The 55,545-nt window shown below is 75.1% G+C and carries 49 protein-coding genes (1 of these 49 only partly in view); 22 read left to right on the top strand and 27 right to left on the bottom strand.

Annotated features, from left to right (window positions below; all coding sequences use genetic code 11):
• Positions 1-140 precede the first annotated feature (140 nt).
• The 3 genes from HK417_RS15590 (at position 141) to HK417_RS15580 (ending at position 2,241) form a co-directional block, all read left to right on the top strand.
• The gene (locus HK417_RS15590) at positions 141-452 is read left to right on the top strand and encodes a DUF1206 domain-containing protein (protein ID WP_222268050.1); all 312 of its coding nucleotides are present in this window, start codon (positions 141-143) and stop codon (positions 450-452) included.
• Between the two features lie 81 nt (positions 453-533).
• Positions 534-1,370 carry a DUF1206 domain-containing protein gene (locus HK417_RS15585; RefSeq protein ID WP_222268048.1) on the top strand — a complete coding sequence of 279 codons (837 nt, stop codon included), beginning with the start codon at positions 534-536 and terminating at the stop codon, positions 1,368-1,370.
• Positions 1,371-1,377: 7 nt separating this feature from the next.
• Positions 1,378-2,241: a DUF1206 domain-containing protein gene (locus HK417_RS15580; RefSeq protein ID WP_222268046.1), complete on the top strand. Its 864-nt coding sequence runs from the start codon at positions 1,378-1,380 to the stop codon at positions 2,239-2,241.
• A gap of 4 nt (positions 2,242-2,245) precedes the next feature.
• On the opposite strand, the gene HK417_RS15575 is transcribed toward HK417_RS15580, so the two are convergent.
• Positions 2,246-2,596 (bottom strand): STAS domain-containing protein, encoded by a 351-nt coding sequence (locus HK417_RS15575; protein WP_222268044.1) that lies wholly within the window; start codon positions 2,594-2,596, stop codon positions 2,246-2,248.
• Positions 2,597-2,792: 196 nt separating this feature from the next.
• Positions 2,793-2,936, bottom strand: a complete 144-nt coding sequence (locus HK417_RS15570) for a hypothetical protein (RefSeq protein ID WP_222268074.1) — start codon at positions 2,934-2,936, stop codon at positions 2,793-2,795.
• A 90-nt stretch (positions 2,937-3,026) separates the two neighbouring features.
• Here HK417_RS15570 and HK417_RS15565 point away from each other — a divergent pair, with 90 nt between their 5' ends.
• Both HK417_RS15565 and HK417_RS15560 read left to right on the top strand, forming a co-directional pair.
• Positions 3,027-3,335 (top strand): hypothetical protein, encoded by a 309-nt coding sequence (locus HK417_RS15565; RefSeq protein ID WP_222268042.1) that lies wholly within the window; start codon positions 3,027-3,029, stop codon positions 3,333-3,335.
• Positions 3,336-3,548: 213 nt separating this feature from the next.
• Positions 3,549-3,929: a hypothetical protein gene (locus tag HK417_RS15560; protein WP_222268040.1), complete on the top strand. Its 381-nt coding sequence runs from the start codon at positions 3,549-3,551 to the stop codon at positions 3,927-3,929.
• Positions 3,930-3,983: 54 nt separating this feature from the next.
• On the opposite strand, the gene HK417_RS15555 is transcribed toward HK417_RS15560, so the two are convergent.
• Together HK417_RS15555 and HK417_RS15550 are read right to left on the bottom strand one after the other, a co-directional pair.
• Entirely contained in the window at positions 3,984-6,944 is a 2,961-nt protein-coding gene (locus tag HK417_RS15555; protein ID WP_222268038.1) for a sacsin N-terminal ATP-binding-like domain-containing protein, read from the bottom strand.
• 89 nt (positions 6,945-7,033) lie between these two features.
• Positions 7,034-7,669, bottom strand: coding sequence for a helix-turn-helix domain-containing protein (locus HK417_RS15550; protein ID WP_222268036.1), 636 nt, complete (start codon positions 7,667-7,669; stop codon positions 7,034-7,036).
• 241 nt (positions 7,670-7,910) lie between these two features.
• Between HK417_RS15550 and HK417_RS15545 the strand changes: the two genes are divergently transcribed.
• Together HK417_RS15545 and HK417_RS15540 are read left to right on the top strand one after the other, a co-directional pair.
• A complete protein-coding gene (locus HK417_RS15545; RefSeq protein WP_222268034.1) occupies positions 7,911-9,449 on the top strand; it encodes an aldehyde dehydrogenase family protein in 1,539 nt (512 codons plus the stop codon).
• The gene (locus tag HK417_RS15540; RefSeq protein ID WP_222268032.1) at positions 9,446-11,047 is read left to right on the top strand and encodes a GMC family oxidoreductase; all 1,602 of its coding nucleotides are present in this window, start codon (positions 9,446-9,448) and stop codon (positions 11,045-11,047) included. The genes HK417_RS15545 and HK417_RS15540 overlap by 4 nt, the downstream gene beginning before the upstream one ends.
• Here the strand turns inward: HK417_RS15540 and HK417_RS15535 are convergent.
• Positions 11,044-12,360: an MFS transporter gene (locus HK417_RS15535; protein WP_222268030.1), complete on the bottom strand. Its 1,317-nt coding sequence runs from the start codon at positions 12,358-12,360 to the stop codon at positions 11,044-11,046. The genes HK417_RS15540 and HK417_RS15535 overlap by 4 nt on opposite strands.
• A 73-nt stretch (positions 12,361-12,433) precedes the next feature.
• On the opposite strand from HK417_RS15535, the gene HK417_RS15530 reads away from it, so the two are divergent.
• From HK417_RS15530 to HK417_RS15520, 3 genes are all read left to right on the top strand, one after another.
• On the top strand, positions 12,434-13,411 hold the full coding sequence (locus tag HK417_RS15530; RefSeq protein WP_222268028.1) for a GlxA family transcriptional regulator: 978 nt from the start codon (positions 12,434-12,436) through the stop codon (positions 13,409-13,411).
• Between the two features lie 220 nt (positions 13,412-13,631).
• Positions 13,632-15,350, top strand: a complete 1,719-nt coding sequence (locus tag HK417_RS15525; protein WP_222268026.1) for a DEAD/DEAH box helicase — start codon at positions 13,632-13,634, stop codon at positions 15,348-15,350.
• A 187-nt stretch (positions 15,351-15,537) separates the two neighbouring features.
• Positions 15,538-16,128, top strand: a complete 591-nt coding sequence (locus HK417_RS15520; RefSeq protein ID WP_222268024.1) for a hypothetical protein — start codon at positions 15,538-15,540, stop codon at positions 16,126-16,128.
• A 12-nt stretch (positions 16,129-16,140) separates the two neighbouring features.
• Here HK417_RS15520 and HK417_RS15515 read toward each other — a convergent pair whose 3' ends face one another.
• A complete protein-coding gene (locus tag HK417_RS15515; protein WP_222268022.1) occupies positions 16,141-16,812 on the bottom strand; it encodes an alpha/beta fold hydrolase in 672 nt (223 codons plus the stop codon).
• A 108-nt stretch (positions 16,813-16,920) separates the two neighbouring features.
• On the opposite strand from HK417_RS15515, the gene HK417_RS15510 reads away from it, so the two are divergent.
• Complete coding sequence (locus tag HK417_RS15510) at positions 16,921-18,321, top strand: NAD(P)/FAD-dependent oxidoreductase (protein ID WP_308123619.1); 1,401 nt, start codon at positions 16,921-16,923, stop codon at positions 18,319-18,321.
• A gap of 68 nt (positions 18,322-18,389) precedes the next feature.
• On the opposite strand, the gene HK417_RS15505 is transcribed toward HK417_RS15510, so the two are convergent.
• The gene (locus HK417_RS15505) at positions 18,390-19,850 is read right to left on the bottom strand and encodes a benzaldehyde dehydrogenase (RefSeq protein ID WP_222268018.1); all 1,461 of its coding nucleotides are present in this window, start codon (positions 19,848-19,850) and stop codon (positions 18,390-18,392) included.
• A gap of 172 nt (positions 19,851-20,022) precedes the next feature.
• Here HK417_RS15505 and HK417_RS15500 point away from each other — a divergent pair, with 172 nt between their 5' ends.
• Entirely contained in the window at positions 20,023-21,303 is a 1,281-nt protein-coding gene (locus HK417_RS15500) for an MFS transporter (protein WP_308123618.1), read from the top strand.
• An 82-nt stretch (positions 21,304-21,385) separates the two neighbouring features.
• Entirely contained in the window at positions 21,386-22,345 is a 960-nt protein-coding gene (locus HK417_RS15495; RefSeq protein ID WP_222268014.1) for a GGDEF domain-containing protein, read from the top strand.
• Positions 22,346-22,348: 3 nt separating this feature from the next.
• On the opposite strand, the gene HK417_RS15490 is transcribed toward HK417_RS15495, so the two are convergent.
• Entirely contained in the window at positions 22,349-23,278 is a 930-nt protein-coding gene (locus tag HK417_RS15490; RefSeq protein WP_222268012.1) for a hypothetical protein, read from the bottom strand.
• A 232-nt stretch (positions 23,279-23,510) separates the two neighbouring features.
• Positions 23,511-24,320: an SDR family oxidoreductase gene (locus tag HK417_RS15485; protein WP_222268010.1), complete on the bottom strand. Its 810-nt coding sequence runs from the start codon at positions 24,318-24,320 to the stop codon at positions 23,511-23,513.
• Positions 24,321-24,473: 153 nt separating this feature from the next.
• Between HK417_RS15485 and HK417_RS15480 the strand changes: the two genes are divergently transcribed.
• Both HK417_RS15480 and HK417_RS15475 read left to right on the top strand, forming a co-directional pair.
• Positions 24,474-25,007, top strand: coding sequence for a DinB family protein (locus HK417_RS15480; RefSeq protein ID WP_222268008.1), 534 nt, complete (start codon positions 24,474-24,476; stop codon positions 25,005-25,007).
• Positions 25,008-25,106: 99 nt separating this feature from the next.
• Positions 25,107-26,057, top strand: coding sequence for a S1C family serine protease (locus HK417_RS15475; protein WP_222268006.1), 951 nt, complete (start codon positions 25,107-25,109; stop codon positions 26,055-26,057).
• A gap of 48 nt (positions 26,058-26,105) precedes the next feature.
• Here the strand turns inward: HK417_RS15475 and HK417_RS15470 are convergent, their stop codons facing one another.
• From HK417_RS15470 to HK417_RS15460, 3 genes are all read right to left on the bottom strand, one after another.
• Complete coding sequence (locus HK417_RS15470) at positions 26,106-28,223, bottom strand: diguanylate cyclase domain-containing protein (protein WP_222268004.1); 2,118 nt, start codon at positions 28,221-28,223, stop codon at positions 26,106-26,108.
• 216 nt (positions 28,224-28,439) lie between these two features.
• Positions 28,440-29,345 carry an alpha/beta hydrolase gene (locus HK417_RS15465; protein ID WP_308123616.1) on the bottom strand — a complete coding sequence of 302 codons (906 nt, stop codon included), beginning with the start codon at positions 29,343-29,345 and terminating at the stop codon, positions 28,440-28,442.
• Positions 29,321-30,175, bottom strand: a complete 855-nt coding sequence (locus tag HK417_RS15460) for an alpha/beta hydrolase (RefSeq protein WP_222268002.1) — start codon at positions 30,173-30,175, stop codon at positions 29,321-29,323. Before HK417_RS15460 ends, HK417_RS15465 begins: the two co-directional genes overlap by 25 nt.
• Before the next feature lie 157 nt (positions 30,176-30,332).
• On the opposite strand from HK417_RS15460, the gene HK417_RS15455 reads away from it, so the two are divergent.
• Positions 30,333-30,932: a TetR/AcrR family transcriptional regulator gene (locus HK417_RS15455; RefSeq protein WP_222268000.1), complete on the top strand. Its 600-nt coding sequence runs from the start codon at positions 30,333-30,335 to the stop codon at positions 30,930-30,932.
• A 5-nt stretch (positions 30,933-30,937) separates the two neighbouring features.
• On the top strand, positions 30,938-33,136 hold the full coding sequence (locus HK417_RS15450) for an MMPL family transporter (protein WP_222267997.1): 2,199 nt from the start codon (positions 30,938-30,940) through the stop codon (positions 33,134-33,136).
• Here the strand turns inward: HK417_RS15450 and HK417_RS15445 are convergent.
• Positions 33,072-34,586, bottom strand: a complete 1,515-nt coding sequence (locus HK417_RS15445) for a flavin-containing monooxygenase (RefSeq protein WP_222267995.1) — start codon at positions 34,584-34,586, stop codon at positions 33,072-33,074. The two genes, HK417_RS15450 and HK417_RS15445, sit on opposite strands and share 65 nt — an antisense overlap.
• Before the next feature lies 1 nt (position 34,587).
• Positions 34,588-36,906 carry an ATP-binding protein gene (locus HK417_RS15440; RefSeq protein ID WP_222267993.1) on the bottom strand — a complete coding sequence of 773 codons (2,319 nt, stop codon included), beginning with the start codon at positions 36,904-36,906 and terminating at the stop codon, positions 34,588-34,590.
• Between the two features lie 146 nt (positions 36,907-37,052).
• Here HK417_RS15440 and HK417_RS15435 point away from each other — a divergent pair, with 146 nt between their 5' ends.
• Positions 37,053-37,559 (top strand): hypothetical protein, encoded by a 507-nt coding sequence (locus HK417_RS15435; RefSeq protein WP_222267991.1) that lies wholly within the window; start codon positions 37,053-37,055, stop codon positions 37,557-37,559.
• 131 nt (positions 37,560-37,690) lie between these two features.
• On the opposite strand, the gene crcB is transcribed toward HK417_RS15435, so the two are convergent.
• Positions 37,691-38,056, bottom strand: a complete 366-nt coding sequence (crcB, locus tag HK417_RS15430) for a fluoride efflux transporter CrcB (RefSeq protein ID WP_222267989.1) — start codon at positions 38,054-38,056, stop codon at positions 37,691-37,693.
• A complete protein-coding gene (locus tag HK417_RS15425; protein WP_222267987.1) occupies positions 38,053-38,502 on the bottom strand; it encodes a fluoride efflux transporter FluC in 450 nt (149 codons plus the stop codon). The genes crcB and HK417_RS15425 overlap by 4 nt, the downstream gene beginning before the upstream one ends.
• Before the next feature lie 173 nt (positions 38,503-38,675).
• Here HK417_RS15425 and HK417_RS15420 point away from each other — a divergent pair, with 173 nt between their 5' ends.
• The gene (locus HK417_RS15420) at positions 38,676-39,179 is read left to right on the top strand and encodes a VOC family protein (RefSeq protein ID WP_222267985.1); all 504 of its coding nucleotides are present in this window, start codon (positions 38,676-38,678) and stop codon (positions 39,177-39,179) included.
• On the opposite strand, the gene HK417_RS15415 is transcribed toward HK417_RS15420, so the two are convergent.
• The 3 genes from HK417_RS15415 to HK417_RS15405 form a co-directional block, all read right to left on the bottom strand.
• A complete protein-coding gene (locus tag HK417_RS15415) occupies positions 39,098-39,460 on the bottom strand; it encodes a hypothetical protein (protein WP_222267983.1) in 363 nt (120 codons plus the stop codon). The genes HK417_RS15420 and HK417_RS15415 overlap by 82 nt on opposite strands.
• 243 nt (positions 39,461-39,703) lie before the next feature.
• Positions 39,704-41,236, bottom strand: coding sequence for a carboxylesterase/lipase family protein (locus HK417_RS15410; protein ID WP_222267981.1), 1,533 nt, complete (start codon positions 41,234-41,236; stop codon positions 39,704-39,706).
• A gap of 102 nt (positions 41,237-41,338) precedes the next feature.
• On the bottom strand, positions 41,339-42,415 hold the full coding sequence (locus HK417_RS15405) for a DUF3616 domain-containing protein (RefSeq protein WP_222267978.1): 1,077 nt from the start codon (positions 42,413-42,415) through the stop codon (positions 41,339-41,341).
• A gap of 167 nt (positions 42,416-42,582) precedes the next feature.
• On the opposite strand from HK417_RS15405, the gene HK417_RS15400 reads away from it, so the two are divergent.
• On the top strand, positions 42,583-44,265 hold the full coding sequence (locus HK417_RS15400; RefSeq protein WP_222267976.1) for an alpha/beta hydrolase: 1,683 nt from the start codon (positions 42,583-42,585) through the stop codon (positions 44,263-44,265).
• A 39-nt stretch (positions 44,266-44,304) separates the two neighbouring features.
• Here HK417_RS15400 and HK417_RS15395 read toward each other — a convergent pair whose 3' ends face one another.
• Positions 44,305-45,078 (bottom strand): GAF and ANTAR domain-containing protein, encoded by a 774-nt coding sequence (locus HK417_RS15395; protein WP_308123614.1) that lies wholly within the window; start codon positions 45,076-45,078, stop codon positions 44,305-44,307.
• Positions 45,079-45,424: 346 nt separating this feature from the next.
• Here HK417_RS15395 and HK417_RS15390 point away from each other — a divergent pair, with 346 nt between their 5' ends.
• Complete coding sequence (locus HK417_RS15390) at positions 45,425-45,775, top strand: hypothetical protein (RefSeq protein ID WP_222267974.1); 351 nt, start codon at positions 45,425-45,427, stop codon at positions 45,773-45,775.
• Positions 45,776-46,443: 668 nt separating this feature from the next.
• Here the strand turns inward: HK417_RS15390 and HK417_RS15385 are convergent.
• From HK417_RS15385 to HK417_RS15375, 3 genes are all read right to left on the bottom strand, one after another.
• Positions 46,444-49,314: a vitamin B12-dependent ribonucleotide reductase gene (locus HK417_RS15385; RefSeq protein ID WP_222267972.1), complete on the bottom strand. Its 2,871-nt coding sequence runs from the start codon at positions 49,312-49,314 to the stop codon at positions 46,444-46,446.
• Positions 49,315-49,407: 93 nt separating this feature from the next.
• Positions 49,408-49,965, bottom strand: a complete 558-nt coding sequence (gene nrdR, locus HK417_RS15380; RefSeq protein WP_222267971.1) for a transcriptional regulator NrdR — start codon at positions 49,963-49,965, stop codon at positions 49,408-49,410.
• Between the two features lie 376 nt (positions 49,966-50,341).
• Positions 50,342-50,839 carry a LysM peptidoglycan-binding domain-containing protein gene (locus HK417_RS15375; protein ID WP_222267969.1) on the bottom strand — a complete coding sequence of 166 codons (498 nt, stop codon included), beginning with the start codon at positions 50,837-50,839 and terminating at the stop codon, positions 50,342-50,344.
• Between the two features lie 245 nt (positions 50,840-51,084).
• On the opposite strand from HK417_RS15375, the gene lexA reads away from it, so the two are divergent.
• Positions 51,085-51,903, top strand: a complete 819-nt coding sequence (lexA, locus tag HK417_RS15370) for a transcriptional repressor LexA (protein WP_222267967.1) — start codon at positions 51,085-51,087, stop codon at positions 51,901-51,903.
• A 27-nt stretch (positions 51,904-51,930) separates the two neighbouring features.
• Here the strand turns inward: lexA and HK417_RS15365 are convergent, their stop codons facing one another.
• The 4 genes from HK417_RS15365 to HK417_RS15350 all read right to left on the bottom strand — a co-directional run.
• A complete protein-coding gene (locus HK417_RS15365) occupies positions 51,931-52,998 on the bottom strand; it encodes a hypothetical protein (protein WP_222267965.1) in 1,068 nt (355 codons plus the stop codon).
• The gene (locus HK417_RS15360) at positions 52,970-53,710 is read right to left on the bottom strand and encodes a phosphatase PAP2 family protein (protein WP_308123613.1); all 741 of its coding nucleotides are present in this window, start codon (positions 53,708-53,710) and stop codon (positions 52,970-52,972) included. The genes HK417_RS15365 and HK417_RS15360 overlap by 29 nt, the downstream gene beginning before the upstream one ends.
• Positions 53,711-53,790: 80 nt before the next feature.
• Positions 53,791-55,227: a GTPase HflX gene (hflX, locus tag HK417_RS15355; protein WP_261326839.1), complete on the bottom strand. Its 1,437-nt coding sequence runs from the start codon at positions 55,225-55,227 to the stop codon at positions 53,791-53,793.
• A gap of 82 nt (positions 55,228-55,309) precedes the next feature.
• Positions 55,310-55,545, bottom strand: the final stretch of a protein-coding gene (locus HK417_RS15350) for an ArsR/SmtB family transcription factor (protein WP_222267961.1). The gene runs 292 nt beyond the window's last position; 236 of the gene's 528 nt are visible here — the last part of the coding sequence; its start codon lies beyond the right edge, outside the window — the gene reads right to left on this strand; it ends in the stop codon at positions 55,310-55,312.

Below are 55,545 nucleotides of genomic sequence, written 5' to 3'. Positions count from 1 at the left end.
CCCCAGCTCCGCAAAGTCATCCGCCGAGCCGAGACCATCAAGAGGGCGAAGGTTGCCTGACCCGGCACTAGCCCTGCCCGGCGGCCGGTGGCTGGTCGTCGCCGTCGCCGCGGTGGTCGTCGGCATGGGGCGCGCACCTGGTGCGGAAGGGCTGGCGGGCCGCCTTCACCGACGAGCTGGACCTCGCGCCGTTCCCGTCCGGGGTCCGCCGGCTCACCCGGGTGCTGTGCCAGCTGGCGTTCGTCACCAAGGGCGTCGCGGTGGTGCTGGTCGGCGGGGTGGTCGGCTGGGCCGCGGTCACCTTCGACCCGACCCGGGCCTCCGGGCTGGACGGCGCGCTCCGCACGATCGCCGGCACCTCGGCCGGCCCCTGGGTGCTCACCGCGATCGCGGCCGGCACCGCCGTGTACTCGGTCTACTGCTTCGCCCGGGCACGCCACCCGGTCGGCTGACCGTTCCCCAGGCGCGCGGCCCTCCGCCGTGCCACGCTGATCCGTCCCGCACCGGGGGCACACGAGCAGGGAGGAACGGCCGTGAACACGTCGGGTGGCGCGGCGGCTGCCGGCCGCGCGGGCAACAGCGACGCACTGGAGCACCTGGCCCGGGTGGGCCTGATCGCGCTGGGCATCGTCCACCTGCTGATCGCCTGGCTGGCCCTGCAGCTGGCCTGGGGCGGCGGGAGCGGGTCGGCCGACCAGTCCGGCGCGATGGCCACCCTCGCCGAGCAGCCCCTGGGCAAGCCGCTGCTCTGGGTGCTGACCGTGGGCCTGCTGGCCCTGGCGGTCTGGCAGCTGGCCGAGCTCACCCGCAAGGTGCCGGGCCTGCGCAGCACCGGTGAGGAGCGGAAGAAGGCGGTCACCGGCACGGTCAAGACGGTGGCCAAGGTGGTCGTGTACGTGTTCCTCGCGATCACCGCGTTCCGGTTCGCCTCCGGCGGCGGCCAGTCCAGCTCCGGGCAGGAGCAGCAGACGGTCGCCGGGGTGTTCGCCTGGCCCGGAGGACGGTTTCTGGTCGGCATCGCGGCCCTCGTCCTGATCGGCGTGGGCGTCTACCACGTGCACAAGGGCGTGACGAAGCGCTTCATGAAGGAGATCGACGCCGCGCAGACCTCCGCGGGTGAGCGCCGGACCATCGAGCGGCTGGGCCAGGTGGGCTACCCCGCGAAGGGCGTGGCGCTGGCCGTGGTCGGCGGGCTGCTGGGCTGGGCGGCCGTCACGTTCGACGCGGCCAAGGCCTCCGGGCTGGACGGCGCGCTGCGCACGCTGCTCGAGGCCCCGTTCGGCAAGGCGCTGCTCACCCTCGTGGCGCTGGGGATCGCGGCGTTCGGCGTCTTCGCGTTCTTCCGGGCCCGGTACCCCGAGCGGACCTGACCGACCGGTGCACGTCGTCCTGCAACGGGTGCACGACGCGGTCGCCTCCGCCCGCGGGGTCACCGACCACCCGGTGCTCGAGCACCTGGCCCGGGTCGGGCTCGTGGCGTACGGCGTCCTCCACGTGCTCATCGGCTGGCTGGCGTTCCGGATCGCCTGGTCGCCGCAGCGGCGCACCCCCGACGCCGACCAGACCGGGGCGCTGCAGACCGTGGGCAGCTCCCCCGGCGGCCGGGTGCTGCTGTGGGTGATCGGCCTGGGCCTGCTCGGGCTGGCGCTGTGGCAGGCCGGTGAGGTGCTGCGCTGGTGGACCGGGCTGCTGCGTCCCGGGCACCGGCTGCGGGTGGCCGTCGTCTGCGCGAAGTGTGGAGCGAAGGCGGTGGTCTACGCCGCCCTCGGGGCGACCGGGGTGCTGTTCGCCGCCGGCCTCGACTACCGGGCGGCCGAGCGGTTCCGCGCGCTCACCGACGAGGTGCTGCGCATCCCCGGCGGCGGGGCGCTCGTCGGGACGGTCGGCGTCGGCGTGGCCGCCGTCGGGCTGTACGTGCTCGTCCGTGGGGTGACCGGCGGGTTCATGAAGGACGTCGACCTGCACGCCGCGCCCGACCGGTGGGAGCCGCTGATCGAACGGCTGGGCGCGGTCGGCTACGTGGCCAAGGGCGTCGCGTTCGCCGTCGCCGGTGTGCTGCTGGTCTTCGCCGCGGCGACCGCCGACGTCTCGACCGCGACCGGCCTGGACGGTGCGCTGAACGCGATCGGCGCGGTCCGCACCGGGCGGTGGCTGCTCACCGCGGTCGCCGTCGGGTTCGCGGCCTTCGGGGTCTACGCGCTCGCCCGGGCCCGGTACCCCGACCGGGACCCGTCGACCTGATCCCTCACTCGTCGACGACGGTGAAGACGTCCCAGAGGCCGGTGATCTGCAGCGGGCGGACGACGGCGCGTGCCGTACCGCACTGCATGCGCAGGGTGCGACCGGCGGCCTCGGCGGCGCGGTGCGCGGTGGCCAGCGCGGAGAGCCCGGCGGAGTCGAGGAAGGACACGTCGCGCAGATCGAGCTCGACGACCTCGATGCCGGGACGGGCGAGGACCTCGAGGAGACAGCCCCGCAGGCCGGGGGCAGTCGCGGAGTCGACCTCACCGCTCACGGTGATCCGGCAACCGGTACGGGAGGGGGCCGCGGTGACGTCGATGCGCGTCGGATCGATGTCGAGGGGAATAGCGGTCATGGTCGCCTCCGGCGGTGGACCCGAGCAGTGCCGACGGCGGCGCCGCCGGCCTGTGCGCCGGGCAGGGTGCCCGGTCGCGGCTGGTGGTTGAACCGCACGATCGACGCTAGGGACGCGGTAGGTGATCCACAAGGGGGCGCGGCGTGGCGCTGGCCCGACACGCCGGGACGAAGGCCGTGCGCAGCGCCCGGACAGCTCAGCCCCAGACCTCCTGCGCGGTCTCGACGACCAGCGCGAGCTTCGCGATCTGCTCGTGTCGAGGGGCGTCGAGGAGCGCCGGCGGGTGGAGCAGGCTGCCGACGTGGTCGGCGCGGAACGGCGGGCCGGACAGCTCGGGCATGCGCTGAGCATGCCCGGATCCCGGACCGCCCACCGCCGGACCGAGCGAGCACCCGGACCGGCGCACAGGGACGGCGCGGATACTGGGGGCATGTCGAAGCGGGTCGTCGTCGCCGGGGCCGTGTGGGTCGTGCTGTCCGTCCTGGCGTTCCTCATCGACCCGATCCTCGGCGCCTTCGTGCTCCTCTTCGGCGGCATCGGCGTGGTCGTCGTCCACCTGGCCAGCACCTGGGAGGAGCACCCGGACTTCGCGGCGCGAGAGCAGCAGCGGGCCGCGAAGCGGAAGGCCAAGTGGGAGAAGAACAAGGACGTCCGCGAGCGCGACGCCGCCCGCTACGCCGAGCACAAGGCGCGGCAGGCGGAGAAGGTGCGCCGGCAGGCCGAGCGACACCCCTCCTGAGCGGAAACCCGTCGACGGCGGGCGCCGTCGTCCGTACCGTCCTCGGCATGGGCGACTTCGTGCGGATGCGCACCCGCTGAGCTGATCCGCGGGCGCTGCAGTGCAGCCCCGCCGTCCGCCGGCCCGTTCCGGCCGGCCGACCGCTCCCCCACCCGTTCCCGGCGTGCCCGCCGGACGTCGCGGGCACCCGCCAGTCCCCTCCCGGAGGCCCCCATGTCACGCCCCAGCCCGCTGCCCACCGGTCCCGCCGCCGAGGCCCGCGAGCAGCTGCCGGAGGACGCCCTCCCCGGCTTCGACCGCCTGGTGCACGCGGTCCTCGCGTCGCCCGGCGCCACCCGGCACCCGGCACTCGGCGCCGCCCTGCGCGGGCAGCTGCCCGGCACCGCCGGGGTCCGCTGGCTCCACGCGGAGGGCCTGCCCCCCACCGCCCGGGCGTCGGACCTCACCGCGGCCCACTGGCTGTCGCTGCACGAGACCTGGCAGGCCAACCACCAGGCGCCCCGGGACGGCGCCCGGCCCGCTGGGCGGGCCGGGCGGGCGGACAGCCGGCACGGCCACGCGCCCGGCGCGCAGGCGATCCCGCGGTACTTCTAGGCCCCGTCCAGAGGCTCGCCCCGAGCCTGCGAGGGGTGAGGAGGACGGGGTCCTTCAGCAGGTGACCGAGTCCTCGGCGGCCAGCCGGGCCTCCTGGTCCGGATGCGCGAAGGTCTCGGTGAGCGCTGCGCGCAGCGGCCAGGCCCCCGCCCGCCAGGCCAGGGCCCGGCCGAACGCCGCGGGGGTGCCGTCGACGGCGTCCGGGCCGCCGCTCGCGCCCGGCCACCAGGGCACCGGCCGGCCGCCGGTGACGGTGAGCTCGGCGTGCACGCCGATCTCGCCCGCCAGCTCGGCGACCCCGAGACGGGCGGCGGCCAGCCGCGCGCCCGGCACCTCCGCCCACGGCAGGACGCGCACCGGCCGGCTGGTCACCCGCGCCCGGCCGGCGAGCTCGCCCGCCAGCGGCAGGTCGAGCAGGTCCGCCACGGCGCCGGGCCGGCCGCCGGCCGGGACCAGCGGCTGGTCGACCAGCGGCTGCAACCAGGGCGCGTCGAGCACGACGGCGTCCGCGCTCACCCGGTCCGGCGCCACCCGCACGCGCTCGGGCGGCTCGACGTCGACGCCGTCCAGCGCGTCCGCCAGCTGGGCGTAGACGGTCCGCAACAGGGCCGGGGAGACGGTGCGGGCCGGGTCGCCGAGCCGGTCGAGAAGGTCGGCGGCGTCGTCGACGTCGGCCAGCACGTCGGCGAGCGCCGCCGGCGGCTGCAGCAGCTCCAGCACGGCAGGGTCCAGCCCCTCGGCAGGTTCGTACAGTCCCTGTAGCTCCGTGCTCCCCGGGTGCCGCAGCCGGTCGGGACGCCGGCCGCCGATCACGGGCGACGTGCGCAGCCACCAGCGCAGGTAGCCGGGCACGGCGGTGCCGCCCAGGTCGAGGTCCGCCCGCGCGGCCGCCGGCAGCACCGCCAGCAGCGGCAGCGCCCGCGGCCAGTCGCGCACCAGTTCCAGGTCCCGGACCGCGGTCAGCGCCGGCCACACCGGCGGCGGTGCACCGGCGGGCAGCCGGTCGAGGACGGCGTCCACCCACTCCTCGACCCGGTCGACGTCGAGCTCGTCCGGCTCGTCCGCGGTCACCAGCGCGAACGTGTCGAGCACCCCGACCGCCCGCAGCGCGCCGGGCTCGACGCGGCGGGCGAAGCGGCGGTCGACGGTGCCGAGCGCGCCCCGCTCGAGCACCCCGGCCAGCGGCGAGCCGGGCCGCACGAGCTCCCCGGCGGACGCCCAGCCGCCGTCGTCGTCCGGGAGCGCCAGCTCGGACAGCCACGGCAGCTCACCGGGCGCCGGCCCGGCCGCGGCGACCAGCGTGAGGACGGCGGAGGCCAGCGGCTCGACGTCCTCCCCGTCGTCGGCGCGGTCCAGTGAGCTCTCCACGGCGGCTCGCACGTCGGGGTCGGCGAGCACCGCCGCGGCGGTCGCGGGGCGGGCGCCTAGCCGTTCCAGCACCCGCCGGGCGCTGCCGGCCGCGGCGGCCGGGTCGGCGATCCGCAGGCCGAGCGGGGTGAGCCGGGCGGCCGGCAACGACTCGTCGGTCAGCAGCACCCCGGCCGGCGTCTGGGCCATCCGCCCGTCGGCCAGCGGCACCGGGAGGGCGGCGAGCTCGTCCCGGTCGGCGTCGGCGAGGGCGGCGTAGAGCGCGGCCCACCAGCCGGCCGGGCGCTGCACGCCGCGCACGGCGTCGACGACGTCGGCCAGCCCGATGCGGCGGACCCCGAGCGCGGTGAGCACCGCGGCGTCGGCGCGGCGGGACCACCCGGCGGGCAGCAGCCCGGGGACGACGCCGGTGAGGGCGGCGACCCGCTCGGGCGCCGGGTCGTCCAGGGCGACCGCCCGGCCGGGGCGCAGGGGCGGCTCGCCGGGATCGGCCGCGGGCAGCCACGCGGTGGCGGTGAGCCGGTCGAGGACGGCCCGGCACAGCGCGGCGTCGAGCTCCGCGGCGGCGAGACCGGCGCGCGGGACGAGGCGGAGCAGGACGGGGTCCGCCGGGAGGCCGGCGAGGAGCGCGGCATAGGCGTCGGCGGCGATCTCGACCAGGGCGTCGGTGACCGGGCCAGGGGCGACGTGCCGCCGGTCGGGACCGAGCGGGAAGGGGGCGACGAGTCGGGCGGGCAGGGACAGCGGCTCGTCGCTCGGGGTGGGCGCGTGCAGCACCTGCCGGCCGGTCAGCGGCTGCGCGCAGCCGTCGTCGTCCACGGGCACGGCCCAGGTGAGCGTGTAGCCGCGGCGGTTGCGCTCCTCCACCGGCCGGTCGGCGACCAGCTCGGCGGGCAGGTCGCCGGAGCGGGTGAGCACGCGCCAGGCCGTCGTGAGGTGGCCGTCGGTGAGCAGGGTGGTGTTCCCGGCGGCGTCACGGGCCAGGGTGCGGGTGGCGCCGTCGTCGACGACGTGGATCTCGGCGAGTGCGGGCAGGGTGAGCAGCAGCTCCGCGTCGAGGGCCCGCAGTCCCTCGCGCACCACCTCGACCGCGCCGGCGCGGAGCGGGAGGACCACCTCGGTGGCGAAGCCGTTGGACGGCTGCCCGGTGGTTGCGAAGGGCAGGCGGAGGACGGGGACGGCGCCGTCCCGCCGGGCCAGCTCCTCGCTGAGCGCCGGGATGGTGGCGACCGCGGCCCGGGTCTCGTCGGCGCTGAACCGCACCGAGCGGTCGGTGGAGACGACGGCGGGCTCGTCGCTGACCGCGAGGACGGCGGCGAACCCGACCCCGAACCGGCCGACGCTGCTCCCGGTGTCCCGCTTGGCCGAGGCGCGCAGGGTGCACAGCGCCTGGACGCCGGCGTCGTCGAGCGGCGCGCCGGTGTTCGCCGCGCGCAGCGTCGTGCCGCGCAGCTCGAGACGGAGCAGCCCCGCGACGCCGGCACGCGCCGCGGCGTCGGCGGCGTTCTGCGCGAGCTCGACGAGCAGCCGGTCCCGGTAGCCGCCGCGGACGAGGTCCTCCTCGGCGTTGGCGTCCTCCCGGAAGCGCGCCGGGGAGTCGGTCCAGGCGGCGAGCACCCGGCGGCGGAGCTCAGCTGGGTCGGCCATCCGCGCAGTATCCCGCTCCGCCCCCGGCGCGTCCCGCGTCGTGCGGAGCGCCAGGCAGCTGCGCCCGACCGGGGGTCGCGGCTGCAGGATCAGCCGAGGTCGCAGCGGCAGGCGCACTCCTCGACGTGCGGGGACACGAGCTCACCCGCGAGCAGCAGCGGCGCGCAATCGGCGGGACACGTGCAGTGCCACTGCGGAATTCGCCACGGCCCTGCCGACTCGCGGCGTCGGCGGGCGTCCTCCACGCGTCGCCGCGACACCTCCGCCTGCCGGTGGGCCCGGCGCTCGGCCGGCGAGTCCCCGGGCTGCGGGCGCTGGTGGTCCACCGGCGTGCCGTGCCGCTGCCGGTGGTGGTCGCGCGCGCCCCGCGACCGATCGAACGTGTACCACGGCTGCTCGCGGCTGTACCGATCCGGATCGTGCCACCAGTGATCGTCCCCGTAGCGGGTGTCCAGGTGAGCGGGGAATCGGCGCCCCACCCCGTCCTGGACTGCGTCCTCGGCCATGCACGGGACCACGGCGCCGTCCTCGTCCAGCAGGGCGAGCCGGAGCCGAGCGAGCGCCGCAGCCGCCAGCAACACGCGCACGGAGAGGTCCCGCCGACCGCTCTCGGCCTGTGCCACCGCCGACTGCGACACCTGCAGCCGCCCCGCCAGCTCGCGCTGGGAGAGGTCGGCCGTCCGCCGGATGCGACGGAGGGCGCCTGGGAGGCCGAACTCGGGCACAGCGGGAGCATGGTGCGACGGCACGGGTCCGGGAGCGCCGCGCACCGTCCTGTGGACAGCCGCCGGTCTGTGGACAGCCCCCGGCACACCTGTGGTGTCCCGATGCTCGTGCTCTGAGTGCCCGGGGCACTCAGAGCACGAGCGTCCGGAACCCCAGCACCCGGGCCGCAGCACGCACACGGGCGGATGACCGCGAACACACGGCCGATGCGTCCCACTACTCGCGGGTAACCTGCGCCACATGTCGCTCAGCGAGGAGTTCGACACGGCCACGGCGTCGACCGCGGGGACCGTCGACCGGCACGGCACCACGGAGACCTTCGAGTCGACCTCCCCCGGCACGGGCGCCGTCGTCGGCGTCTTCCCCGTGCACGACGCGGATGCGGTCGCCGAGACCGTCGCCCGGGCTCGCCCGGCCGCCGAGCACTGGGCCGCCCTCGGCTTCGGCGAGCGCAAGCTCCGGCTCGCCGCCTACCGCGGCTACCTCGCCCGCCGGATCCACGAGCTGGCCGACCTGGTGCACCGGGAGAACGGCAAGCCGCACGCCGATGCGGTCCTCGAGATCACCCTCGCGATCGACCACCTCGCCTGGGCCGGCGCCCACGCCCCGAAGACGCTCGGCCTGCGCAAGGTCCGGGCCGGGCTGCTCGCCGCCAACCACGCCGCCTACCTGGAGTACCGGCCGCTGGGCGTGGTCGGGGTGATCGGCCCGTGGAACTACCCGGTGTTCACGCCGATGGGCTCGATCGCGTACGCGCTCGCCGCCGGGAACGCCGTCGTCTTCAAGCCCAGCGAGTTCACCCCCGCCGTCGGCGTCTGGCTGGCGGCCGCGTGGCGCGCCGCCGTCCCCGACGGTGCCGACGTCCTCCAGGTCGTCACCGGCGCCGGCCGGACCGGTGCCGCGCTCTGCCGCGCGGGCGTCGACAAGCTCGCCTTCACCGGCTCCGCCCCCACGGGCCGCCGGGTCATGGCCGCCTGCGCCGAGACGCTCACCCCCGTGCTCCTGGAGCTCGGCGGCAAGGACGCGATGATCGTCGACGACGACGCCGACGTCCCCGCGGCCGCTGACGCCGCCGTCTGGGGCGCGCTGAGCAACGCAGGCCAGACGTGCATCGGCATCGAGCGGGTCTACGCCACCGACGCCGTCTACGACCGGTTCGTCGTCGAGGTCACCGCGAAGGCCGGGGAGCTCTCCGCCGGCGCGCACGAGGGGGCGCACTACGGCCCGATGACCATGCCCGGCCAGGTGGACGTCGTCCGCCGGCACGTCGAGGGCGCACTCGCCGCCGGCGGCCGCGCCGTCGTCGGCGGGACCGTGGACGGCGCCCTGATCGCGCCGACCGTCCTGGTCGACGTGCCCGCCGACGCCGACGCCGTCCGCGAGGAGACGTTCGGCCCGACGATCGTGGTCAGCCGGGTCGCGGACGCCGAGGAGGGCCTGCGGCAGGCCAACGCGTCGGTGCACGGGCTGGCCGGCGCGGTGTTCTCCGGGTCCAAGCGCCGTGCGCTGGACCTGGCCCGCCGGATGAACAGCGGCATGACGTCGGTGAACTCGGTCCTGACCTTCGCCTCCGTGCCCGCGCTCCCCTTCGGCGGCGTCGGCGAGAGCGGCTTCGGCCGCATCCACGGCGAGGACGGGCTGCGCGAGTTCACCCGCGCGAAGGCCATCACCCGCCAGCGCTTCCCGCTGCCGGTGGACCTGATGAGCTTCACCCGCCCGGAGGCCGCCGCCGACGTGCTGGCCCGGGTCATGGGCCTGGTCCACGGGCGGCACAGATGACCGAGGAGTTCGACGTCGTCGTCGTGGGCGCCGGCTCGGCCGGCTGCACGCTCGCCGGCCGGCTCTCCGAGGACCCCTCGGTGCGGGTGCTGCTGCTGGAGGCCGGCGGGTCGGACGACGTCCTGGAGGTGCAGGTCCCGGCCGCCCTCTACAAGCTGTGGCGCACCCGCCGCGACTGGAACTACGCCACCGACCCGCAACCCGGCCTCGGCGGGCGGGAGCTGTTCTGGCCGCGCGGCAAGCTGCTCGGCGGCTCGTCCTCGATCAACGCGATGATCTACGTCCGCGGCGCGGCCGCCGACTACGACGAGTGGGCGCGGCTGACCGGGGACGAGGGCTGGTCGTATGCGAGCGTGCTGCCGCTGTTCCGGCGCAGCGAGGACAACGCCCGCGGCGCCTCGAAGCACCACGGTGTCGGCGGGCCGCTGCGCGTGGAGGACCTGCGCTCGCCGCACCCGTGGAGCCGCGCCGTCGTGGAGTCCGCCGTCGCCGCCGGCTTCCCGCGCAACGACGACTTCAACGGTGCCCGCCAGGAGGGCGTCGGGCTGTACCAGGTGACCCAGAAGCGGGGCCGCCGGTGGTCCGCGGCCGACGCGTTCCTCAGGCCGGCGCTGCGCCGGCCCAACTTGACCGTGCGCACCGGCGCGCACGCGACCCGCGTGCTGCTGTCCGGGAGCCGGGCGACCGGCGTCGAGTACCTGCAGGGCGGACGGCGGCACACCGGGCACGCGTCCGCGGAGGTCGTGCTCGCCGGCGGCGCGGTCAACTCCCCGCAGCTGCTGATGCTGTCGGGCATCGGGCCGGCCGACCACCTGCGCTCGGTCGGCGTTGAGGTGCATGCCGACCTCCCCCGCGTCGGCGCCGGGCTGCAGGACCACCCGCTTGTGCCGACGGTCTGGCACGTCCGCTCCGGAAGGTCGCTGTTCCGCGCCGAGTCGCCGGCGGGGTACGCGCAGTGGTTCGGCGCCCGCCGCGGGCCGCTCACCTCGAACCTGGCCGAGTCCGGGCTGTTCACCCGGTCCTCGGACCAGTGGGCCGAGCCCGACCTGCAGTACCACTTCCTGCCGGTCAAGTTCTGGCGGCAGGCGGAGGTCGACCCGGAGGTCGACGCGTTTACCGCCGCGACCGTCCTGGTGCACGTGCACTCACGCGGCTCGGTGCGGCTGCGCTCGGCCGACCCCACCTGGGCGCCGGCCATCGACGCCGGCTACCTCACCGACGAGCGCGACCTCGAGGCGCTGGTCACCGGCGTCGAGCGGTCGCGGGAGTTCCCCTCGGTCGGGCCGCTGGCCAAGGTGCTGGCCGACGAGTGGTCACCCGGCGGCGCGGTGCGTGGCCGCGCCGCGCTGCGGGAGAAGGTGCGGCAGACACTCGAGTCGCTGTACCACCCGGTGTCGTCCTGCCGGATGGGCACCGATGACCTCGCGGTGGTCGACCCCCGGTTGCGGGTGCACGGCGTGGACGGGCTCCGGGTGGTCGACGCCTCGGTGATGCCGACGCTGGTGCGCGGCAACACGAACGCCCCGACGATCATGATCGCCGAGCGCGCGAGCGACCTCATCCGGCAGTCCCTCGGCGCCAGGTCGCCTGTCGGCTAGCCGTGGGCCTCGGCGGCGGCTGCGGGCGTGGGGGCGATCGGGAGGGTCGTCTCCGGGTCCGCGGGCCGGCGGCGGATCGAGATGGACAGCACCGAGGCGACCAGGCACAGCGCCGCGGCGGCGTACCAGGCGCCGTCGTAGGAGCCGGTGACGTCCCGGACGACGCCCGCGCCGAACGCGGCCAGCGCGGCACCCACCTGGTGCGAGGCGAACACCCAGCCGAACACCACCGGCGCCCGCGCCCCGAAGTACTGCCGGCACAGCGCGAGGGTCGGCGGCACGGTGGCCACCCAGTCCAGCCCGTAGAAGACGATGAACGCGATCATGCTGGCCTGCACGTCCGTGCCGAACAGCTGCGGCAGCAGGAACAGCGACATCCCGCGCAGCCCGTAGTAGGCCAGCAGCAGCACCCGGGGGTCGAGCCGGTCGGTGAGCCAACCGGAGAACACCGTGCCCGCGACGTCGAAGATGCCGACCACCGCCAGCAGCCCCGCGGCCGTGGTCACCGGCATGCCGTGGTCGTGCGCGGCGGGGATGAAGTGCGGCTGCACCAGCCCGTTCGTCGACGCCCCGCAGATCAGGAAGCCCCCGGCGAGCAGCCAGAACGGCCGGGTGCGCACGGCGTTGGCCAGCCCGCGCAGCGCCGTCCGGGCCGGGTTGCCGTGCACCGGGTCGACGTCGTCCGCGGGCGTGCCGCCGAACGGCGCGACGCCCAGGTCACGCGGCCGGTCCCGGAGCAGCCAGGCGACGAACGGGACGACGGCGAGCGCGGCCGCCGCCGTCCCCAGCGCCGCCGGCCGCCATCCCCACCGCTCGTCGACCACGGCCACGACCGGCAGGAACACCAGCTGCCCGGTCGCGCCGGCGGCGGTGAGCACGCCGGACACCAACCCGCGGCGGGCGACGAACCACCGGCCGGTCACCGTGGCCACCAGGGACATCGCCATCGACCCGGTGCCCAGCCCGACGAGCACGCCCCAGCACAGCACCAGCTGCCAGCTCGCCGTCATGCCGACCGTCGCCGCGCTGCCGGCCGCCACGACGAGCAGCGCGGTGACCACGACCCGCCGGATGCCGAACCGCTCCATGAGCGCCGCGGCGAAGGGCGCGGTGAGGCCGTACAGCGCCAGGTTCACCGCGACGGCGGCGGAGATCGTCGACAACGACCAGCCGAACTCCTCGTGCAGCGGGGCGATGAGCACCCCCGGGACCGCGCGGAACGCGGCCGCGCCGAGCAGCGCCAGGAAGGTCACCGCCGCCACCCACCAGGCGGGGTGGATCCGTCGGGTGCGGGGCGGGAGCACGGCGGTCACGTCAGGAGATCCTGCCGGGCCGGACGGCGATCGAAGAAGTGGCCCGACGGCCATCCTCTGCAAGGATCCGGCCATGGCTGTGCACGAGGTCGCCGTCCTCGCCCTGGAGCGCACCATCTCCTTCGAGCTGGGCCTGCCGCACGCCTTCCTCGGCGGCGCCGTGGACGCCGCCGGTCAGCCGTTGTACCGCGTCCGCGTCGCCACGGTCGACGGCGGCCCGGTCCGGACGTCGGCGGGCTTCGCGGTCCAGCCCGACCACGGCCTCGAGCTGCTGGAGACGGCCGGCACCGTCGTCGTCCCCGGGGTGTACGGCGGGCCGCAGATGGACGACGGCACGCTCGACCGCGACCTGGCGCAGGCGCTGACCCGGGCCACCGGCCACGCCCGGATGGTCTCCATCTGCACCGGGGCCTTCGTGCTCGCCGCCGCCGGGCTGCTCGACGGACGCCCCGCGACGACCCACTGGCTGCACGCCCCGGCGTTCGCCGCGCTGTTCCCCCAGGTGCACCTCGACCCCGGTGTGCTCTTCGTCGACGACGGCGACGTGCTCACCTCGGCCGGCAACGCGGCCGGCATCGACCTGCTGCTGCACCTCGTGCGCCGGGACCACGGCAGCGAGGTGGCGACGGCGATCGCCCGCCGCCGGGTCGTCGCCCCGTGGCGGGACGGCGGGCAGTCCCAGTTCATCGAGCGCCCGCTCCCCCAGCCCGGGGACACCGGCACGGCGGCCACCCGCGCGTGGGCACTGACCCGGCTCGCCGAGCCGCTGACCCTGGAGGACCTCGCCGGCCACGCCTCGATGAGCGTGCGCACCTTCACCCGCCGGTTCCGCCAGGAGACCGGCGTGAGCCCGGCCCGCTGGCTGGTGCAGCAGCGGGTGGCCCGGGCCCGGGAACTGCTCGAGTCGACCGACGCACCGGTCGAGCGGGTCGCCGCCGACGCGGGGTTCGGCACGACGGCGTCCCTCCGGCAGCACCTGCACGACGTGATCGGCGTGGCGCCGCTGGCCTACCGGCGCACGTACCGGGGAGCCCGCCCCACCCCGATGTGATCAGGGACTCCACCCGGTGACCGGATGCGTCTGGCAGAGTGAGGGCACCGGCGCCGCCCCCCGCTCATCCGAGAGCGGGTGGACTCGACGTCGGCGCGAGGCTGCGCCACCGAGGCGCGCCGGCGACCCGATGTCCGACCCGGATGAGCGAAGCGGCCCCCTGCGGCGGCCCCGCGCCCGGCGGAGTAACGGTGGCCACCGGAGTGTTGAGGACTCTCAGATGACTTCTCCCAGCCATTTCACCCCTGCCCACGGCGACAGCGCCGACCGTCCGCGCCGCCGCGCCACCCGCCCGGCCGCGGCCCCCACCGGCACCACGCCCGCCCCCGCCTTCCGCTCCGCGCCCACCGCGCGGCCCGCCGCCCCGGCTCCGGCCGGGCACCAGCCGGGGCCGACCGCGCCGGCCGGTGAGGTCGGCGAGGCCGGCAGCCGCGCCCGCCGTCGCCGCGGCGGCCGGGGTCGGGGCGCCGGCCTGCCGGACGACGCGACCCAGCCGGCCGCCGTCGAGGTGACCGCGCCCGTCGTCCCGGCCGGCGACGTCGCCACCGTGATCCCCACCGACACCACCTTCGCCGAGCTCGGCGTGCCCGCCCCGCTGGTCGAGGTGCTCACCGCCAGCGGCATCACCGCGCCCTTCCCGATCCAGGTCGCGACCCTGCCGGACACCCTGGCCGGCCGGGACGTGCTCGGCCGCGGCCGCACCGGCTCGGGCAAGACCATCGCCTTCAGCCTGCCGCTGGTGGCCCGGCTCGCCTCCTCGACGACCAAGCGGCTGCCCAAGCGGCCGCGCTCGCTGATCCTCGTGCCGACCCGCGAGCTGGCCAACCAGGTGTCCGCCGTCGTCGACCCGCTCGCCCGTGCGCTCGGCCTGAAGACCACCGTCGTCTTCGGCGGGGTCGGCCAGAACCCGCAGGTGCAGGCGCTCGCCGGCGGCATCGACGTGCTCATCGCCTGCCCCGGCCGGCTGGAGGACCTCATCGGTCAGGGCCACGCAGACCTCGGCGCGGTCGAGGTGACCATCCTCGACGAGGCCGACCACATGGCCGACCTCGGCTTCCTCCCCGGCGTCAAGCGCCTGCTGGACCGCACCCCCAAGGGCGGCCAGCGCCTGCTGTTCTCGGCGACGCTGGACAACGGCGTCGACGTGCTGGTGAAGCGGTACCTGTCGAACCCGGTCACCCACTCGGTCGACCCGGCGGTCGCCCCGGTCTCGACGATGACCCACCACGTGTTCCGCGTGGACGCCCTCGACAAGGCCGCCGTGGTCAAGGAGCTCGCCTCCGGTCTGGGCCGCAGCGTGCTGTTCACCCGCACCAAGCACCAGGCGAAGAAGCTGGCCAGGCAGCTCAGCGCGGCCGGCGTCCCGGCCGTGGACCTGCAGGGCAACCTCAGCCAGAACGCCCGCGAGCGGAACCTCGAGGCGTTCAGCAACGGCTCGATCCGGGTGCTGTGCGCGACCGACATCGCCGCCCGCGGCATCCACGTCGACGACGTCTCCATCGTCGTGCACGTCGACCCGCCGACGGAGCACAAGGCGTACCTGCACCGCTCCGGCCGCACCGCCCGCGCCGGGGCCGGGGGCACGGTCGTCACCATCGCCACCCCCGACCAGACCGGTGAGGTCCGCACGCTGACCCGCCAGGCCGGCATCACCCCGACGGTCGCGGCGGTCCGCCCGGGCGCGGCGGAGATCACCGCGCTCACCGGCCCGGCCGCGCCGTTCGTGGAGCCCGCTCCGGCGTCCGAGCCGCAGCCGCAGGGCGCCGGCGGCGGTCGCCGTCGGCGGCCCGGGACCGCGACGGCGTCGTCCGCGTCGGCGGGCGGTTCCTCCGGTCGCGGCCAGCGTCCGGGGCCCGCGCGCACCCGCGCGGAGCTCGCCGCGCGCGCCGGTCAGGCGCCTTCCGGCGCCGGTCGCGGACGCGGTCGCTCCGGCCGCTGAGCACCTGCCCCCTCGCGGGGCACCTCACGATCACCTCGCGCTGGTGGTTGCTCCCTTGACGGGTCAGCAGCCACCAGCGCGAGGTGATCGTCATCTGGTGCCGGGCCTGGCGCGGTCGCGGGAGCGCGCCGGGCCGACCAGGATGAGGTTGAGCAGTGGAGCACCCCGCGAGCAGAAGAAGGTCCTCATGCGTCTGCCCATCACCCTCAGCGAGATCGCTCCCCGCGTCGCGGCCGGCGCGTTCATCCTCAACTCCGGCCTCGGGAAGCGGAACGCCGACGAGGCCACCGCGGCCGGGCTGCACGGCTTCGCCACCGGCGCCTACCCGTTCCTGGCCAAGGTGCCGCCGGCCACGTTCGCCAAGGCCCTGTCGACCGCGGAGATCGTCGTCGGCGCCGCGCTGCTGACCCCGCTGGTCCCCACCGCCGTCGCCGGCGCCGCGCTGACCGGGTTCTCCGCCGGGCTGGTCGGCCTGTACCTGCGCACCCCCGGGATGACCAAGCCCGGCGCCAGCATCGCCCCCACCCAGGAGGGCCTCACGGTCTCCAAGGACGTGTGGCTGCTCGGCATCGGCCTCGCCCTGGTGACCCGGGGGCTGTTCGACCGCCCGGACCGGGAGACGCCCCGCCGCCGGGCCGGCCGCGCGGCCCACAAGGCCTCCGCGAAGAGCGCGAAGAAGCTGGCGGCCGCCGACCGGAAGGCGCACAAGGCCTCCGCGAAGGCGGGCTTCACGGCCGGTGCGGTCACCACCCGGGCCCGCGACCTCTCGCACCGCTGAGGGACGAGCTCGTCAGCCGGCGAGTTCGGCGGCGAGCTCCCGCACGATCCGCGCGACGTCGTCCGGCCGGGTGTGCACCACCATGTGCGCCGCGCCCGGGAGCTCCACCAGTCGGCCGTGCGGCGCGCGGCCGGCCAGGTGGAGGGCCCACTCCCGCGGGACGAGCGCGTCCCGCTCGCCGCGGACGACGAGCACCGGGACGCCGACCCGCCGCAGGACCTCGTCCAGCCGTTCCCCCACCGTCTGCCGCCACAGCGCGGCCATGGCGCGCGGGCCGGTGCGCAGCCACTGGCGCAGCACCAGCGGCACCTGCCACCACGGCTCGTGCGCGGCCGTGCGCAGCCACCGGGCGGTGAGGACCGCGGAGCGGCGCAGCCGCGGGTCGGGGGTGGGGCCGAGCAGCAGCAGGCCCACCACCCGCGGGTCCCCGGCCGCCGCGGCGGCGACGAGCAGGCAACTCTGCGAGTGACCGACCAGTACCACCGGAGCCCAGCCCGGCCGGTCGCGCAGCAGCTGGACGAGGTCCAGGAACGGCGGGACCTGCGTCCGCAGGCCCATGCCCGGCAGTCTGAGCACGCGACCGCCGACCTGGGACCGAACTCGCGCCGACGAGCGTTCGTCGAGGCCCATCCCGGGCACCCACAGGAAGTCGGGAACACCGTTCGCCTCGACGCTGCTGATCACGATGCCGACCCTCCCCGGGACAACGGCGCCCCGTGTCGCAGGGGTGGCCGCAGGCACCGGGGCGCTAGTGGGAGGATGACAAACATCATGACGGCATCAGGAGGCACCGTGAGCACCCCAGCCCGCACCAACGGCCAGCGACCGCGGGTCGTCATCGTGGGCTCCGGGTTCGGTGGCCTGTTCGCCGCCCGGCGGCTCGCCAAGGCCCCCGTCGACATCACCCTGGTCGCCAAGACCAGCCACCACCTCTTCCAGCCGCTGCTGTACCAGGTGGCCACCGGCATCCTCTCCGAGGGCGAGATCGCCCCCGCGACGCGCGAGATCCTGCGGGGGCAGAGGAACGCCCGCGTGGTGCTCGGGGAGGTCACCGACATCGACCTGGCGGCCCGCACGGTCACCTCCACCGTCCTGGGCCGCACCACGGTGCACCCCTACGACGAGTTGATCGTCGCTGCCGGCGCCGGCCAGTCGTACTTCGGCAACGACCGGTTCGCCGAGTTCGCGCCCGGCATGAAGAGCATCGACGACGCCCTCGAGCTGCGCGGCCGCATCTTCAGCGCCTTCGAGCTGGCGGAGATCGCCACCGACCCGGCCGAGATCGACCGGCTGCTGACCTTCGTCGTCGTCGGCGCCGGCCCCACCGGGGTGGAGATGGCCGGCCAGATCGCCGAGCTCGCCCGGCGCACCCTGCGCCGCGACTTCCGTCACATCGACCCGACCAGCGCGCGGGTGATCCTGCTCGACGCGGCGCCGCAGGTGCTGCCGCCCTTCGGCGAGCTGGGCAAGAAGGCCCACAAGCGGCTCAACGAGATGGGCGTCGAGGTCCAGCTCGGCGCGATGGTCACCAACGTCGACGCCGACGGCCTGACCGTCAAGGACGGCGACGGGCACGAGCGTCGGATCCAGGCCGCCACCAAGATCTGGGCCGCCGGCGTGCAGGCCAGCTCGCTGGGCAAGCTCCTCGGCGAGCAGTCCGGTGCCGCGGTCGACCGGGCCGGCCGCATCTCGGTCGAGAAGGACCTCACCCTGCCCGGGCACCCCGAGGTGCACGTGGTCGGCGACATGATTTCGCTGAACAAGCTCCCCGGGGTCGCGCAGGTGGCGATCCAGGGTGGCCGCTTCGCCGCCGACGCGATCAAGGCCCGGCTCGCCGGCCGGCCGGTCGCCCCGGAGTTCCACTACCACGACAAGGGCAGCATGGCGACGATCTCGCGGTTCTCCGCGGTCGCCGACATCGGCTGGCTGAAGCTCACCGGCTTCATCGCCTGGGTGCTGTGGCTCGTCGTCCACATCATGTACGTGGTGGGCTTCAAGAGCCGGTTCACCACGGTCTTCCACTGGGCGATCAGCTTCATGGGCCGCGGGCGCTCGCAGCGCGTCGCCACCCAGCAGCAGATCTACGGCCGGCTGGCGCTGGAGGAGCTGGGCTCGGGCTTCGAGGTCTCGAAGACCGGCGGGCGCCAGCACGCCACCACGCCGGTGGACCTGACCGGCCGCGACTCGGCCTGACCTCGTCCTGACACACCGGCCCGGGTCCCGCTGCTGCGGGACCCGGGCCGGTGTCGCGAGCCGGCCGGTCAGAACGGGTACGCGGGCAGGTCGCCGCGCAGGGTGACCCACTGCGTCTCGGTGAACGCCTCGATGTTCGCCTGCGGGCCACCGTGCCGGGAGCCGGTGCCCGAGGCGCCGACCCCGCCGAACGGGGCGACGGCCTCGTCGTTGACCGTCTGGTCGTTGATGTGCACCAGGCCGGCGGGGATCCGCTCGGCCAGCTGCAGGCCGGCGTAGACGTCGCGGGTCAGGATGCCCAGGGACAGTCCGTACTCGGTGCCCGCGGCCAGCTCCGCCACCTCGTCGACCGAGGAGAACCGCGTCACCGGGGCGACCGGGCCGAAGATCTCCTCCTGGTAGGCGGGCGCGTCCACCGGGACGTCGCCGAGCACGGTCGGCCGGTAGAACAGCCCCTCGAAGGTGCCCCCGGTGCGCACCGTGGCGCCGGCCTCGACGCTGGCGGTGACCAGCCCGTGCACCCGGTCCCGCTGGCCGGCGTCGATGACCGGGCCCAGCGCGACCTGCTCGCGGAACGGGTCGCCGACCGGCAGGTGTTCGACCTTGCTCGCCAGGATCGACGTGTACTCCTCGGCGATCGACTCGTGCACCAGGTGCCGGCTGGTCGCCATGCAGATCTGCCCGGAGTGGGCGAACGTGCCCCACGCGCCGACGGACGCCGCGGCGGTCACGTCGACGTCCGGCATCACGACGAGCGCGGAGTTGCCGCCCAGCTCCAGGTGCGCGCGCTTGAGGTGCCGGCCGGCCAGCGCGCCGACCGCACGGCCCGCCTTGGTCGACCCGGTGAAGGCGATGACCCGCACGGCCGGGTCGACGACGAGCGCCTCCCCGACGTCGGCGCCACCGGGCAGCACCTGGAAGACCCCGGCCGGGACGCCGGCCTCCTCCAGGATGCGGGCGAACACGACACCGCCGGAGACCGCGGTGCGCGGGTCGGGCTTGAGGACGACCGCGTTGCCGAGCGCTAGCGCCGGGGCGATCGCCCGGATGGCGAGGATGGTGGGCACGTTGAACGGCGCGATGACGCCGACGACGCCGGCCGGCACCCGCCGGGCGAAGGACAGCCGCGGCGAGCCGGTGCGCAGCAGCTCCCCGTACGGGTGGCTGGAGAGGGCGGAGGCCTCGTAGCACTCCTGCGCGCTGGTGTGCACCTGGAAGTCGCCGAACGGCTGGATCGCACCGGACTCCCGGGCCAGCCAGCCCTTGATCTCCGCGGCGTGCTCGGTGAGCAGGTCCCCGGCCCGGCGCAGCACGGCGGCGCGCTGCTCGAAGGGCAGGGCCGCCCACTCCCGCTGCGCCTCGGTCGCGCGGGCGCCGGCCTTCTCGACGTCGTCGGGCGTGGCCCGGCCGACCTCGCCGAGCTCCGCGCCGGTGGCCGGCTCGACGGCGGTGTAGGTCCCCCCGCTCCCGTCGGTCCAGGACCCGGTCCAGACCTTGCCGTGCCAGGCGCCGTCCTCGAGCAGTGGCATGTGTCCTCGTCTCCTCGCTGCCTCGTGGTCCCCGGCACCTGCCACGGCGGCGGCCCCGGGTCCGGCCGCCATTGTGGTCAGCAGGAACGACCAGCAGGCGGGGCCCCCCGGGGACCCCTACTGTCGATCTTCGGACCGGACCGCACAGACGCCCGCCAGGAGGCATCGCACCGTGGCCACTCCCCCTTCCGCCGTCAGCGAGCGCGCCACCGGGTGGGTGGCCGCGCTGTGCTGGACGGCCGTGCTGCTCGACGGCTTCGACCTCGTGGTCGTGGGCACCGTCGTCCCGGCGCTGCGCACGCCCGAGGAGTGGGCGCTCAGCGACAGCGGCGCGACGTTCGTCGTCACGATCGGCCTGGTCGGCATGACGATCGGCGCGATCACCATCGGCGCGCTCACCGACATCGTGGGCCGGCGCAAGGCGCTCATCGGCGCGGTGACGTCCTTCTCGCTGTTCACCCTGCTGTGCGCGCTGGCGCCCAACGCGGGGGTCTTCGGGGTGCTGCGCTTCCTGGCCGGCATCGGTCTGGGCGGCTGCCTGCCGACGGCGATCGCGCTGGTCAACGAGTTCACCCGGCGGGCCGCCGGGCGGGCGACCACGACGATGATGACCGGCTACCACGTCGGGGCCGTGCTCACCGCCGCGCTGGCGATCGTCGTCGTCGAGCCGCTCGGTTGGCGCTGGATGTTCGTCATCGGGGCCGCGCCCGCCCTGGTGGTCGTGCCGCTCATGCTGCGGCACCTGCCGGAGTCCCCGGCCTACCTGGTCTCCCACGACCGCCGCCCCGAGGCCGAGCGGATCGCGACCCGGTACGGGCTGGACCTGGAGGCGGCCCCTCACGCGCCCACCGGGGCGACGGCGACGATCCGGACGCTGTTCACCGAGGGCCGGCTGCGCACGACGCTGGCCATCGGCGTGACGTCATTCATGGGCCTGCTGCTCGTGTACGGCCTCAACAGCTGGCTGCCGACGATCATGCGGGAGGCCGACTACGAGCTCGGCGCCGCGCTGGCCTTCCTGCTGGTGCTCAACCTCGGTGCGATCGCCGGGCTGCTGGTCGCCGGCCGGGTCGCCGAGCGGATCGGCTCGCGCACCGCGGGCATCGCCTGGTTCGCGGCCGGCGCGGTGTTCCTGGCCCTGCTGTCGGTCCGGCTGCCGCTCGCCGGCATCTACCTCATGACCTTCCTGACCGGCTGCTTCGTGTTCAGCGCCCAGGTGCTCGTGTACGCCTTCACCAGCAGCAACCACCCGCCGCACGTCCGCGCCACCGCGCTGGGCTGGGCGGCCGGGGTCGGCCGGGTCGGCGCGATCACCGGCCCGGTGGTCGGCGGCACCCTGCTCGCCGCCGGCATCGCCTTCCCGTGGGGCTTCTACGTCTTCGCGATCGTGGGTGCGCTGGGCGCGCTGGCCCTGGCGGTGACCCAGGTCCGGCGGGAGCGCGCGGTCGCCTGACCACCGCGGGACACCCCATCGGGTCACGGCCTCGCCCTGGTCGTGCAGGACCCCACCGGACCGGCCGATCCACCGCTTCGACATGGACGAGGTGGAGCTGCCGCGCAGGGTGCCGGCACGGGTCGCGCTGCTGGCGTGGCTGTACGGGCTCAGTGGCGCCTCCTGCCTGCTCGGCGCCCTGGCACCGCTGGCCCCGGACACCCCGGTCGGGCTGCTCGCCGGGCTGGCGGGAACCGGGCTGACCGTCGGTGCCGCGTTGTGGGCCGCCGGCCCGCAGGTCCCGGCCGTCCTGCTGCACGGCGCTCAGCTGCTGGTCGCCGTCCTGGTGGCCCTGCTCGCCTCCCGGTCGGTCACCGCCGCCGGCGTCGTCGGGCTCGGCCCGGTCCTGATCGCGCTCGGCCTCTACGCCGCGCACTTCTGCTCCGCAGCCGCGGCCCGCGCGCACGCGGCGGGCGCCGTCCTGCTGGTCACCGCCGGTGTCGCCGCCGCCCCGCCGGACCGGGTGCTGCTGCCCTGGTCGATCGCGGCGCTGACGACGGCCGTGCTCACCGAGGCGCAGGTCCGGCTCAGCGCCCGGCTGCGGGCCGACGCCTCCACCGACCCGCTCACCGGGCTGGCGAACCGGCGCGCCTGGGAGGCCGAGGCGCGGCGCAGCCTGGCCCGGGCGGGGCGCAGCGGGGAGCCGCTGAGCATCGCCGTCCTGGACCTCGACGACTTCAAGGTCGTCAACGACCGCGACGGGCACGGCGCCGGCGACCGGGTGCTGCGGGACCTCGCCGCGCACTGGACCCGGCGGTTGCGCACCTCGGACCTGCTGGGCCGGCACGGCGGCGACGAGTTCGTGGTCTGCCTGCCCGGCACCGACCTGGCCGGCGCCCGGGAGGTGCTGGGCCGGCTGGACCCGGACACCGCGCCGATCGGCTGGTCGGTGGGGGCGGCGACCGCCGGCCCCGGCGACACGCTCACCACCCTGCTGCAGCGGGCCGACGAGGAGCTCTACTCCTCCAAGCGGGGGCGCCGGGCGGCTCCTGGCCGGTCGTGACGCTCAGGCGTCGTCGGCCAGCCGCTCCGCGCGGGCGGCGGCCCGTTCGCTGATCGCGGCCGCCGTGGCCGAGCGCCGGACGGCGGCGTCCCGGCGCTTCTCGGCCGCGTGCACGTCCCCGGACGCCGCGCCGGCCTGCCGCTCCGCCCGCTGCAGCTCCTCGGTCAGCTCCTCGACCCGGGCGCGCAACCGGTCGCGCTTCTCGGCGGCCGCGGCCAGCTGCTGCTCCGCCGCCTCGGCCGCCGCCGCGGCGTCCCGGGCGCGGGCGGCCGCTTCGTCGGCGTCCCGCCGCGCCTGCTCGGCCTCGCGCCGCCGGCGCTCGGCCTCTTCCCGCCGCCGCCGCTCCTCCGCCTCCTGACGGGCCGCGGCGTCGTCCTCTCGGCCCGGTCTCCTCGGGCGGGCGGGCGCCGTGGGGGCGGCGGCGGGGCGCAGCGGCGTGGCCACCGCGCCGTCGAGGTCGACCGGCCCGATCCCGGTGTAGCTCAACGACGAGGTGAGCCGTCCCTCCCGCAGGGCGGCGCCGGCGTCCGGGTCGGCGATCGCCGCGCGCAACGTCTCCTCGACCTGCTCGGCGACCGCGCTGCTGACGTCGTGCCCTGCCTGGTGCGCCAGCGCCCGGGCCTGCCGGGTCAGGGCGGCGACCACCTGGTTGCGCTGCCGGCCCAGCTCCCGCAGCTGCTCCCCGGACAGGTTCGCGGTGGCCTGGCGCAGCAGCTCCCCCAGCTCCACCAGCTGGCCGACCTCCTCGGGCTGGCGGCGGGCGAGCAGATTGCCCACCCAGGCCGCCGTGGTCGGCTTGGGCAGGGCCGCGATGGCCTTGGCCAGCTCCTTGTCGCCCTCGGCCTTCGCCCGGTCCCGGGCCGCGGAGCGCGCGGCGATGAACTCGTCCGGTGGCACCGCGTAGAGCTCGTCGGCGACGTCGGAGAGGTCCACGGCCGCCATGGTGCCCGACGCCGACCCCGGCACACTGCTCCCGTGGCCACCGCCGTCCGACTGCTGCGGGCCCCCTGCGACCCGGGCGTCCCGGAAGCGCGGATGGGCGCCGGGCTGGTCCGCGGAGCTCCGGACGGCGTTCGAGCTGCAGCGGGCGGTGGCCGGCGGCCGGCCGGATGCGGGAGACCGCCTGGACCAGCTGGAGGTGCCGGCCGAGGTGGCCGGCGGAGGATCAGGGACGGCGCCAGTCGGACGACTCCAGGTGCGAGCCGGCCTGCGGGCCCATGTTCAGCATCCCGCCGTCCACGACCCAGGAGGCGCCGGTGACGTAGGCGGCCGCGGGTGAGGCGAGGAAGGCCACGACGGCGGCCACCTCGCGGGCGTCGCCCGGGCGCGGGATCGGGATGCCGGGGCGCTCGTGGCCGGGCGCGGTCGGGTCCTCGTCCTCCTGGCCGGTCATCGCGGTGGCGATCTCCCCCGGCGCCACCGCGTTGACGGTGATCCCGTGCTCGCCGAGCTCCAGGGCGGCCACCTTCGTGAGCAGCCCGAGCCCGCCCTTGGCCGCGCAGTAGGCGGCGGTGCCGACCCGCGGCTGGTGCTCGTGCACGCTGGTGATGTTGATGATCCGGCCGCCACGACCGGCGGCGACCATGCGCCGCGCCGCCCGCTGCAGGCAGAGGAACGCGCCGTCCAGGTCGGTGGCCAGCACCTCCCGCCAGGTCGCGTAGTCGGTGTCCAGGACGGTCGACGCGTGCCCCGTCCCGGCGTCGTTGACCAGGACGTCGATGCCCCCGAGCGCGTCGGCCAGCTCGTCGACGACATCGGCGGCGCCGGGCAGCTGGGTGAGGTCCAGGTGCCGCAGCTCGGCGCGGCGGCCCGCGCGGCGGACCAGCTCGGCGGTCTGCTCCCCCATCGCCCGGTCCCGGTACCAGGTGACCCCAATGTCGTGTCCCTGCTCGGCGAGGGCGACGGCGATGGCCCGGCCGATGCCCGACTCCGACCCGGTGACGACGGTGACGCGCTGCTGGCTGCTGTCGGTCATGCCCGGCCGCTACCCGCTCCGCCCCGGACGATGCCGGAGCCGGCGCAGCGCTGAGCCGCCGGGCCGACGCAGCCGGTGACGCCTCTCCGCAGGTTCCGGCGGACCGTCGGTGGCCCGTCCTAGCCTCCGCCTCCCGACCTCGAGGAGGACCTCGTGACCAGTTCCCCGACCACCCCGCCGGCCGCGCCCACCGGTGAACGCGCCGACCTGCTCGAGTCCCTCGGCCGGCACCGCTGGTTCCTCACCTACACGGTGCAGGGGCTCACCGACGAGCAGGCCGCGCAGCGCCCCACCGCCAGCGAGCTCACGCTTGGCGGGCTGATCAAGCACGTGGCCGTCACCGAGCGGCAGTGGATCGAGTTCCTGCTGCACGGCCCGTCGGCGATGGGCGGCACCGACGAGGCGAGCATGGCGGACTGGGCCGACGCCTTCCGGATGACCGACGGCGAGACCCTGGCCGAGCTGCTGGACCGGTACCGGGAGGTCGCCGAGCGCACCGACGATCTGGTGCGGACCCTGCCCGACCTGGACACCTCGCAGCCGCTGCCCGAGGCGCCGTGGTTCCCGCCCGGTGCCCGCTGGTCGGCGCGGCGGGTGCTGCTGCACGTCATGGCGGAGACCGCCCAGCACGCGGGGCACGCCGACATCCTGCGGGAGACGATCGACGGGCAGAAGACGATGGGCTGACCGCCGGCCGTTCGCGGAGGGCGGACGGCATCCCCTCGCACCCGGGCCGGCCCGGGCGTTCACTGGAGCCGTAACTGCGTAATCAGGGGGGTGGCGCCGATGAGCCCGGCCGACGAGCAGGACACCGGGTCCGCGTTGGACGCCTACTCGCGGGTGGTCACCACGGTGGCCGCCGAGCTGGCACCGCACGTGGCCGCGCTCGAGGTCAGCGGGCCCGGTGGCCGCGGCGGCGCCGGATCGGGTGTCGTGGTGAGCGACGACGGCCTGCTGCTCACCAACGCGCACGTCGTCGCGCGGGCCACGGGCGGGCGGGCGGTGTTCAGCGACGGTTCGAGCGCGCCGGTCGTCGTGGTCGGGGCCGACCCGCTGTCCGACCTCGCCGTGGTGCGGGCCCGCGGCGCCACCCCACCGCCGGCCACGCTCGGCGACGCGGCCACGTTGCGGGTCGGGCAGCTGGTGGTCGCCGTCGGCAACCCCTTCGGGCTGGCCGGCTCGGTGACCGCCGGGGTGGTCAGCGCGCTGGGCCGCTCGCTGCCCACCCGCGACGGGCGGACGGCGCGCGTGGTCGAGGACGTCATCCAGACCGACGCGGCGCTGAACCCGGGTAACTCCGGCGGGGCGCTGGCCGACGCGCAGAGCCGGGTGGTCGGCATCAACACCGCCGTCGCCGGGTGGGGGCTGGGGCTCGCCGTGCCGATCAACGACACCAGCCGGCGGATCGTGCAGACGCTGCTGCGCGACGGCCGGGTGCGGCGCGCCTACCTGGGGCTGGTGAGCAGTCCGGTGCCCTTACCGGCCGACCTGGCCACCCGGACCGGGCAGCGCCGCGGCCTGCAGGTGCTCGACGTGATCGCCGGGTCGCCGGCCGACCGGGCCGGGCTCAAGGCCGGGGACCTGGTGCTCTGGGCCGGGCGGGCGCCGGTGGCCTCGGCGCAGAGCCTGCAGCGGCTGCTGTTCGCCGAGGCGATCGGAGAGCCGCTGCCGGTGACCGTCGTCCGCAACGGCGCGATGGTCGACGTGATCACCGTGCCCAGCGAGCTCACCGGCTGAGGGCCACCCGCCCGGACCGCGGTGTCGCCGCAGGCCGGGTGTCGGGCGTCAGGCCGTGCCCGCGGCCACGACCTCCTCGGAACGGGTCGACCGGCGGGTCCGCTTCACCCGGTACATGTCGTCGTCCGCGGACCGCAGCAGCTGCTCGGCGGTCCCCCGGTCGCCGGTCCGCAGGCCGACGCCCACACTGCAGTCGACCCGCACGTCCCGGCCCTCCAGCCGGAAGGGCAGCTCGAAGATGCCGGCGACCCGGGCCGCGAGCTCGGCGGCGACCTCGGTCCCGGTCAACCCGGGCAGCACGATGGCGAACTCGTCGCCGCTGAGCCGGCCGACGGTGTCCTCGGGGCGGACCACGCCGCGCAGCCGATCGGCCACCCGGCGCAGCAGCTCGTCACCGGCGGCGTGCCCGAGCGTGTCGTTGACCTCCTTGAACCGGTCCAGGTCGCAGAACAGCACGGCCACGTGAGCCGTCTCGTCCGCCGACGCCAGGGCCGCCTTGAGTCGCTCGCCGAACAGCGCCCGGTTGGGGAGCCCGGTGAGCGGGTCGTGCAGCGCCTGGTGCCGCACAGCATCGAGCAGGCCGGCCTTCTGCAGCGCGGTGGCGGCCTGGTCGGCGACGCCGCGGAGCCGGGCGACCACCTCGCCGTCCTCAGAGAGGACCAGCCCGCTGTCCCACGCCGCGGTGGCCACGCCCACGAAGGCGTCCCCCACGACCAGCGGCACGACCGCCACGTCGTCGATGTCCAGCACGTCCAGCAGCCGACGCAGCGCGGGGCTCGTCGTCTCCGGATTGAGCACGAGTGGAGCCCGGTCGCCGGCGAGGCTGAGCACCTCGGGGACCTCGTCGGCCTGCAAGCGGGCCGCAGCGAACACGGCCGCCCGGTCCGGGTCGAGTCCCGCCGAGGCGCGGGCCTGCAGAACACCCTCGGCCGGGTCCCACAGCATCACCGAGGCGCTGCTGCTGCCGATGACCCGGGTCAGCGCGTCCGCGACGACGTCGCACACCGCAGTGGCGTCTGTGGCGCCCGCGAGCTGATGAGCCAGGTCGAGCAACGCGCGGGCTCGGGACGCCTCCCGGCGGCTCCCGTCCAGGGCGATCAACAGGTCCAACGCAGCGGCCGCGTGCCCGGCATAGGCGGCGAGCATCGAGCGCTCGTCGACCATCCCGCGCGCACCGGGCTCGTACAGCGCGGCAAGGCGACCGTGCACGCGCCGGGCTGAGGCGACCGGTACCACCACGGAGTGCTCACCGATGTCCTCGCCCGCCAGGAGCGCCGCGGCCAGCGCCGGCACCCGCTCCAGGGCGAGGCCGGCGCTCTGGACGAGTGGCGCGCCCCCGTCAGGGGCGTGCACAGCGAGGAGGTAGGCCGGCGCCAGGACGGCCCTCGCGGCTCGCTCGACCAACCGGCGGACGGCGGTGCCGGCGTCCTCGCTGGTCGCCAGGTCGGTGGCGGCCTGCTGCAGCTCCTGCAGCTGTCCCCGCAGCGCGGCGAGTTCCAGGTCGGTGCTGGCCCGCCGCCGGCGCCGCCAGGGCAGCCGGGACGGTCGGTCCCAGGTGAGGTGGTAGGCGCAGGCGGAGTGCCCGTCCGACTCGCACTCGTCGTGCACGACGCGGGCCGGTGGCAGGCCGAAGACGGCGGGGACGACGCCGATGAGCCCGCGGGCGTAGTCGCAGTCCAGTCTCGAGTGGGAGTACCCCGGGCGCAGTCGGTACACGATGGTGGCGTGGGTGGGGCCCAGCTCCTCGACCTCCATCACCGAGGTCGTGGTGAACTTCGCGACCGCGCGCGGGAGCTGGCGGTACACCGTCCGGGGCGAGCCCAGGGCCCGGAGGAGCAGCACGATGGCGTCGCCCAGCCCGTGCCGCAGTGCCTCGGCGCCGACCTTGAACATCGCCTGGGGGTCGCCGAGGACCTCCACGGCGGCGGCGAACAGCCGCACCCGGGTGTCGTAGCTGCACCAGTGCGACGGGTCGTCGAGGACCTCGACCGTGGTGCCGACGCCCGACCGCCGGACGATCTCGGCGACGGCGGCCTCACCGGCGTGGTCGCGCACGTAGTTCAGGAGCAGGGTCGTGGTGGCGCCGGAGGTCTCGCGCGGCTCGTCGGCGCCGCCGCTGCCGGCCGCGCGCTCCGCCGTCTGCGGCCCTGCTCCTGGGAACGTCACACCAGGGTGGTCGGCAGGCGGGGCCCCGGTCCTGACGACCCGGGCTCCCAGGTCCCCCCCGAGGGGTGGCCCGCCGGCCGTCTCGGGGACGCTCTTGGTCGCGGTCGCCGCGGCGGAGGCGACGGCGGAGATGTTCCCGCGATGGCGTCGCTGCCCGAGGCCGCGTCCACCACGCTGCGGTTCACCTCGGCCGTGGTCGCGCCCTCGTCGGCCGGCTCAACCCTGCCCGCGGGCGACCGTGTCCACGATCGCCGCGGCCGCGGCGCGCCCCTCCGGCGTAGGGGTCAGCGGATAGACGTGCACCGCGCCCGGGCAGACAGTGACCCGGACCGGCGCGGCCTCGGCGATGGCCCGCTGCTGCAGTCGCAGGACGTCGGGGTGGAACAGGTCCCGGGTGCCGATGAGGACGTCGGTGGGCGGCAGGCCGGCCAGCGGGCCGTTGACCGGGCTCAGCCGGGGATCCCTCGGGTCATCGCCGCCGGCCCACGCCCGGCCGGCCTCGATCAAGCCGTCCGGGCTGAGCCACGGGTCCCGCGCCTGCACCGCTCGGACGTCCGGGTTGCTCAGCGTCAGGTCCAGCCACGGGGAGATGAGGACCAGCCGCCGCGGCGCGGGCAGGCCGGCCTGACCGAGCGTCTGAGCGAAGCCGAGCACGAGGCCGGCACCTGCGGAGTCCCCGGCGAGGACGACCGTCGAGGGGTCGACGTCGGCGAGCAGCTCCCGGTAGACCGCGGCCAGCAGCGGGTGGGCCTCCCGATGCGTGTGCTGCGGGGCGAGCCCGTAGCTGGGCACCTCGACCCGGACCCCAGCGTCGGCGAGCCGGGAGACCAGTGCCCAGTGCTGCGGGGCCATGTCGCTGATGTATGCCCCGCCGTGCACGTACACAGCGGCCCGGGCGGCTCCGCCGCGGGGGCTCACCGTGTGGCACGCGAAGCCACCGACCTCCCGGCTGCTGACCACGTGCCGGTCCCGCAGCCGCCGCGGCGGCTCCGCCGGTCTCTTCGGCTCGGCCATGAGCCGTCGCGTCCGCTCGGCGGTGGCCATCCGCGGCTTGCTCGTCAGCCGCAGGTACGCCGAGACCGCGCGCATCTGCAGGCTCATCCGCGGTGCGCGTCCAGCCACGCCACGACGTCGTCGAGCACGCGCTCCTGCTCGGGCTCGTTGTGCGACTCGTGGAACAGCCCGTCGTACACCCGCCGGGTCACCTCGGCGGAGGTGGCGCGCGCGGGGACGACCTCGCTGGCGGCCGTGGGCACCAGCCGGTCGGCGCCGCCGTGCAGCACGAACAGCGGCATCCGCAGCGCGCGCAGGCGGTCGGGCAGCGCGGCGGCGGCCCGCGTCATCTCCGCCCCGGTGCGGGCCCGCACCTGGCCGGTGTGGGTCAGCGGATCGGTGCGGTAGGCGCGCACGACCGCCGGGTCCCGGCTGATCGTCTCGGCGTCCAGGGTGAGGACGCCGAGGTCCGGCAGCAGCCGGGACACCAGCGGCAGCAGCTTCCCCCGCAGCCCGGCCGCCGCGCTGGTGTCCAGGGCCGGCGCGGAGATGACCGCGCCCCGGACCCGCGGCTCGGGACTGCCGGTGAGGTACGTGAGGGCGATCAGCCCGCCCATGCTGTGCCCGTAGACGAACAGCGGCACGCCGGGGTGCCGCTCCCCGGCGAGGCGGACCAACCGGTCGACGCCGTCCACCGTGCCGGCCATGGTCGAGATGTTGCCCCGCACACCGGGCGACCGGCCGTGACCGGGATGGTCGACGACGTAGGTGGCGTACCCGGCGCGGGCCAGCCGCCCGGCCACGTGCCCGTACCGGCCACCGTGCTCGTGCAGCCCGTGCACCAGCACCACGACCCCCACCGGGGACGGCACCGCCCACGCCTGCCAGTACTGCCCGGACCCCAGGGTCCCCTCGGTGTGCGCGGCCGTCGCGTCCTCGCCGGGCCGGGGTCCGGTCATCGAGCTCTCCTCCGTGCCGGGTGCGGGTCATGAGCATCCTGACCTGTCGCGGCCAGGCTGCGACCGGGGGCCCACCGGGACTCCTGTGATCAACACCATCTACCACATCGGTCGGTCCACCGACCGGATCGGTCGGTGCTGACGTACCGTCCCCGCTGTGGCGCGACCGTTCCGGCAGCAGATCGACGAGGGCATCCTCGATCAGGCCGCCTCCCTGTTCGCCCAGCGCGGCTTCGCGAAGACGTCGGTGCAGGACGTCGCCGACGCCGTCGGCCTGTCCAAGGCCGGCCTCCTGCACCACTTCCCGAGCAAGGACGCGCTGCACGACGCGGTCCGCGCGCAGGCGGCCGCCCTCGGGCAGCGGGTGCTCGACCAGGTGGGCGACCTGCCGCCCGGCCCGGCCCGGGACCGGCGCGCGATCGAGGTGCTGGTCGACGTCGCCGTGGCCCACCCCGGGCTGGTCGCCCTGCTGCTGACCCCGGTCCTGCGGGGCGGTGCCGACGCCGGCGCCCCCGAGCTGGACGCCGCGAGCGCCGCGGCGCTGCAGGCGTTCGGCGTCGACCCGGAAGCAGCCGCCTCGGAGCGCACCGTCCGGGTCGTCGGGGCGCTCGCCGCGCTCGCGGTCCTGACCTTGGCCGCGCACCACTCCGACCAGACCACCGCGTGGCGGCCACACGTCGTCGCCACCTGCTTCGACGCGCTCGGCCACCGCGGCCCGGGCCCCTCTTCTCCCCGTCCCCACCAGGTGGAGGCCTGATCCGCATGGCTGTCCTGTTGTCCCGACTCGGGGCCTTCTCCCACCGGCGCCGACTGGCCGTCGTCCTCGTCTGGCTGGTCGTCCTCGTCGCCGGCGGGGCCGGCGCGGCCACGCTGGCCGGCGAGACGTCGTCGTCCTTCTCGATCCCCGGGCAGGAGTCCACCACCGCGCTCGAGCGGATCGGCCAGGAGTTCGGCACCGGCGGCGGCGCCACCGCCCAGGTCGTGCTGCAGGCGCCGGACGGCGCGACGCTCACCACCCCCGAGAACGCCACGACCGTCGCGACCGTGATCGCCGGCCTGGCCGAGCTGCCCGGGGTGGTGTCGGCCACCGACCCGCTGGACCCCGCGGCCCCGACCGTCAACGCCGACCAGGACACCGCCTACAGCACGGTGACCTACACGGCGCTGCCCGGTGAGGTCCCCCCCGATCAGCAGGACGCCCTGTTCGCCGCCGCGGACGAGGCCCGCAGCAGCGGGCTCACCGTCGAGGTCACCGGTGAGGCCACCCAGGTGCCGCCGCACGTCGGTGGCCCGGCCGAGGCGCTCGGTGTCGTGATTGCGCTGGTGGTCCTCGCCGTCACCTACGGCTCGCTGGCCGCGGCCGGGATGAACCTGGTGAGCGCCCTCGTCGGGGTGGGCATCGGCGTGCTGGGCATCACCATCGCGACCGGCTTCACCGAGCTGTCCTCGACCACCCCGACCTTGGCGGCGATGCTCGGTCTGGCGGTCGGCATCGACTACACCCTCTTCATCGTCACGCGGTACCGGCAGGAGCTGCGGCGCGGCGCCGCCGTCGAGACCGCGGTGGCGCTGGCCGCGGGCACCGCCGGCTCGGCGGTGGTCACCGCCGGCCTCACCGTGGTCATCGCGCTGGCCGGGCTCGCCGTCGTCGGCATCCCGTTCCTGACCCAGATGGGCGTCGCCGCGGCCGCGACCATCGTCTTCTCCGTCCTCATCGCGCTCACCCTGGTGCCGGCCGTGCTCGGGTACCTCGGGCACCGGGCGCTGCCGCGCCGGGACCGCTCCACCGGGGCGCACGGGGCCCGGCACGGGGTGCACGCCGCCAGCCGGCGCAGCTTCCTGGTCGGCTGGGCCGCCACGGTCACCCGCCGGCGCATCGTGTCGCTGCTGCTGGCGGTGGTCGCGCTCGGGACGGTCGCCGTCCCGTTCTTCTCGATGCAGACCACCCTCGTGCAGACCCAGCCCGAGGACTCCACCCAGGCCCGGGCGGACCAGCTGCTCGCCGACGGGTTCGGCGCCGGGTTCAACGGGCCGATCGTCGTGCTGTTCGAGGGGACCGGCGCCGCGGAGAGCGCCGCGCAGGTCAGCGGCGCGGTCCTGGGCCTCGACGACGTGGCCCTCGTGACCCCGCCGACCCCGAACGCCGACGGCACCGCCGCGCTGCTCACCGTCATCCCCGCGTCCGGCCCCACCGACCCGGCCACCGAGCAGCTGGTGTCCGACCTGCGGGAGCTGCTCGCCGGCACCGCCGGCGTGGACGCCGCCGTCACCGGCGCGACGGCGGTGAGCGTGGACGTCGCCCAGAGCCTCGACGAGGCGATGCCGGTGTACCTGATCCTGGTGGTCGGCCTGGCGCTGGTGCTGCTGGTCCTCGTCTTCCGCTCGCTGCTGGTGCCGCTGGTCGGCGTGCTGGGCTTCCTGCTGACCATCGGTGCCTCGCTCGGCGCCACGGTGGCCGTCTTCCAGTGGGGCTGGCTGGCCGACGTGGTGAACCTCGACGGCACTGGGCCGCTGATCAGCCTCACGCCGATCCTGGTGATCGGCATCCTGTTCGGGCTCGCGATGGACTACCAGATCTTCCTGGTGTCGCGCATGCACGAGGCGCACAGCCACGGCGAGGGGCCGCTGGACTCGATCCGCACCGGGTTCCGGCAGGCGGCGCCGGTCGTCGTCGCGGCCGCGCTGATCATGTTCTCGGTGTTCGCCGGGTTCGTGCCCGCCGGGGACGCCACGATCAAGTCGATCGCGTTCGCGCTCGCCGCGGGCATCCTCTTCGACGCCTTCGCCGTCCGGATGGTGCTCGTGCCGGCGGCGCTGGCACTGCTCGGCGGCCGGGCCTGGTGGCTCCCCCGCTGGCTGGGCTGGCTGCCCACCCTCGACGTCGAGGGCGCCGGGCTCATCGAGCACCGCGCGCACCACCGGGCCGAGGAGCGGCAGCCGGTCGGGGTCGCCGGGCACTGAGCCGGCGGGTGAAGGTCAGCTCGGCGTCGGGGACGCGGCGCAGCAGCGCCGCGTCGGCCCGGGGGTCCGTCGCCGTCCGCCACGGCAACCGGTCCCCCTGGCGGGGCAGCTCGCCGGCGGCGCGCCGGACGTAGCCCGCGGTGAGGTCCAGCAGCGGGGAGGTCGGCACCGGCGGGCCGCTCACCTCCGGCCGGCAGGCGTCGTACCCGTGCGCGTCCAGGTGGGCCAGCAGCCGGCTGAGGTGCTCGGCGACCAGGCCGACCTTGAGCGTCCAGGACGCGCGCGTGTAGCCGATCGCGTAGGCGAAGTTGGGGACGCCGGAGAGCATCAGGCCCTTGTAGGTGAGCGTGTCCGGCAGGTGCACCGGGACGCCGTCGACGGTCAGCGCGATGCCGCCGAACGCCTGCAGGGCCAGGCCGGTGGCGGTCACGACCAGGTCCGCCGCGAGCTCCCGCCCGGACTCCAGCAGCACGCCGCGCTCGGTGAAGGTGGCGACCCGGTCGGTCACCACCGTGGCGCTGCCGCTCCGGATGGCCCGGAACAGGTCCCCGTCGGGGGCGATGCACAGCCGCTGGCTCCACGGGTCGTACGGCGGGTGGAAGTGCACGTCGACCGGGTAACCCGGGGGCAGCTGGCCGGCCGTGACCCGGTGGATCAGCCGGCGGGCGGCCCGCGGGTACCGCCGGCAGAACGCCCAGACCGCCCGCTGCGTGGCGATGTTCTTGCGCCGGATCAGCGGGTACGCGCGCTCCTCGCCGAGCAGCAACCGCAGCCGGCGGGCGACCGGGTCCTCCCGGCGCACCGGCAGCACGTACGTCGGCGTCCGCTGCAGCATGGTCACGTGCGCGGCGGTGGCCGCCAGCGCGGGGACCAGCGTGACCGCGGTGGCGCCGCTGCCGATCACCAGCACCCGCCGGCCCGCGGGGTCGAGGTCCGCGGGCCAGTGCTGCGGGTGGACGACCTGCCCCCGGTACCGCTCGCGGCCGGCGAACCGCGGGGTGTAGCCCTCGTCGTAGCGGTAGTAGCCGGCGGCGCTGAACAACCAGTCACAGGTCAGCGTCGTCCGCTCGCCGGTGTCGGTGCGCCGGACGTCGACGGTCCAGCGGGCCTCCGCCGAGGACCAGGACGCGCCCACCACCCGGTGGTGGAACCGCACCCGGCGGTCGACGCCGTGCTCGGCGGCGGTCGCCCGCAGGTAGGCCAGGACCCGGCCGGCGTCGGCGATCGACTGGTCGTCGCGCCAGGGCGCGAACGCGTACCCGAGGGTGTGCAGGTCCGAGTCGGACCGGACGCCGGGGTAGCGGAAGAGGTCCCAGGTGCCGCCGAGGTCGCCGCGGGCCTCCAGCAGCGCGACGGACCGCTGCGGGTGGTCGCGCTGCAGCTGGTAGGCCACGCCGATGCCGGAGATCCCCGCACCCACGATGAGGACGTCGAGGTGCTCGGCCGTCACATCACACCGCCAGCGCTCGGTCCACCGCGACGCCGGCGGGGAGCGCCCGCCCCTGGGCGAGGGCCTCGTCGAACTGAGGCCCCAGCGCCGCCCGGCCCTCGGCGAGGGTCCGCCCCTTGAGCGCGGGGTCGGGGAGGTAGTAGTTGTAGCCGCTGCCGAAGGAGCTGCTGAGCATCGCCTCCGCGGCGCCCATGAGCACCGCCGCGCGCTCCCACCGGCCGGCCTGGCCCTCGACGACGGCGAGCGCGTCCAGGAAGTACGCGGTGTTCGCCCGGTCGCCGGTCTCCCGGGAGAGGGCGACCCCCTCGCGGAGCATCTCCCCGGCCCGGCCGAACCGCGCCTCAGCGGTGGCGGCCTGGGCGAGGTTGTAGAGGGCGACGTAGGTGACCAGCCGGTCGCCGCGCCGGCGGGCCGACGCGAGGCCGCGCTCGAACAGTCCGGTGGCGGTGCCGGCGTCCCCGCTGACCAGCCGCACCGTGCCCCGCCACACCAGCGTCAGCGAGCCCAACCAGTCCTCCCCCGCCTGCTCGGCGAGCTCCTGCGCCGCGCGGAACCGCTCCTCCGCCGTCGCGAGGTCGCCGGTCGCCAGCGGCCCGAGCCCGAGCCCGGCCACCGCGTTGGCCTGCATGCCGACGTTCCCCGTGCGCCGGGCGCAGGCGAGTGCCTCGGCCCACCGGGCGGACGCCACCTCGAAGTCGCTCTGGACGTAGGCCAGGCAGGCCGCGGCCAGCGCCGCGCCGGTGCGCACGGCGTCGTCGAGGTCCGCCCGCCGCGCCGCCTCGGCCCACTCCCGGCCCTGCCGGTCCCCGCCGCGCAGCCACCAGGCCAGCCACATCCACCAGACCATCCGGGCCGCGGTCGCCGCGTCCCCGGCGCGCAGCGACCCGGCGATCGCGTGCCGGACGTTGCCGTCCTCGCGTTCCAGCCGGCGCAGCCACTCGACCTGGGCGCCGGTCTGCAGCGCCGGACCCGCCTCCTCGACCAGCCTCAGGTACCGCTGGGCGTGGGCGGCGGCGACCTGCCGCCGGTCCTCCTCCGCCAGCAGCGAGTCGGCGTACTGGCGGATCGGCTCGAGCAGGTCGTAGCGGACCCCGCCGTCGTCCAGGTGGACGGCGACGACGAGGGAGTGCTCGACCAGGTTGCCCAGCGCGGGCAGCACCTCCGCCGGCGGGAGCACGGGCGCCGCCACCGCCTCCACGCCGGCGAGGTCGAAGCCGCCGGCGAAGACGGTCAGCCGCGGGAACAGCGTGCGCGCGGCCGGGTCCAGCAGGTCGCGGGACCAGTCGAGGGTGGTCCGCAGCCCGCGCTGCCGCACCGGCAGGTCCAGCGTCCACCCGGTGGCCAGCGCCTGGTCCAGCCGGCCCAGCAGGTCCGCCGGGGACAGCAGCCTCACGTGCGCGGCGGCCAGCTCCAGCGCCAGCGGCAGCCCGGACAGCCGCCAGCAGATCGCCGCGACGTCGGCCGCGGTGGCCTCGGTGACCTCGAAGGACGGCAGCACCGACCGGGCCCGGGCGACGAACAGCTCGCCGGCCGCCGACCCGGCCACCGCCGCGGGGTCGGGGTCCTGCGTCGTGCCGGGCAGCGCCAGCGGCCGCACCACGTGCTCCTGCTCGCCGCGGACCCGCAGCGGCGCGCGGCTGGTCACCAGCACGGTGAGGCCGGGGCAGCCGGCGAGCACGTCGGCGACGGCGGGAGCGGCGGCGGCGAGGTGCTCGAAGTTGTCGAGGACGAGCAGCATCTCCAGCGGTCGCAGCCGCTCGACCAGGGCCGCCACCGCGTCGCCGGAGCCCGCACCGAGCTCCCGCAGCCCGAGCTCGCGGGCCACGGCGGCGGGCACGGCGTCCGGATCGGCGACCGGCGCCAGCGGGACGAACGCGACGCCATCCCGGAAGCCGGCGGCGGCGAGCCGCGCGGCCTCGACCGCCAGCCGCGTCTTGCCGACGCCGCCGGGGCCGGTCAGCGTGAGCAGCCGGGGCAGCGGCGCGGACAGCAGCCGGACCACGTCGGTCACGTCGGCATCGCGCCCGACCAGCGACGTCGTCGGCGCCGGGAGGGCCTGGAGGCGGGCCGGTGGATCCGCGGCGTCCCGGTCGGGTGGGACCCCGGCGAACAGCCAGTCCCGGTCGGCGTCGGAGGCCCCCAGCGCGGCGGCGAGCGTGCGCACCGTGTGCGGATGGGGACGGCGCCGCACCCCGCGCTCGAGGGCGCTCACCCCGTTGGTGCTCAGGCCCGCCCGCTCGGCAAGCTCGGACTGGGTCAGGTGCGCCGCCTCGCGGAGGGTCCGCAGGCGCTCCCCGAAGGGCTCGTCGGGTCCCGGCACGCCCCGATGCTAGGCGGCGGGCACCCGTCCGGGCGTGGACCTGCTCGTTCGCGGTGTGTGGGCATCGTGTGGGTGCTGCCCGTTCCCCGTCCGCCGCCCGGCGAGCAGGGTGGACGTCGTCCGACGCCGAACGGGGGGAGCCGACGGTGGCACCGACGATCCGACGTCCCGTCCACGTGGCCGCCGCCTCCGTGCGGACGGCGATCCGCACGCCGTGGGGCGACAGCGTCTCCGCGGTGGTCCCGGCGAGCCTGACGGCCGGGGCGTTCTCCTCCTTCCACGTCTTCGCCTCGGCCACGGCCGGGCGCCCGGCGTACGTCCACCACGCGGCGGACGAGGCGCTCGTCGTCGTCAGCGGGACCGTGACGGTCGAGGTGGCCGGTCAGGAACCGCTGGCCGGCCTCACCGCGGGAGCCGCGGTGTACCTGCCCCGGGGCACGCTCCGGTCGTTCCGGACGGGCGCCTCGGGCGCCTGGCTGCTCGTGACGCAGACCCCCGGCCAGGAGCTCGGCGACGTGCCGGAGCACCTGGCGAGAGCGTCGGCCGACCCTGCCGCCGAGTCGTACCGGCACCTCGTCCGCGCACTGGCGGAGTGCGGCGTCGAGCTGGTCCCCACGCGGAGGGACCTCGGCCGGGGCGTGGCGCCCGGCTGACCGTCACCCCGCACCGCGGCCCCGTGACCCCGGGCGGCGGTGCGACGGACGCCCCCGTGGCGTCGGACGGACACCTCGTGCCATCGGCCGCGGTCGAGGGGGCGGCCGATGGCGCGAGGGCCGCCCTGACGTCAGGCGAGCCAGGTGCCCAGGGCCCAGCCGAGCGCGACGGCGCCCAGCCCGCCGAGCAGGCTCGCGACGACGTCGGCGAGGGCGTGGCGCCGCGCGCCGTCCTCGAGCAGCCGGAGCACCTCGTGGCTGAACGTGCTGTAGGTGGTGAGGGCGCCGCAGAAGCCGATGACGACCGCGGCCGCCGCCGCGGGAGGGAGCCGGGCGCTGAGCGCGGTCAGCAGACCGAGGAGGAACGACCCGGCCACGTTCACCGTCAGCGTGGCCCACGGGAAGACGCCGCCGTGCCGGCGCTGCACCGCCCGGTCGGTGAGGTAGCGGGCCGGGGCGCCGATCGCCGCGCCCAGCGCCACCCAGAGGACGGTCACCGCGGCTCCGGGTCGGCGACGCGCCCGCGCCGGCCCAGGGCGCGGGCGAGGGTGGCCCCGGCGTACGTGGCGAGGACGGCCGCGGCCAGGGTCCCGAGCAGGTAGCCCAGCGCCGCACCCGCCCGCCCGGCCAGCGCCAGCTGCTGCACGTCGACCATGGCCGTGGCGAAGGTGGTGTAGCCGCCCAGGACGCCGACGACGAGGAAGGGCCGGAGCAGGCGGTGCGGAGAGGTCAGCTCGGTGACGACCACCATGAGGACACCGATGAGGAAGCAGCCGCTGACGTTGACCAGCCAGGTCGCCCACGGCCACTGCCCTGTGGACTGCGGCAGCACGAGTGACAGGCCGTAGCGGGCCTCCGCACCGAGCACCCCGCCGGCGGCGACCGCGGCGAGCACGTCCCAGGACCGCTGCCGGCCGCGCGTGGGCTGGTCGTGCGTCGTCACCGGCTGCGGCTCCGCGGGAGAAGGGGGTGCCGCGGACCGCGGCGGGACGACGGGCCGTCGTCCCGGCGGCCGAGGGTACCGCCGCGGTGCCGCTCCCCGATCCGCCCCACGGCGAGGCCGACCGGGGCATCGTTCCGAGGACGGCCCGCCGCCGACCCGAGAGGACGCCTCCGATGACCACGACGACCCCCGACCCGGCCGCGCTGGAGACCGAGCGCGCCCGCATCCGCGACACCCACCTCAGGCCCGCCGGGCAGCGACCCGCCTCGACCGCCCGCGGCCTGCACCACACCGCACTGATCAGCAGCGACGTCGAACGCACCATCCGCTTCTACCAGGACGTGCTGGGCTTCCCGCTCACCGAGCTGATCGAGAACCGCGACTACCCCGGCTCGTCGCACTTCTTCTTCGACATCGGCAACGGCAACCTGCTCGCGTTCTTCGACTTCCCCGGCCTGGACGTCGGCCCCTACGCCGAGGTGCTCGGCGGACTGCACCACATGGCCATCAGCGTGGAGCCGCAGCGCTGGGAGGCCCTCGTCCAGCGGCTCACCGACGCGGAGGTCCCGCACGAGGTGCACAGCGGCGTCTCGGTCTACTTCCGCGACCCCGACGGCGCCCGCATCGAGCTCATCGCCGACCCGCTCGGCGAGATGTACGGCTCCTCCGTCCTCTGAGGCGGGAGCCGCGGCGGCCGATCAGGTCGCCGAGGGCACCGCTGCCGGACGGAGCACGAGCCGGTTGCCGGCGGGACGGGGACGGCGCAGACCAGGCCGGAGCCGGCCGACAGCCACATCGTCGGCTGGCCGAGCTGCCAGCCGTAGCCCACCCACAGCGCGCTGGACACCGCGCCGAGGTACCACCGCGCCGGCGACATCCCGGACAGGTCCTGGGTGCGGTCGAGCAGGATGCCCAGCAACTGCGCCAGCGCGGCGGCCATGCCGACCAGCGTGACCACCGCTGAACGGGACCCTCGTCGCTGAGCTGTGTTCCGAACGCTGCTGGATGACCACGACGGTCATCGGCGTCCGGCCGCCGCGACAGGAGTCGTCTCGGCGTGATCATGCTGTGACGTTGCTCATCGCCGTGCGCGGCTCAGGTCGCCGCCGTCACGGAACCCGGGAGCGAGGCCGTCCGGCCTCCGGTGACGAGGTGCCGTCGGGGTGGGCTCGGCGTGCCCGCGGCGCACCCGTCCCGGTGCTCAGCGGCGCACGTCGAGCACCGCTGGAGTCGTGTCCGCCCACAGCCGACGGGAGGCCTCCTCGGGATAGGCCCGGACACCGTCGGAATTCCCGTGGTCGAACACCCGGGTGATCCGCTGCTGTTCGTCGTAGGCGGCCCAGCCGGGCTGACCGTCCCGGGCGAAAGCCGTCCACGCCGTCTGCATCAGCGCGGACACCTCACCTGCCTCGGCAGCCGGCGGAGCGCCGAGTAGCTGCGTCGCCTGGCCCCGGTCGAGGACGCCGAAGACCAGCGGGACGTCGAGGAAGTGGCAGGCCCCCAGGACGCCACCGGACCCGGGCGCGGGCCACGTCAGCTCGTAGAGGTGGCTGCGCCCGCCGCCGGCGGTGTGCACCGCCGCCAGCTGCAGGCTGGGCATGCGGAACTCCCGGTCGGAGTGCGCCAGGACGAACAGTTCTTCCGCGTTGGCGGCCGGATACGCCGCCCGCATGCGGGCCGCGGCGTCCGGTCCGGGGCCGAGGAGCTCCATCGTCGCGTCCGCCATCTCCTCGGTGACCGCCCCCAGGAGGCCACCGAGGGCCAGGAACAGCCGCCACTCGTCCCGGTTGTGACCGACCAGCAGCCGGACGTCGCGGCCGGCGCCGGCGCTGAGCCCGGACCACGGGTCGGTGGGGAGCACCTCGCCGTCGACGACCGGGGAGAACGGCGTCAGGCCACCGGCCACGAGTCCCCAGCGGTCCATCGCGGGCATCCGCCGGTCGAGCTGGGCGAGCGCGTCCAGCAGCCGCTCCGGCGCCACGTCGGCCAGCGCGGCGGCCCTGGGCTCGAGCCCGAGTGGGGCGGTGAGCTCGGCGCTGATGTCGGCAGCCAGTGCGGGGGTGAAGAAGGTGCCGGGCACGCTCTGGGCGACCGCTCGGGCGAACAGGCCCGCAGCGGTGGGCATGACCATCAGCGCGGCGATCGCGCCGGCGCCGGCGGACTGGCCGAAGACGGTGACCCGCGCCGGGTCACCGCCGAACGCGACGATCTCCTCCTGCGCCCAGCGCAGGGCGGCGATCTGGTCGAGGAGCGCCCGGTTGGCCGGTGCGCCACCGAGTTCGGCGTAGCCCTCCACGCCCACCCGGTGGTTGGCGGTCACCACGACCACGCCGTCCCGGGCCAGTGCTCCACCGTCGTAGGCCGGATCGGACGACGTGCCGAACCGGTAGCCGCCTCCCGGGGTCCACACCATCACCGGCAGTCCTGCCGAGCCGGGGTCGGGCGTCCACACGTTGAGGGTCAGCCAGTCGGTCGGGTCGTGGCGCACGGGACCGGAGACGGCAGGCGTCGACGGTGGTGGCCCCAGGAACGACTGCGGCGGCGGGGGACCGTACACGTCGGCCTCGCGGACCCCGTCCCACGGCTCGGCCGGCTCCGGCTCCTGGAACCGCCGCCGGCCCACCGGCGGCGCGGCGAACGGGATGCCGCGGAACACTGCCAGCCCGCCCTCCCACCGCCCCCGGACACCGCCTGCGCGCGTGCTGACCACGGGTGACGTCGTCGGCTCGCTCATGACTGGTCCTCCCTGTCGACCCGAGCGGGCGGGTGCCGCCGAACGGCTGACCGAGCGCCGAGGACGGCCGGGCTGCCCGGGCACGCCCGCCCGGGCGGACGCTCAGTTCAGCCGGAGCACGTCGGCGAGCACGCCGTGATCGGCGGTCAGCCGGGCCGCGGACGGGCTGTCGTAGACGACCATCAGCCGCGGAGGAACGGTGGGGCCGAGCAGCCCGATGCCCTCCGCGTGGTCGCATCCCTCGCCGTAGGGGACGTCGAGCTCGCGGGTGAGCAGGTCACCGCGCACCACCTGCGGCTGGTCGGCCTGCAGGGCGTCGTGCCACCGGACGACGCGCACCGGACCGTCGAGGTCCATGGTCGGCCCGGCGAGCACGAGCAGGTCGTCCCGGTGCGGGCAGAGGTCGCGCACGCCGAGGCCCTGCAGGTCCAGCAGGTGCTTGCGGTACGGCCGGCCGTCGTCGAAGGGCGCCAGCCGCAGGCGTTCCGGCGCGCCGGGGTCGACCGCGGGTCGCAGCTCCAGGACCACCGCCCAGCCACGCAGAACCGGACCGCGCAGGCCCAGGAGCACCCGCGGACCGGCGACGGCGATGCCCTCGACGTCCAGCCCGTTGTCCTTACCGGGCAAGGGCAGGAACGGGCCGAGGTGCTCGTCGTCGGCCAGGAGCTCCCGCAGGTCGCTGCCGTGCGCGCCGAACGACGCGGCCCGGTGACGGACGCCGTCCAGCTCGATCTCGGGCACGACGGTGGGCAGGCCGTCGACGACGGCGACCGGCAGCCGGACCAGGACCTGGCGGTTGGGCTGACCGGTGACCCTGGCCAGGCGGCGGAGGGCCTTGTCGCCGCTGTGCCCGGGCTTGATCCGCTTCCGGCGCAGGCTGTGCGACCCGACCGCCCACAGGAAGGAGCCGTGCCGGGCCAGGCCCTCGACGTCCGCCTCCTCCTCGTCGTCCCCGGCCCCGGGCAGGTCCACGAAGTCGGCCAGCCGGACGCTCGTCTGATGGGCGTAGCGGCGCGGCTGCTCGGGGTCGTCGGCGATCAGTCGTTCGATCGTCGCGGTCTCGTCGCCGGCGACCCACAGGACGGCACCGTCGCTGCGGACGGCCGAGAGGTTGGTGTGGGTGCCGGCAGCCCGGGCCGACTCCTCGAAGTGCAGCTCGACCGTCCGCTCCACCGTCACGACGCCACCCTGACACGGCTCCCTCGGCGGCACCCGCCACCGGGGACGCGCGAGGTGACCGGCGATGGTGCTGCCCATTCGCGCATGGCCTTCGCCGACCACTCCGAGTAGCTTCGGGCAGCGCGGCCGACGTCGGTCCCAGCTGCTCGACCACCACGGGGGTCCGGATGCTCCACCCAGTGCTGTCGCGTGGCCGCGGCCGCGTCGTGTCCGCCGCCGTCGCCGCCGCGGCGCTGAGCGGGGCCCTGCTCGCGCCGCCCGCGTCCGCCGCGCCGTCGGCCGCGCTCGCCGCTGTTCCTGACGTGTCCTGGACGGAGTGCCGGGACGGCTTCCAGTGCGCCGCGGTCCCGGTCGCACTGGACCACAGCGACCCGGAGGGCGCGCAGATCGACATCTCGGTGGTCCGGCTGCCCGCCGGTGATCCGGCTCAGCGCATCGGCTCGCTGCTGCTCAACCCGGGGGGCCCGGGGGGCTCCGGCGTCCAGTTCGCCCGTGCCGTCGCCGACTTCCTGCCGCTGGAACTGCGGGCGAGGTTCGACATCGTCGGGTTCGACCCGCGCGGGATCAACCTGAGCACGCCACTGCGCTGCTTCGAGACCCTGGACCAGGTCTTCGCGATCCTGCCGACGTTCTCGTTCCCGGACACCCCGGCCGAGGAGGAGGCCCAGCGGTTGTTCGACGACCAGCTGTCCGCTGCCTGCAGCCGCAACGGCGGCGCGATCCTCGACCACATGTCCAGTGCCGACGCGGCGCGCGACATGGACGTGCTGCGCGAGGTCCTCGGCGACGAGGAGCTGAACTACCTCGGCTTCTCCTACGGCTCGGTGCTCGGTCAGAACTACGCCAACCTGTTCCCCTCGCGGGTCGGCGCCTTCGTGATCGACGCCGTCGTCGACCCGATCGCCTGGTCCACCGGCTACGGCCAGGACGGCGGGACCACTCCGTTCGGCACCCGCATCGCCAGCGCCGAGGGGTCCCAGCGCACCCTCGAGGAGTTCTTCCGGTTGTGCGACGAAGCCGGTCCGGACTGTGTCCTCGCCGGGGATGCGAGCGGGCGGTTCGCCGCACTGGCCGAGCGACTGCGCGCGCAGCCGATGGCCACGGTCGACCCGGTCACCGGCGAGACGTTCTCGCTCACCTACCAGGACCTGATCGCCGTGACGCTCGGTGCCCTGTACGCGCCGTTCACCTGGCCCGACCTCGCCGTGTTCGTCGCCGACCTGGAGCAGCAGGTCGGGCCGGAGGTGCTCGGGCAGCGCCTGGCCGCGATCCGGACCGGCCTGGGGCTGGAGGCGGCGGTGCAGGAGGAGTACCTGAACTTCATCGAGGGCCCGACCGGGGTCGGGTGCTCCGACAGCGTCAACCCGAGCTCGCTCGAGGCCTGGCAGGCGGCCGCGGACAGCGCCGAGGACACGTACGGCAACTTCGGCCGGCTCTGGAACTGGAGCTTCAGTGCCTGCGCCTCGTGGCCGACCACCGCAGGGCAGGACCGCTACCTCGGTCCGTGGACGGCCGACACGGCCTCACCGGTGCTGATCGTCGGCAACGAGTTCGACCCGGCCACCCCGTACCAGGGCGCTGTGGCGGCGTCGGAGCTGCTGCCCAACTCGCGGCTGCTGACGTACGGCGGGTGGGGGCACGCCGCCTTTCTCGGTGCCGGCAACTTCTGCGTGGACGCTCACGTCACCCGGTACCTGGTGAGCGGCGAGCTACCCGCGGCGGGCACCGTGTGCGCCCCCGAGGGCACACCGTTCGGTCCGACATCGGCGCTGGCCGTCGACGACGCCGCGGCCGCCCTGCACGCGGGGACCCTCCCGCCGTCCGTGCGCCGCGCGCTGCACGGCCGCTGATGCGTCGGCGGGTCCGCCCGCGGGCGCGGGGTGGGCCGGTCAGCTGTGCCCATCCCGTTCGCGTTCGGCGGTGAGCTCACCGGTACGCGTGAGGAACCCGGCGACCTCGTGGAGCTTGATGTTGGTGTCCTGACTGGCCCGCGCCAGCAGGGCGAACGCCTGATCCGCGGTGATCTTGTACCGCTCCATGAGAACGCCCTTGGCCTGCCCGATGAGGTCGCGGCTGGCCAGCGCTGTGCCCAGGTGGTTCAGCTTCCGCGCCTGGGCGACCGCGACGGCCGCATGGCTGGCGAACATCAGCGCGATGCGCTCGGACTCGTCGGTGAAGACGCCCGGCCGCCGGGCCAACAGGTTCATGGCCCCCAGGTCGTCGCCTTCCACGAACAACTGGACGCACAACATGCTCGCCATGCCGATCTCCCCGGCCCGGCGCGCCAGCTCCGGCCAGCGTTGGTCGCGGGCCAGGTCATCGACCCGGACGGTCTCGTGCTCGTACATGGAGTCCATGCACGGCCCCTGCCGCGTCTCCTGCTGCAGCTCGTCGAAGCGCCTGGGCACGTCGCTGGTGGCCGCTGCCGATTCCACGCGACGGCCACGTTGCGCGAGGCTGATCGAGGCTTCTTCGGCGCCGGGGACCGTGCCCACCGCTGCGCTCACGATGATGTCCATGACGGCGTCACTGTCGAGTTGGCGTTGCATGTCCCGCGCCAGGTCGGCCAGCCGGCGGGTGAGGTCGTCCTCGACCGATCCGCCACGGGCCTGTGCGGAGGGCTGCCCCGGCCGCTGCACAGGCTGAGTCCGGTCCGCGCTCACGTGAGCCACTGTGGCACGGACGGCCGGGCCGGAACATGCCCCGCGGAAGCCGGAGCGGACCACCGCGGACTGCCCGGGGCCGGGCTCCGGACGACGGAACTCGACCCCGGTGTGATCCCCACACGGAGCAAGGGGCGGCGACCAGACCGTCGACCCCCCTCCTCCTGGCCGAGCCTCATCGGCGCTGGACCTGACCGGCCCGGAGGTGTCCCACCGGGTGGCGCTGTCCCCCGACGCATGACGCCGGTCCCCTGGTGATCGACCTCTGGGCTGACCGGCAGGGCCTCATGCGCATCGGGGGCACAGTTCGTGGTGCCGCGGCTGCGCTCCGGCGTACTGTGATCTTGTGACGCCGACGCCGACGCCGACCCGGGCGAGCAGCACACCGGTGGGGCCGGTCGTGGCGCTCGCGTTCGCCGCGGGCGCGGTGGCCTTGTTCTCCGTCAGCGATGCGATCGGCCCCCTCGATCCGGACACCGAGTACCTGTTCGTCGGGACGTGGCTTCTGGGGTGGGTGTTCCTGTTCTGGGCATCGCTCGTCGGCGGAGCCTCCGCCGTTGCGCTCCTCCGACGAGCGGTGACGCGGCAGCCCGTGTCGCCCTCCGGAGCAGCTCTCCTCGGCGCGACCCTCGCGCTCATCGCGGTCCTGGTGTGGACGCATCCGCTCTGGGGGTCGGGGTCGGGGTCCGCGGCCTGATCGAGCGCCGCTCCGCGCTGGGAGCGCGGTGGGATACGCGCCCGCGCGCGGGCATGCGACGCCCCGGGACGGTGCGCTCGACGAGGACGCTCGCGTGCTGATGCGGTTGTCAGCGCGGCTGCGTGTCCGAACGGGCATGCAGGCCGTCCTCACGTAGCTGGGAGCCGGGTCGAGAGTTCGGCGGCACTCGCGCCGCGAGGCCGCATGCCCGTCGGTGAGGTCGCACGCGTGACAGGTGTTGCGGGGGGCGCGATGAATGCGACTGGAGCCGACCGGTCGCCGAACTGATGGTGTCATCGAACGATCCCGCCAGCCGGCGTGACCGGCCAAGTCGGCCATGCGCATCAACACCCGGGCGTGACAGCGGACCGGTAACGCGCCCACGCTGCCGCGTCCTCAGGAGGACCCGCAGCGGCCTCGTGCGACGCCGGCTCCCGGTCACCGCGCTCACGGCCGGTCCTTCACCACGGCGATCGCCTCTCCCAGGCTGGGCCCAAGGAGCCGTCCCGGCCGCACGAGGCGGCCGGGACGGCTGAAGAGCGGTGCATCAAGATCGCGTCGTCCGCCGAGCTTGATACACGATGTCACCGCACGCCGCAGTGACATCTCGGCGAGCCTGCCGGGACATCAGGCGAGAATCCCGCTGACATCCCGGCAAAGCCTCGACATCAGCTGCAGCCGCTGGTGGAGCCGCAACCCTCGCAGACGTAGCAGCTGCCGGCGGGGCGCATCTTCGTGCCGCACGTCATGCACAGCGGCGCGTCGGTCGCGGTGCCGGTGACGAGCTCCAGCAGCTCAGCCGAGGAGTGGGCCTCCTTGACGGCCTTCTTCGGCGACTCCTGCTCGGCCGTCTCCTCGACGTGGGTCTCGGTGGGGGCGGAGCTGCGCAGCGCCTCCAGGTCGACCTCCTCCTCGGTGACCGCGGGGGTCGAGGCCGAGGAGCCGTAGCCGGCCACCTGGGCGGCCCGCTCCTCGGCGCTGAAGATGCCGAGGTTGGCCCGCTTGTCCACCGGCAGGTGGTCCAGCGCCAGGCGACGGAAGATGTAGTCCATCACCGACTGCGCGATCCGGATGTCCGGGTCGTCGGTCATGCCGGCCGGCTCGAACCGCATGTTGGTGAACTTCTGGATGTAGGTCTCCAGCGGCACACCGTGCTGCAGCGCGATCGAGATGCCGATCGAGAAGGCGTCCATGACCCCGGCCAGCGTCGAGCCCTGCTTGCCGAGCTTGAGGAAGACCTCGCCCAGGCTGCCGTCCTCGTACATGCCGGCGGTCATGTAGCCCTCGGCGCCGGCGACGCTGAAGGACGTGGTCATGCTCGTCCGCTTCTTCGGCAGCCGCTTGCGCACCGGGTGCGACAGCGCGGTGGCCGACGCAGCGACCTCCTCGACCTTCACCTCCGCCTTCTTGGCCTTGGCGTCGGAGAGCGGCTGACCCACCTTGCAGTTGTCGCGGTAGATGGCCAGCGCCTTGATGCCCAGCTTCCAGCCCTGGAAGTAGATGTCCTCGACGTCCTCGACGGTCGCCGTCTCCGGCATGTTGACCGTCTTGCTGATCGCGCCGGAGATGAAGGGCTGAACGGCCGCCATCATCCGGACGTGGCCCATCGGCGAGATGGCCCGCTCGCCCATCGCGCAGTCGAACACCTCGTAGTGCTCCGGACGCAGGCTCGGGGCGTCGACGACGTGTCCGTGCTCGGCGATGTACTCGACGATCGCCTCGATCTGCTCGTCCTGGTAACCCAGGCTCTTCAGCGCCCGCGGCACCGTCTGGTTGACGATCTGCATGGAGCCGCCGCCGACCAGCTTCTTGAACTTGACCAGCGAGAAGTCCGGCTCGATGCCGGTCGTGTCGCAGTCCATCATGAAGCCGATGGTCCCGGTGGGGGCCAGCACCGACGCCTGCGCGTTCCGCCAGCCGTTCTCGGTGCCGATCGCCAGGCACTCCTGCCACTGCGCGGTGGCGGCCTTGAGGACGTCGGCATCGTCGGCGCCGACCGGGCGCACCGCGTCGTTCGCCGCGGCGTGCTTGCGCATGACCCGGGCGTGCGCGTCGGCGTTTCGGGCGTAGCCGTCGTACGCGCCGACGATGCCGGCCAGCTCGGCGGAGCGGCGGTAGGCGGTGCCGGTCATCAGCGAGGTGATCGCCGCGGCCAGGGTCTGACCGCCACGCGAGTCGTACGCGTGGCCGGTGGCCATCAGCAGCGCGCCGAGGTTGGCGTAGCCGATGCCCAGCTGGCGGTAGGCGCGAGTGGTCTCACCGATCGGCTCGGTCGGGAAGTCGGCGAAGCAGATCGAGATGTCCATCGCGGTGATGACCAGCTCGACGGCCTTCACGAAGTTCCTCGAGTCGAAGGTGCCGTCCGCGGCGAGGAACTTCATGAGGTTCAGCGAGGCCAGGTTGCACGAGCTGTTGTCCAGGCTCATGTACTCCGAGCACGGGTTCGAGGCGTTGATCCGCCCGGTCTCGGGGTTGGTGTGCCAGTCGTTGATCGTGTCGTCGTACTGGATGCCCGGGTCGGCGCACTCCCAGGCCGCCTTGGTGACCTTGCGGAAGAGCTGACGGGCGTCGACGGTCTCGAGGACCGACCCGTCGGACCGGGCCCGCAGGCCGAACTCGGCGCGCTCGTCGACCGCGCGCATGAACTCGTCGCTGACCCGGACCGAGTTGTTGGCGTTCTGGTACTGGACGCTGGTGATGTCCCGGCCGCCGAGGTCCATGTCGAACCCGGCGTCCCGCAGCGCGCGGATCTTGTCCTCCTCGCGCGCCTTGGTCTCGATGAACTCCTCGATGTCGGGGTGGTCGATGTCCAGGACGACCATCTTCGCCGCCCGCCGGGTCGCCCCGCCGGACTTGATCGTGCCCGCGGAGGCGTCGGCGCCACGCATGAAGGAGACCGGGCCGGAGGCGGTGCCGCCGGAGGACAGCAGCTCCTTGGAGGAGCGGATGCGGGAGAGGTTGAGACCGGCGCCGGAGCCGCCCTTGAAGATCAGCCCCTCCTCGCGGTACCAGTTGAGGATCGAGTCCATCGTGTCGTCGACGGCGAGGATGAAGCAGGCGCTGACCTGCTGCGGCGCGCTCGTGCCGACGTTGAACCAGACGGGGCTGTTGAAGCTGAAGTACTGGTGCAGGAGCATCCAGGTCAGCTCCTGCTCGAAGATCTCCGCGTCACCCTCGGTGGCGAAGTAGCCGTGCTCGCGGCCGGCCTCGCCGTAGGTCAGCACGACCCGGTCGATCAGCTGCCGCAGGCTCGTCTCCCGCTGGGGGGTGCCGACCGCACCCCGGAAGTACTTGGTGGTGACGATGTTGGTGGCGTTGATGCTCCACTCGGACGGGAACTCGACACCCCGCTGCTCGAAGTTGATCGAGCCGTCCCGCCAGTTGGTCATGACCACGTCGCGGCGTTCCCAGGTGACCGCGTCGTACGGGTGCACGCCCGCGGTCGTGAAGACCCGCTTGACCTTCAGGCCCTTCCCCCGGGCTGGCGCCTTCCCGCCGCGACGAGCACGGGTGGACAGGCGGTCTTCGGTCTCGGTCATGGTGTTCGAGCTCTCCCTGGTGGTGGGGCTGCGGCGGGGGAAGCGCCGCGACGGGTGCTGCCTGACTGGTGTAGCGGTTGGTACTGACAGTTCTCAGGGGCCGGCGGCGTCGCCGGAGGGGGTGGTCTGACCCCGGCCGCCGCCCTTCCGGCGCGGGGCCGGCAGGTCCGGCTGCATGCCGGGCAGCGGTGGGGTGCCGCCCGGCAGGTGCCGGGCGCGCAACTCGGTGATCTCCTCTTCGAAGTCCTCGAGGGAGTCGAAGGCGTGGTAGACGCTGGCGAAGCGCAGGTAGGCGACCTGGTCCAGCTCGCGCAGCGGGCGGAGGATCGCCAGCCCCACCTCGTGGCTGGGCACCTCGGCCGCACCGGTGGCGCGGACGGCGTCCTCGACCTGCTGGGCCAGCAGCTGCAACTGGTCCTCGCCGACCGGCCGCCCCTGACAGGCCCGCCGCACCCCGGCCATCACCTTGGTGCGGTTGAACGGCTCGGTCACGCCGCTGCGCTTGACGACGGCCAGCACCGCCTCCTCGACGGTGGTGAACCGCCGGCCACAGCCGGGGCAGGACCGGCGGCGGCGGGTGGTGACGCCCTCGTCGGTCTCGCGGGAGTCGACGACACGGCTGTCCGGGTTGTGGCAGAAGGGGCAGCGCACGTCGACTCATCCCCTCTCGCGGGTGTCGCGCCGGCTGGCGGGCGACCTCATGGCACTGTCTGCGGAACGGGCCGGGTGGGCCCGTCCTGTGGACCCACCCGGGGACATCCGGTGGATGCCGCGGGGAGAACGTGTGGACCGGTTGTGGACGACTTCCATCCGTGTAACCACTAGATGTTGTGGTGGAACCGTATGCCGGACCCCACGGGTATGCAAGCCCGGACGAGGCGTGTCGCGCAGCCGTCTCTCCGGACACATCAGACGACGCCCGTCCCAGCCGCCGCACACAGGCCCACTGCGCGCCGCGCGGGCGCGGTCCACCGCTCCGGCCGGTCCCACCGGGGCGACGTGAGAGCCCCCGCGAGCGCGGCTCGGCTCAGGGGAGCTGCAGGACCCGTCCCGGCTCGAGCGCGACCCCGTCGAGCTCGTTGAGGTCGCGGATCGCGTCGACCACCGCGCGGGGGTCCTCCTCCGGCGCCGCGTCCACCGCGATGGCCCACAGGGTGTCCCCCGCCTCCACGACCACGGTCTCGACGCCGGCCAACCGCAGCACCGGGCCCGACTCGGAGCCGACGACCATCGCGGTCGCCACGGCCACGGCCAGCCCGATCGCGATGGACAGCCCCGCGACGACGCGCCGCCCGCGCCGGGTCAGGCGCAGCGGCGGCCGGTCCCACGACTCCCGGCCGGCACCGGCCGGCAGTGGACGGCCGGCGGCACAGCCCCCGCCGCGGACGCCCCGCCCCCCGGCCGCACCGGCCGGACGCGCAGGACGCCGGGCCAGGCGGACCGCGTCGCGGCGCCCGACCGACACCTGACCGGCGTACGCCTGCACGGGCGACGGCGGGACGACACTGCGCTGGACGGTGGCCATCGGTCCACTCCTCGCTCGGGACGTGACTCGATCGAACGGGTGTTCGAATCGGACGCTGCGGGATGTCTACCGCACTCCACCGACGGGAATGCGCCGACACGACGCTCCTTCGAACAGGTGTTTGAAGACGGCCGCCGATGGCGCTACCGTTCGGGTGCGATCGAGACGACGCAGCCCGTCCGCGCACGGAGCGGCCGGGCCGTCGCCGGGGAGCTGCGCAGGCTGCAGCCGGACGAGGAGGGGTCATGGCGGTCGACAACCGCTCGACGGACGGCGGAGCGGGTCCCACCCGCCGCAAGCGGGCCGCCGGGCCGGCGACCGGTGCCGAGACCGGGTCCGCGGAGCAGGGCGGCGCCGTCCGCACCTTCCCCGACCGGGCCGAGGCCGGCGACGGGCTCACCCAGCGCCAGCGCCGCGTCCTGGAGGTCATCCGCGACTCGATCGAGCGGCGCGGCTACCCGCCCTCGGTCCGCGAGATCGGTGAGGCGGTGGGGCTGTCCTCCGCCTCCTCGGTCGCCCACCAGTTGTCGGTGCTGCAGCGCAAGGGCTGGCTGCGCCGGGACCCGAACCGGCCGCGCGCGCTCGACGTCCGCCTCCCCGGCGACAGCGCCGCCGCCCTGGGAGCCGACGCGTCGGCCGAGGGGCCGGCCGCGGCGGGCAGCTCCGGCGGCGACGAGGCGGCCACGCCGGCTGCCACCTACGTGCCCCTGGTCGGGCGCATCGCCGCCGGTGGTCCGGTGCTGGCCGAGCAGGCGGTCGAGGACGTCTTCCCGCTGCCCCGCGAGCTGGTCGGTGAGGGCACCCTGTTCATGCTCAAGGTGGCCGGTGACTCGATGGTCGACGCGGCGATCTGCGACGGGGACTGGGTCGTGGTGCGCCAGCAGCCCACCGCCGAGAACGGCGAGATCGTGGCCGCGATGATCGACGGCGAGGCGACGGTCAAGACCTACAAGCGCCGCGACGGGCACGTCTGGCTGCTGCCGCACAACCCGGCGTACGAGCCGATCCCCGGCGACGACGCGACCGTGCTCGGCCGCGTGGTCAGCGTCCTGCGCCGCATCTGAGCACCAGGCGGGTCGCGCCGCCGTGGGTCACTCCCTGCGGCGGCGCAGCTTCCCCCCGACCCAGACGAGCACGGTCGCGACCACCGCGGCGATGATGCCGGCCGTCCACGGCGACACGTCGCGCACCAGGTCCGCCACGGGAGCGGCCGGCGACCCGGTACCGGCCGCGGCCGGGGCGGGAGCGGGAGCCGCTCCGGCCGGGACCAGAGTGATCGGGGACGGCAGACCCTCCCCTGCCACGAGGAGGTCCCGGCTGTTCGCGGCGAAGGCGATCGCCTCCCCTTGCGGCGCGTCCGGCAGGGCCACGCGCACGGGCTCGCCCGCGAGCGCGCCGGCGACGTCGGAGCCGGACAACGCCCAGACGTAGGCGTCGGTGTAGGTCCGCAGGGCGATCCGCTGCCCGTCAGCGGACACCGCTCCCCCGGTGACCATCAGCTGGCCGGCCCGGCCGACCGGGCCTCCGGGGGTCCCGGTGAGGGTCAGCCCGAGCTGCAGCACCTTGGTCATCCCCACCGTGGCACCGTCGGTGAGCGGCCCGTCGGGCCGGTAGACCCCGCTGGCACCGAGGACCTCCTTGGTGACCAGGTAGGGCGTTCCGTCGGGGGCCAGGAGCAGCGCCTCGGCGTCGTGCGGACCGTCGGGGTAGGTCAGCCGGGTCAGGGTGCTCGAGCCGTCGGTGCGCAGGCCGATGAGCGCGACCGTCCCCCGGGTCTGCGCGTTGTCACCGGTGTCGGCCACCCAGAGCGTGCCGTCGGCACCCAGCGCCAGGTCCTCGGGGTCGTACGGGTCGACCTCGCCCGAGCGCACGTCGCCGACCGCGCACGCGCCGTCGAGCACGAACACCTGGGCCCGGTCTCCGCCGTCGTTCATGGCCAGCATCGACTCGCCGGCGCCGGCGAGGCCGGACAGCTCCGGCAGCCGCGGATCGGTGATCTCGCAGCGGGTGACGGCGGCACCGTACGAGGCCGACGCCGTGGTGTCCGCGGACGCCGGCCCCGGGGGCAGCAGCAGGACGAACGGCACGGCGAGCGCCGCGCCGCCGGACCGCAGTCGGCGCGCGGCGCGGTCAGACGGGGGCTCGGCCTGCGCGGGCACGAACCCAGCGTGACAGCAGGGTTGCGTCGAGTGCGTGAACCACGCCCAACAGCAGCAGCCCGACGGTCAGGCCGACCACCGCGTCGGTGACCCAGTGGAAGTCCAGCGCGACCATCGCCACGCCGGTCGCGAGCGGCCCGAAGACGCTCAGTGCCCAGAAGACGCGCTGCACCCAGGCGGCCAGGGCGAACTCGACCGCCTGCCAGCGGGCGACGCCCCACATGAGCACCGCGTTCGCGACGTGGCCCGAGGGGTAGCTGGCACCGTCCCGGTGGAAGAAGGACCCCGGGAACGCCGGCGCCGTGCGACCGGTGCCCCACTTGAAGGCGTAGACCACCGCGGTGAGCAGGGCTAGCGCGAGCAGGACCCGCAGCAGCGGGACGACCGTGCGTTCGCGGACCAGCAGCCAGCCGACCAGGACCGTCAGGACGATCAGGATGAACCCACGGCCACCGGTCTGCGTGAACGCCCAGACCAGCCAGTAGGCGTCGCCGTTGCGCAGGTCCCAGTCGCTGACGACCTCGGAGACCCGCAGGTCCATCCGCTCCAGCCAGCCCCGGCTGAGCAGCTCCACGGTGATGCCCACGGTGGCCAGCGCGGAGAGCACGAGGGCCCACCAGGCCGGCCGGCCGACGCCGATCACCCGGGTGCCCGCGGGAACGGACGGGCCACCGGCGGGCTCCGCCGTCTGCCGTACCGCACCGGGGGTCACGGCCTCACGGTACCGGGGCCGTGACCTGCCCGTGATCCTCCCGGCGTCCTGCCGCGCGGGCGGGACGCCGGGAGGACGCGTCACACGCCCGCGACAGGGGCGGTGAAGTCGTCCAGCAGCGCGGCCAGCACCGGCTCGACCCGCGCGACCAGGCGCGTGCCGTCGTCCTCGTGCCGCTCCTCGAGCACCTCGCCGTCGCGGTGCACCCGGGCGACCAGGTCACCGCGGGAGTACGGCAGCAGCACCTCGACGTCGACCTGCGGGTGCGGCAGCCGCGCGGCGACCACGTCCCGCAGCGCCTCGATCCCCTGGCCGGTGCGGGCCGAGACCCACATGGCGTTCGGCAGCGCCTGGCGCAGCAGGAGGACGTCCTCCTCGCTCATCGCGTCGACCTTGTTGACCACGATGAGCTCGGGGACCGCGCTCGCGTCGATCTCGCCGAGCACGGTGTGCACCGCGTTGATCTGGCCGATCGGGTCGGGGTCGGAGCCGTCGACGACGTGCAGCAGCAGGTCCGCGTCGGCCACCTCCTCCAGCGTCGACCGGAACGCGTCGACCAGCTGGTGCGGGAGGTGCCGCACGAAGCCGACCGTGTCGGTGAGCGTGTACTCCAGCCCGTCCGGGGTCTCTGCCCGGCGGACCGTCGGGTCGAGGGTGGCGAACAGCGCGTCCTGGACCAGCACACCGGCGTCGGTGAGCCGGTTGAGCAGGCTGGACTTGCCGGCGTTGGTGTAGCCGGCGATCGCCACGCTGGGGACGGCGTTGCGCGACCGGCTGGACCGCTGCGTGGCGCGGGCCGTGGCCATGCCGGCGATCTCCCGGCGCAGCTTCGACACCCGGGCCCGGATGCGGCGCCGGTCGGTCTCGATCTTCGTCTCACCCGGACCGCGGGTACCGATGCCGCCACCGCCGGCGACCCGGCCACCGGCCTGCCGGCTCATCGACTCACCCCAGCCGCGCAGCCGCGGGAGCATGTACTGCATCTGGGCCAGCTCGACCTGGGCCTTGCCCTCCCGGCTGGTGGCGTGCTGGGCGAAGATGTCCAGGATCAGCGCGGTCCGGTCGACCACCTTCACCTTGAGCACCTTCTCCAGCTGGTTGAGCTGGCCGGGGGTCAGCTCACCGTCGCAGATGACCGTGTCCGCGCCGGTCGCGGCGACGATGTCGCGGATCTCGTTGGCCTTGCCGGAGCCCACGTAGGTCGCGGCGTCGGGCTTGTCGCGGCGCTGGATCAACGCGTCCAGCACCTGGGAACCGGCGGTCTCGGCCAGCGCGGCCAGCTCGGCGAGCGAGCGCTGCGCGGCGGCCGCCGTCCCCTCGGTCCAGACACCGACCAACACGACGCGCTCCAGGCGCAGCTGGCGGTACTCGACCTCGGTGATGTCGGCGAGCTCGGTGGACAGCCCCGCCACGCGGCGGAGCGCGCCGCGCTCCTCCAGGGCGTAGGAGCCGGTGGTGTCGTCGGGGCCGTCCCACCCGGCGGGGGTGGGTCGTGCGCTCTCAGGGGCTGTCGTCATCGCGTCCAGCGTGGCACGCCCCTCGGAACGGGGCGAGTGAGTTGTCGTCATCGACTCTGTTGTCATCGCCGGGTACAACGCATCAGGGCTCCGGGTGCATCCCGAGGTACAGCGACCATTTCTCCCCGTCGGGATCGGCGGGACGGCGGGCGTACTCGTCCAGCAGCCCGTACAACCGGCGGCGGAGCTCCTCCATCGCCGCGGGCGCCAGCTGCACTCCCAGGCGGGTGCTCTCCAGGTGCTCCTCGCCCGCGGCGGCGACCTCCTGAAGGAACGCCGCGAGCACGACGTCCGACCCCGGCCCCCGGCCGCCCGCGC

Origin of the sequence: Modestobacter marinus (assembly GCF_019799945.1) — a bacterium.
GTDB classification, from domain to species: domain Bacteria; phylum Actinomycetota; class Actinomycetes; order Mycobacteriales; family Geodermatophilaceae; genus Modestobacter; species Modestobacter marinus_B.
The sequence above is the reverse complement of the archived record's forward strand: the minus strand, read 5'-3'. Positions and strand labels throughout refer to the sequence as shown.

Excerpts from the sequence above, each read along its gene's own strand:
- HK417_RS15575 (WP_222268044.1), bottom strand. The coding sequence starts at position 2,596 with ATGACCGCTATTCCCCTCGACATCGATCCGACGCGCATCGACGTCACC.
- HK417_RS15570 (WP_222268074.1), bottom strand. The coding sequence starts at position 2,936 with ATGCCCGAGCTGTCCGGCCCGCCGTTCCGCGCCGACCACGTCGGCAGC.
- HK417_RS15565 (WP_222268042.1), top strand. The coding sequence starts at position 3,027 with ATGTCGAAGCGGGTCGTCGTCGCCGGGGCCGTGTGGGTCGTGCTGTCC.
- HK417_RS15560 (WP_222268040.1), top strand. The coding sequence starts at position 3,549 with ATGTCACGCCCCAGCCCGCTGCCCACCGGTCCCGCCGCCGAGGCCCGC.
- HK417_RS15555 (WP_222268038.1), bottom strand. The coding sequence starts at position 6,944 with ATGGCCGACCCAGCTGAGCTCCGCCGCCGGGTGCTCGCCGCCTGGACC.
- HK417_RS15545 (WP_222268034.1), top strand. The coding sequence starts at position 7,911 with ATGTCGCTCAGCGAGGAGTTCGACACGGCCACGGCGTCGACCGCGGGG.
- HK417_RS15540 (WP_222268032.1), top strand. The coding sequence starts at position 9,446 with ATGACCGAGGAGTTCGACGTCGTCGTCGTGGGCGCCGGCTCGGCCGGC.
- HK417_RS15530 (WP_222268028.1), top strand. The coding sequence starts at position 12,434 with ATGGCTGTGCACGAGGTCGCCGTCCTCGCCCTGGAGCGCACCATCTCC.
- HK417_RS15525 (WP_222268026.1), top strand. The coding sequence starts at position 13,632 with ATGACTTCTCCCAGCCATTTCACCCCTGCCCACGGCGACAGCGCCGAC.
- HK417_RS15520 (WP_222268024.1), top strand. The coding sequence starts at position 15,538 with ATGCGTCTGCCCATCACCCTCAGCGAGATCGCTCCCCGCGTCGCGGCC.
- HK417_RS15505 (WP_222268018.1), bottom strand. The coding sequence starts at position 19,850 with ATGCCACTGCTCGAGGACGGCGCCTGGCACGGCAAGGTCTGGACCGGG.
- HK417_RS15495 (WP_222268014.1), top strand. The coding sequence starts at position 21,386 with ATGGACGAGGTGGAGCTGCCGCGCAGGGTGCCGGCACGGGTCGCGCTG.
- HK417_RS15485 (WP_222268010.1), bottom strand. The coding sequence starts at position 24,320 with ATGACCGACAGCAGCCAGCAGCGCGTCACCGTCGTCACCGGGTCGGAG.
- HK417_RS15475 (WP_222268006.1), top strand. The coding sequence starts at position 25,107 with ATGAGCCCGGCCGACGAGCAGGACACCGGGTCCGCGTTGGACGCCTAC.
- HK417_RS15460 (WP_222268002.1), bottom strand. The coding sequence starts at position 30,175 with ATGACCGGACCCCGGCCCGGCGAGGACGCGACGGCCGCGCACACCGAG.
- HK417_RS15450 (WP_222267997.1), top strand. The coding sequence starts at position 30,938 with ATGGCTGTCCTGTTGTCCCGACTCGGGGCCTTCTCCCACCGGCGCCGA.
- HK417_RS15420 (WP_222267985.1), top strand. The coding sequence starts at position 38,676 with ATGACCACGACGACCCCCGACCCGGCCGCGCTGGAGACCGAGCGCGCC.
- HK417_RS15410 (WP_222267981.1), bottom strand. The coding sequence starts at position 41,236 with ATGAGCGAGCCGACGACGTCACCCGTGGTCAGCACGCGCGCAGGCGGT.
- HK417_RS15400 (WP_222267976.1), top strand. The coding sequence starts at position 42,583 with ATGCTCCACCCAGTGCTGTCGCGTGGCCGCGGCCGCGTCGTGTCCGCC.
- HK417_RS15385 (WP_222267972.1), bottom strand. The coding sequence starts at position 49,314 with ATGACCGAGACCGAAGACCGCCTGTCCACCCGTGCTCGTCGCGGCGGG.
- HK417_RS15375 (WP_222267969.1), bottom strand. The coding sequence starts at position 50,839 with ATGGCCACCGTCCAGCGCAGTGTCGTCCCGCCGTCGCCCGTGCAGGCG.
- lexA (WP_222267967.1), top strand. The coding sequence starts at position 51,085 with ATGGCGGTCGACAACCGCTCGACGGACGGCGGAGCGGGTCCCACCCGC.
- hflX (WP_261326839.1), bottom strand. The coding sequence starts at position 55,227 with ATGACGACAGCCCCTGAGAGCGCACGACCCACCCCCGCCGGGTGGGAC.